The sequence below is a fragment of the Peribacillus huizhouensis genome (assembly GCF_014138605.1).
GTDB lineage: Bacteria > Bacillota > Bacilli > Bacillales > DSM-1321 > Peribacillus > Peribacillus huizhouensis.
The window spans coordinates 1-42,041 of the sequence record NZ_JACJHX010000023.1 but is presented as its reverse complement, the minus strand read 5'-3'; the positions used below and the strand labels follow the sequence as shown (position 1 = coordinate 42,041).

Annotated in this window: 36 protein-coding genes and 4 pseudogenes; 5 read left to right on the top strand and 35 right to left on the bottom strand. The window is 36.0% G+C overall.

Going from position 1 to position 42,041, the window contains the following annotated elements; translation table 11 throughout:
- Nucleotides 1-461: 461 nt before the first annotated feature.
- The 3 genes and pseudogenes from HNP81_RS21035 to HNP81_RS21025 all read right to left on the bottom strand — a co-directional run bounded on the left by HNP81_RS21035 (nucleotide 462) and on the right by HNP81_RS21025 (nucleotide 2,463).
- A pseudogene (locus HNP81_RS21035) lies at nucleotides 462-1,705 on the bottom strand (DUF4153 domain-containing protein).
- 48 nt (nucleotides 1,706-1,753) lie between these two features.
- On the bottom strand, nucleotides 1,754-1,969 hold the full coding sequence (locus tag HNP81_RS21030) for a helix-turn-helix domain-containing protein (protein ID WP_182503919.1): 216 nt from the start codon (nucleotides 1,967-1,969) through the stop codon (nucleotides 1,754-1,756).
- 11 nt (nucleotides 1,970-1,980) lie between these two features.
- Complete coding sequence (locus tag HNP81_RS21025) at nucleotides 1,981-2,463, bottom strand: DUF2975 domain-containing protein (RefSeq protein WP_182503918.1); 483 nt, start codon at nucleotides 2,461-2,463, stop codon at nucleotides 1,981-1,983.
- A gap of 597 nt (nucleotides 2,464-3,060) precedes the next feature.
- Here HNP81_RS21025 and HNP81_RS21020 point away from each other — a divergent pair.
- Complete coding sequence (locus HNP81_RS21020) at nucleotides 3,061-3,366, top strand: hypothetical protein (RefSeq protein ID WP_182503917.1); 306 nt, start codon at nucleotides 3,061-3,063, stop codon at nucleotides 3,364-3,366.
- A 553-nt stretch (nucleotides 3,367-3,919) separates the two neighbouring features.
- On the opposite strand, the gene HNP81_RS21015 is transcribed toward HNP81_RS21020, so the two are convergent.
- From HNP81_RS21015 to HNP81_RS20950, 15 genes and pseudogenes are all read right to left on the bottom strand, one after another.
- Entirely contained in the window at nucleotides 3,920-4,924 is a 1,005-nt protein-coding gene (locus tag HNP81_RS21015; RefSeq protein WP_028391083.1) for an ABC transporter ATP-binding protein, read from the bottom strand.
- Nucleotides 4,917-5,885, bottom strand: a complete 969-nt coding sequence (locus HNP81_RS21010; protein WP_182503916.1) for an ABC transporter ATP-binding protein — start codon at nucleotides 5,883-5,885, stop codon at nucleotides 4,917-4,919. The genes HNP81_RS21015 and HNP81_RS21010 overlap by 8 nt, the downstream gene beginning before the upstream one ends.
- A gap of 3 nt (nucleotides 5,886-5,888) precedes the next feature.
- Entirely contained in the window at nucleotides 5,889-6,746 is an 858-nt protein-coding gene (locus HNP81_RS21005; protein ID WP_034300927.1) for an ABC transporter permease, read from the bottom strand.
- Nucleotides 6,739-7,716: an ABC transporter permease gene (locus HNP81_RS21000; RefSeq protein ID WP_182503915.1), complete on the bottom strand. Its 978-nt coding sequence runs from the start codon at nucleotides 7,714-7,716 to the stop codon at nucleotides 6,739-6,741. The genes HNP81_RS21005 and HNP81_RS21000 overlap by 8 nt, the downstream gene beginning before the upstream one ends.
- Nucleotides 7,717-7,786: 70 nt before the next feature.
- Complete coding sequence (locus tag HNP81_RS20995; protein WP_182503914.1) at nucleotides 7,787-9,571, bottom strand: ABC transporter substrate-binding protein; 1,785 nt, start codon at nucleotides 9,569-9,571, stop codon at nucleotides 7,787-7,789.
- 318 nt (nucleotides 9,572-9,889) lie between these two features.
- Entirely contained in the window at nucleotides 9,890-10,060 is a 171-nt protein-coding gene (locus HNP81_RS24515) for a DUF1775 domain-containing protein (protein WP_312859716.1), read from the bottom strand.
- Between the two features lie 131 nt (nucleotides 10,061-10,191).
- Nucleotides 10,192-10,269, bottom strand: a pseudogene (locus HNP81_RS24510) (YcnI family copper-binding membrane protein); the annotation flags it as partial.
- A gap of 176 nt (nucleotides 10,270-10,445) precedes the next feature.
- Nucleotides 10,446-10,958, bottom strand: a complete 513-nt coding sequence (locus HNP81_RS20985) for a phosphatase PAP2 family protein (RefSeq protein WP_312859717.1) — start codon at nucleotides 10,956-10,958, stop codon at nucleotides 10,446-10,448.
- Nucleotides 10,959-12,179: 1,221 nt separating this feature from the next.
- Nucleotides 12,180-12,836, bottom strand: coding sequence for an NAD(P)H-binding protein (locus tag HNP81_RS20980; RefSeq protein WP_182503912.1), 657 nt, complete (start codon nucleotides 12,834-12,836; stop codon nucleotides 12,180-12,182).
- A 1,038-nt stretch (nucleotides 12,837-13,874) separates the two neighbouring features.
- Entirely contained in the window at nucleotides 13,875-14,771 is an 897-nt protein-coding gene (locus tag HNP81_RS20975) for a carbohydrate kinase family protein (protein WP_182503911.1), read from the bottom strand.
- Nucleotides 14,772-15,019: 248 nt separating this feature from the next.
- On the bottom strand, nucleotides 15,020-15,442 hold the full coding sequence (locus HNP81_RS20970; RefSeq protein WP_028391098.1) for a (deoxy)nucleoside triphosphate pyrophosphohydrolase: 423 nt from the start codon (nucleotides 15,440-15,442) through the stop codon (nucleotides 15,020-15,022).
- 669 nt (nucleotides 15,443-16,111) lie between these two features.
- Complete coding sequence (locus HNP81_RS20965; protein ID WP_182503910.1) at nucleotides 16,112-17,695, bottom strand: SagB family peptide dehydrogenase; 1,584 nt, start codon at nucleotides 17,693-17,695, stop codon at nucleotides 16,112-16,114.
- A 24-nt stretch (nucleotides 17,696-17,719) separates the two neighbouring features.
- The gene (locus HNP81_RS20960) at nucleotides 17,720-19,660 is read right to left on the bottom strand and encodes a TOMM precursor leader peptide-binding protein (RefSeq protein ID WP_182503909.1); all 1,941 of its coding nucleotides are present in this window, start codon (nucleotides 19,658-19,660) and stop codon (nucleotides 17,720-17,722) included.
- Nucleotides 19,660-21,600, bottom strand: coding sequence for a putative thiazole-containing bacteriocin maturation protein (locus tag HNP81_RS20955; RefSeq protein WP_182503908.1), 1,941 nt, complete (start codon nucleotides 21,598-21,600; stop codon nucleotides 19,660-19,662). The genes HNP81_RS20960 and HNP81_RS20955 overlap by 1 nt, the downstream gene beginning before the upstream one ends.
- 173 nt (nucleotides 21,601-21,773) lie before the next feature.
- Entirely contained in the window at nucleotides 21,774-22,010 is a 237-nt protein-coding gene (locus HNP81_RS20950; RefSeq protein WP_182503907.1) for a heterocycloanthracin/sonorensin family bacteriocin, read from the bottom strand.
- Between the two features lie 317 nt (nucleotides 22,011-22,327).
- On the opposite strand from HNP81_RS20950, the gene HNP81_RS20945 reads away from it, so the two are divergent.
- On the top strand, nucleotides 22,328-23,047 hold the full coding sequence (locus HNP81_RS20945; protein WP_182503906.1) for a class I SAM-dependent methyltransferase: 720 nt from the start codon (nucleotides 22,328-22,330) through the stop codon (nucleotides 23,045-23,047).
- Between the two features lie 331 nt (nucleotides 23,048-23,378).
- Here HNP81_RS20945 and HNP81_RS20940 read toward each other — a convergent pair.
- The 3 genes and pseudogenes from HNP81_RS20940 to HNP81_RS20930 form a co-directional block, all read right to left on the bottom strand.
- Nucleotides 23,379-23,950, bottom strand: a pseudogene (locus HNP81_RS20940) (FMN-binding negative transcriptional regulator).
- 29 nt (nucleotides 23,951-23,979) lie between these two features.
- On the bottom strand, nucleotides 23,980-24,498 hold the full coding sequence (gene paiA / locus HNP81_RS20935) for a spermidine/spermine N(1)-acetyltransferase (protein ID WP_182503905.1): 519 nt from the start codon (nucleotides 24,496-24,498) through the stop codon (nucleotides 23,980-23,982).
- 26 nt (nucleotides 24,499-24,524) lie between these two features.
- Nucleotides 24,525-24,977: a MarR family winged helix-turn-helix transcriptional regulator gene (locus tag HNP81_RS20930; RefSeq protein WP_182503904.1), complete on the bottom strand. Its 453-nt coding sequence runs from the start codon at nucleotides 24,975-24,977 to the stop codon at nucleotides 24,525-24,527.
- A gap of 111 nt (nucleotides 24,978-25,088) precedes the next feature.
- Here HNP81_RS20930 and HNP81_RS20925 point away from each other — a divergent pair, with 111 nt between their 5' ends.
- Nucleotides 25,089-25,733, top strand: coding sequence for a YczE/YyaS/YitT family protein (locus tag HNP81_RS20925; protein WP_182503903.1), 645 nt, complete (start codon nucleotides 25,089-25,091; stop codon nucleotides 25,731-25,733).
- Nucleotides 25,734-25,852: 119 nt separating this feature from the next.
- On the opposite strand, the gene HNP81_RS20920 is transcribed toward HNP81_RS20925, so the two are convergent.
- Entirely contained in the window at nucleotides 25,853-26,704 is an 852-nt protein-coding gene (locus tag HNP81_RS20920; RefSeq protein ID WP_028391107.1) for an aldo/keto reductase, read from the bottom strand.
- 33 nt (nucleotides 26,705-26,737) lie between these two features.
- Nucleotides 26,738-27,717 (bottom strand): annotated as a pseudogene (locus HNP81_RS20915) (aldo/keto reductase).
- A 190-nt stretch (nucleotides 27,718-27,907) separates the two neighbouring features.
- On the opposite strand from HNP81_RS20915, the gene HNP81_RS20910 reads away from it, so the two are divergent.
- Both HNP81_RS20910 and HNP81_RS20905 read left to right on the top strand, forming a co-directional pair.
- Complete coding sequence (locus HNP81_RS20910; RefSeq protein ID WP_182503902.1) at nucleotides 27,908-28,825, top strand: AraC family transcriptional regulator; 918 nt, start codon at nucleotides 27,908-27,910, stop codon at nucleotides 28,823-28,825.
- A gap of 385 nt (nucleotides 28,826-29,210) precedes the next feature.
- Entirely contained in the window at nucleotides 29,211-29,921 is a 711-nt protein-coding gene (locus tag HNP81_RS20905) for a hypothetical protein (protein ID WP_182503901.1), read from the top strand.
- Nucleotides 29,922-30,159: 238 nt separating this feature from the next.
- On the opposite strand, the gene HNP81_RS20900 is transcribed toward HNP81_RS20905, so the two are convergent.
- The 12 genes from HNP81_RS20900 to HNP81_RS20845 form a co-directional block, all read right to left on the bottom strand.
- Complete coding sequence (locus HNP81_RS20900) at nucleotides 30,160-30,828, bottom strand: HAD family hydrolase (RefSeq protein WP_182503900.1); 669 nt, start codon at nucleotides 30,826-30,828, stop codon at nucleotides 30,160-30,162.
- Between the two features lie 987 nt (nucleotides 30,829-31,815).
- Nucleotides 31,816-32,181, bottom strand: a complete 366-nt coding sequence (locus HNP81_RS20895) for a DivIVA domain-containing protein (RefSeq protein WP_182503899.1) — start codon at nucleotides 32,179-32,181, stop codon at nucleotides 31,816-31,818.
- A gap of 479 nt (nucleotides 32,182-32,660) precedes the next feature.
- Nucleotides 32,661-33,122, bottom strand: a complete 462-nt coding sequence (locus HNP81_RS20890) for a DinB family protein (RefSeq protein ID WP_182503898.1) — start codon at nucleotides 33,120-33,122, stop codon at nucleotides 32,661-32,663.
- A gap of 245 nt (nucleotides 33,123-33,367) precedes the next feature.
- Nucleotides 33,368-34,123, bottom strand: coding sequence for an RCC1 domain-containing protein (locus HNP81_RS20885; RefSeq protein WP_182503897.1), 756 nt, complete (start codon nucleotides 34,121-34,123; stop codon nucleotides 33,368-33,370).
- Nucleotides 34,124-34,424: 301 nt separating this feature from the next.
- Nucleotides 34,425-34,712, bottom strand: a complete 288-nt coding sequence (locus HNP81_RS20880; protein ID WP_182503896.1) for a hypothetical protein — start codon at nucleotides 34,710-34,712, stop codon at nucleotides 34,425-34,427.
- 215 nt (nucleotides 34,713-34,927) lie between these two features.
- Nucleotides 34,928-35,293: a hypothetical protein gene (locus tag HNP81_RS20875; RefSeq protein ID WP_182503895.1), complete on the bottom strand. Its 366-nt coding sequence runs from the start codon at nucleotides 35,291-35,293 to the stop codon at nucleotides 34,928-34,930.
- A gap of 344 nt (nucleotides 35,294-35,637) precedes the next feature.
- Nucleotides 35,638-37,050 (bottom strand): sensor histidine kinase, encoded by a 1,413-nt coding sequence (locus HNP81_RS20870; protein WP_182503894.1) that lies wholly within the window; start codon nucleotides 37,048-37,050, stop codon nucleotides 35,638-35,640.
- A gap of 3 nt (nucleotides 37,051-37,053) precedes the next feature.
- Nucleotides 37,054-37,764, bottom strand: a complete 711-nt coding sequence (locus HNP81_RS20865) for a response regulator transcription factor (protein ID WP_182503893.1) — start codon at nucleotides 37,762-37,764, stop codon at nucleotides 37,054-37,056.
- 159 nt (nucleotides 37,765-37,923) lie between these two features.
- Nucleotides 37,924-38,283 carry a YxeA family protein gene (locus HNP81_RS20860; protein WP_182503892.1) on the bottom strand — a complete coding sequence of 120 codons (360 nt, stop codon included), beginning with the start codon at nucleotides 38,281-38,283 and terminating at the stop codon, nucleotides 37,924-37,926.
- 20 nt (nucleotides 38,284-38,303) lie between these two features.
- A complete protein-coding gene (locus tag HNP81_RS20855) occupies nucleotides 38,304-40,229 on the bottom strand; it encodes an ABC transporter permease (protein WP_182503891.1) in 1,926 nt (641 codons plus the stop codon).
- Nucleotides 40,230-40,985 carry an ABC transporter ATP-binding protein gene (locus tag HNP81_RS20850; protein ID WP_028391121.1) on the bottom strand — a complete coding sequence of 252 codons (756 nt, stop codon included), beginning with the start codon at nucleotides 40,983-40,985 and terminating at the stop codon, nucleotides 40,230-40,232.
- 467 nt (nucleotides 40,986-41,452) lie between these two features.
- Complete coding sequence (locus HNP81_RS20845; protein ID WP_182503890.1) at nucleotides 41,453-41,869, bottom strand: hypothetical protein; 417 nt, start codon at nucleotides 41,867-41,869, stop codon at nucleotides 41,453-41,455.
- Nucleotides 41,870-42,041 lie beyond the last annotated feature (172 nt).

Below are 42,041 nucleotides of genomic sequence, written 5' to 3'. Positions count from 1 at the left end.
GATTCGGAGGGTTATTTGAGTTGTTCATTTTTAGTATAGCATGAAGTGATTTTTAATTTAAAAGATTTTTATTGACAATCTATTAGCTGGTTTAATTGAATAACTAAAGTCTGACCTCACTTATAATATTACTTAATTCTTCTTCAACTAACGCCCTCTTTTGTGTAAGTACATCTTTTCACATTTAATCTAAATCAAACTCAAACTAAAAACCTGCAAGTTTAGCTTATCAAATACGTTTCATGAAGTCCTTTTTCGTTGGGCACATGAAACTGGACATATTTTAAATAATCTAGTTGCAACAATATATTATGTCTTCTAGTTTGAATACCCTCTTTTTAACTTTAGTAATGAAAATAAGCCAAAACTATGCAACTCTGTATAAAAAGCTGCATAATATCGGCTCTAAGGATTTTATAAGTTTTAGAAGATTAGCTTTTCGTTATATTAACAGAGCCTTTCTAATTAAAAATTATAGGAAATGTAAATGTAACGAAAGCTGCCCAAAGTCCGTAGAACGGCAAATACTTTGTAACGGCATCTTGAATAGTTGAAGGTCCGGATTTGTTTTGTAGAAAACGCATATAGGAGAGCATAATCCAAATTAGATTTGCCCAGATAAGTATGTTTACTCCTAAAACAGCAAGTCTATTAGGCGTAATCCCATAAGAAGAAAGTCTGAACACGATGGCTGACAAAGCCACACTGTCAATGATAAGCGCAAGAACAATTAAGGCAAAATTTATATAATCTGAAATGTTCTTTTTCTCGTCTGTGTCGCTCTCGGTAATGGAAAATATGGTAACGGCCAATACACCAAGGAGTATTCCGTTGAAGGCTATCAGGAAATTTCGGTCCAAGAATGGATTTTTTCCGACCCATATAACCGTTATAAGATAGACCAACAACGTGACCAGGACAAGAGGACTAAAAATTTTAGCTATATATGGTGTAATATTCTTTGCAAGTTTAAGATTCATTGATACCAGGTATGCAGCCACAATAGCGAGAGCGGCAGCACCAAATAAAACGACATTACTAAAATAGAAGTCTTCTATATCCAAGCCAACAAAGCTAAATAACTGCATGGTTAATGCTGCTAGTACCATTCCGCTAACTGCCATGCTGGCGTAGAGAATACAATATTCCAAATTAAATTTAATATAGGCTAATCTTGTACTGCCTTTTGAATATTCATTTCCTGTAAATGCAAGCCCTACCAATACCCATAAGAATATGGGAAGGTGTAAGCAAGGATAATACTGTCTTTATAATTTAATGGCAGCATATTAAGATAAAACCCGGAAATTAGGAACAGCGCTGCAATGGAATAAATAACACTTTTTTTCGGAGTATTATTGTAAACAAAATAGGCAGCAATAAAGGGAATTATACCAAAAGCCAGGTTAATTGGAGCAATTGCTTCCTTTTCGACAAAATGGAAAATGATCCTGGTGCTTATCCCGGCCAGAATGGCTAAAATGCCCATGAATAAGAAACCTTTTTGAATCAAGGAAGATTTTTCCGTATTTGCCGTCTCCTTGAAATGCAATCTTTCATACCAAACACCAAGAATCTGAGAATCAGGATTTTGTTCCCATGCTTGTGAGAATGACTTATTAAAAGCTTTCGGGTCTTTTCTATACATTCTCTCCAGCTCATGGGGGTTAGCAATATTTTCAATAATCAAATTGTTAATGTCCATAGTTATACCTCCCCTAATAATTGTTATACTAAGTTTCCTCCACAATGTTTAACTGTCTTCGTCACTTTTGTATTCTAAAATATCTCCAGGCTGACATTCTAAAGCCTTACAAATTGCCTCTAAAGTGGATAATCGAATCGCTTTTGCCTTTCCATTTTTCAATATAGAAAGGTTCGCCATTGTTATTCCAACCTTCTCCGAAAGTTCTGTTACGCTCATTTTCCTTTTTGCTAACATCACATCAATATTGATTATAACTGCCATTGTTATTCACCTCAGACCGTTAAATCATTTTCTGATTTGATATTAATTGCTTCTTTTAAAAGTTTTTGGAGAACAGCCGCAAAGACTGCGATAACCATCGAAGCAAAAGGAACAACCAATCCGACAAAGATAACTCCTGGTGCGTCGTCTACTTCCGCAAAGATATAGAAGAGCGGCCAAACTAGCACATGCAAAATACTGATTGTGATGGCACAGTATTTGATTTTCTTTAAAGCTTTTACAGATAAATCAGAGAAAGCTTTATTTTTGTCAATATAGCGTAAGAGTATGAAAGCCTGATACAAAGCAAAGTAAAAAGGTATCGCCGATGCATCAAAAGCGATGAAAACGATATATTTTATAAAAGCAAACTCTGGAAGCAATTTTGCTGCAAGGTTCGCCATCTCAGGCACCAAAAAGATGCACAGAGCAAGAACTGGGACTCCTAAAAGAATAACAGCTATTTTTAAAAACAACGTTGTTACTTTTTCCATAAAAAGCACCTCACTTATTTATTACGATTTTGATTTTAATATACATTTTATCGTTTTACAATAATTTTTTATTAATTAGGATAACATTTTTATTGTATATTTTTGTTTTAAGCAAAAATAAAAAGCATTCCTCATTCAAAGAAAAAAATTTATAATATAAGCCCAAAAAATATTTAAGGTTGGTGTGCTTATTCAAGTAAACTCCGATGTAAGTTGAATTAATTCCCAGAATAGAAACCACATCGACCTCCTTTAAAATTAGATTATTGACTTATCTTGTTCAAGAATTTGGCCCTATAATGGAAATAGGGCTGTTCCTTATTACAGAAACGCGCCCTTTCATAAAATAACATGACTGACGTTTTTATATAACTTTATTGTTCCTTAAAACCTACCACTTATTGAAGTAAAGCACCCTTTACTTTAAGTACAACACTTCACAAATTATTGATATTTTAAGAAAATGGCCCCCTTCTTTTTTCCTTTTTTTTGCATATAATGTTTACATAATGAGAACATACATCTGTATTTGTTCTTGTGATGATAATATAAATATTAATATTAGCAATGATGATAATGTTTTGGGGGTGATTTAGTATGAAGAAATTGAAAAAGTTTGCTGTTGCTTTTGGGATCGCTGGAATGCTGGTTTCAGGTGTGGGAGCTGCAATTCCTGTTGAGGCTGCATGGTCCAATGTTGAACAGTCTCATTATGAAAAAGGGATTTTGATTGGGTGGGCTGATGGCAATTCTTTTGAAGTGAAAACATCTTCCGGTAAGTATATGGTTTTTAGATCATCTAATGATTGGTATAAAAAGAATTTAATCTCAGGAGAATCGTACACCTATTATTATTACACAAATAAATATGGGCAGAATATCATTAACAAAATTCAAAAGTAAATATAGAAAAAGCTTTGGGCATAAGAACCCAGAGCTTATGCTCAAAAAGTTCTCAAAATGTGTATTTTCTGCTGACAAAAAATCAATAGCGCGTTTCATTGTCCCCTTAAGTATATAAAGTGCTGTTTTTTTGAGTAATTGCCCAGTTATCAAACGCAATACGCCGTTCTATGTCATTATAATGCAGACAAAGACTGCCTTTTAACATACCCAAACCTTTAAATTCTTCGTATACGTCTGTCAAAGTTGATATTTTCCCTTGCTATTCTTCAACAATCTGTCCCTTTCATGCAAAAAGCGCATATCAGATCCTCTGAAAATGCGCCCTTTAATTGAATAACTATAAACTTAGTTCTTAATCCTAAAATCACTTAATTCTTCTTAATCTACAAGTAGTGATTTACATGAGGTCATGGTAACTCCAACCGAATACACCCTCACTGACATTAATGTTGGTAACTATATAAGAAATCTTCGTTCATCTAGATTATTTCCTTGAAGGAATTATTTGTGATTCTTTCAGTTTCTTTAATTCCTGAATTTTTTTTAATCCCTAAGAAGTTCTTTCTAATAAGTCTGCATGACAATGGCAAGCTACTTCATGGCCATTTCCTAATGATTCAACTTTAGGTGATTTGCTGTGACAAACACTTACCTGGTGAGGACACCTCGTTACAAACGAACATCCAACTGCCTCTCTTGTAGCATCCACTTCACCATCAAGAATCAACCTCTCCCTATTCTTTATAAAATAGTTTAAATCTTTGACAACCGAAACTAGGGCCTTAGTATAAGGATGGGATGGAACATGAATAATTTTTTGAGTGGGACCAATTTCTACGATTCGCCCCTGATACATTACAGCAATCCGGTCACACATATAACTTGCCGTCGATAAATCATGGGTAATGAACATCATCGTTAACCCCATCTTCTTTCTCAATTCAAGGAGAATATTTAATATCTCTGCACGTACAGAAACATCTAACATCGAGGTTGGTTCATCAGCTGCTATAAATGAAGGTTTCAAAATTATGGCTCTCGCTATAGCTATTCTTTGCCGTTGCCCTCCGCTTAACTGGTGTGGATAGCGATACATATAATCTTCAGCAGGTTTTAATTTGATGGATTCAATAGCTTCTTTAACTAGTTTGACTTTTTCTTCGTATTCCAGTTTTTTTTCATGAGCGTTAAGGGGCTCCATTAATATATCGACAACCCTCATACCAGGATTTAGCGTATCATAAGGATCTTGAAAGATCATTTGCATTTTTTTTCTGATTTTATTGGTTTCTGATTCCTTTAATTTACATAGGTCAACTCCATCAAACCAAACTTCACCACTCGTTTCTTTCATTAAACGCATGACCATTCTTGCTGTTGTTGTTTTTCCACATCCACTTTCGCCAATAATCCCCAGAATTTCGCCTTTTCTAATTTCAAAATTCACATTGTTTACTGCAAATACATCTGTTTTCTTTCTTTTCAGTAGGGTTCTTGTCTTTTTAACAAACGTTTTCTTTAAATGATTTACCTTGAGCAGAACTGATTTATCCATTTTGTTCCTCCTCTAAAAAACAGGCCACATAATGTCCCGGTTTGATTTCCATAAACTCGGGTGTTTCCTGTCTGCATCGGTCAAATGCATAAGGACATCTAGTATGGAAACGGCAACAAGTAGGAATATTAACTAGGCTAGGAACACTTCCCGGAATAGATATGACTTCACGCTCCGAATTAGAAAGATCAGGGGTTGCATTTAACAAAGCTTTTGAATAAGGATGTCTTGCATCATTTAGAATTTCTTTCGTTGAAGCCCACTCTACTAAATTACCTGCATACATGATCGCTATTCTATCACAAATAGAAGTTACCATTGGTAGATCGTGAGAAATAAGGATAACTGACAAATTCATCTTCTTTTGTAAATTTTTGATCAAGGCAATAACCTGAGCCTGTGTTAGCACATCGAGACCAGTTGTGGACTCATCAGAGATAACCAATTTTGGATTACAAGCTAGTGCCATCGCTATGGCTACGCGTTGCTTCATACCTCCGCTAAATTCATGAGGGTAGCTTTTCCACCGCTCTCCATCAATTCCTACCAGTTCGAGCAATCTCTTAGTACGTTCAACGGCTTCTTTTTTATTTACATTATCATGAAGCAAGATCGCCTCGATAATTTGGTCTCCGACAGTGTAAACTGGATTTAATGCATTCATCGCACTTTGAGGAATAACCGAAATTTCTCTCCATCTTAAACCAGTAAGTTCTGAATCCGTAGCTTTTAAAAGGTTTTTTCCATTTAAGTAAACACTGCCTGCCACCACTTTTCCTGGGTATTCTATTAACCTTAAAATAGATTGGGCCACAGTCGTTTTTCCGCAGCCAGACTCCCCAATTAACCCAAGCATCTCCCCTTTATCTACAGAAAAAGAAACGTTCTCAACAGCCTTTGCAATCCCTTTATCAGTTCTAAAAAATGTGGACAGTTTTTCTACTGATAGCACAGTACTCATACATTATTGCTCCTTTCTCAGCCGAGGATTCAATATTTCTTCTAAGGAATAACCTGTAAAGGCAAAACTAATAACAAGTGTTGTTATTAATAATCCTGGCGGCAAAACCCACCAAATCCAAGCATCCGTTATAAAGGCACCTCTGGCCTGTGCATAATACAAAATTGTTCCCCAGCTCTTTGTAAATGGGTCACCTAGTCCGAGGAAGCTTAGAGAAGCCTCAATTAATATCGAATGACTTGCAGCTAAAACAAATTGTGAAAGGGCAATCGGAATCACACCGGGCAAAATGTGTCGGGTTAAGATGGCCCCTACACCTGTACCAATCGATCTAGCAGCTTCAACATAACCTTTAGTTTTTAAAGTTAATACCTGGGACCGAATGACCCTTGCCGGAGATGCCCAAGAAATAAGACTGATAACTAAAACTATATTCCAGAAACTTGGACCGATAAAGGCCGCCAATAATATCATTAGTGGAAGAAATGGGATAACTAAAACTAAATCTACTAATCTCATTAGGAATGAATCAACTTTTCCCGAAAAATAACCTGCAATAACACCGATAAGACAGCCTAAAATAATTGAGATTAAAGCGGCAATAACGCCAATTAAAAGTGACACTCTAGTACCATACAGCAGTTCACTGAATATGTCCTGACCTATATCGTTTGTACCGAGCAGGAAAACACCATTTGGCTTCATAAATGGTGAGCCAACTCTTTCTGTAGGATCAAATGGGGCAATGAATGGAGCAAAAAGAGCAATACATAAAAATATTACAAGTAAGGACACCCCAAATAATCCCAATTTATTTGAGGATAACACCCTCCAATAATGCTTCCATTTTTGTTTATCCATTATGTCTTCCCACCTTTGGATCCAGAAACGGATATATTAAATCCGCCAAAAAATTAGCGATAACTACACTGAAAGTAATTATTAAAAAGGTTGCTTGAATAAGAGGATAATCACGGCTAAGGACGGATTCGAACATCAATCGCCCTACTCCCGGATAGGCAAATACTGTCTCTATTACCGTAGCACCACCCAGTGTGAATCCAAGACTTAGCATAAATACTGTTGCGACTGGTAACAACGCATTTCTCATTGCATGCTTATATCTTATTACCTTTTCTTTCACACCCTTTGCTTTAGCAATCATAATGTAATCTTCACCTAATACATTTAACATTGAGTATCGCATGATCATAAACGTACTTGTTACAGAGATTAGTACTAGCGTCGTCAAAGGGAGAATAAGATGTTTTACAATATCAATAAATCGATCCATTCCCTTTAAATTAGACCAGGCACTTTCTGCACCGAATACCGGCAGCCAGCCTAATTGTACTGAAAAAACGGAGACTAAAATCATTCCAACCCAAAAGGAAGGCATTGCACTTAGAAACATAAACATCGTTAGAAGATTCACATCGGTTTTTGTCCCTCGTTTCCAAGCTGATATCGTACCAAAAAGAACTCCGATAATAGTAGATAATACTAATCCTAGTCCAGACAAAAGTATGGTCCAAGGAAGTCTTTCCTTTAGCAATTCAATAATCGGGCGTTTTTGCTGATAAGAAAAACCAAATTCCCCAGTAAAAATATTTTTTAAATAAGTCCCATATTGCTGAACAATGGAATCATTTAATCCATGTTTTTCTAATATCGCCTCTTTTTCTGCACTGGACATAAACCCAACATCTTCTCCAGCCAAAAATACTAGAGGATTTCCTGGCATCACCCTCGGTAATAAAAAGTTCAGTGTCACCATTAGTATTATGACTATGACATATTGCAAAAACTTTCCTGCCACGAATTTACCCATACCCTTCACCTCTCTGATGGATGAAAAAGTTCCCGCAAAAAACAAACGTTTTTACGGGAATTTGTATTTATTAAATATCAAAATCGTCTTTATCTGTTTTCTTTTTCTTTCTTAAGAAGAAGGCCAGCACAGCGATCAGTAACACTCCTATGAAAATATATACACTTGTGTTGTTCTGGGCTACCTCATTACTATCAGTCTGATTATCTTCAGCTGACTTCTCGTCATTCTTTGGTTGTTCATTAGCTGGCTGCTCAGGCTTCTCCCCCAAGACAAATGATAATTTATTTATAATCCCTTTTCCTACTTGGAACACAAATCCGTCATATACTTTTGGATTATATGCATTGACAATTTCTTGGTAATAAAGCGTAATAATCGGTGAGTCTTCCGCTACAAACGCCTGCAATTGTTTTATCAAATTTGTTCTTTCTGTTTCATCAATTGTGTTCTTAAGTTTCTCAGCAAGTGCATCAAACTCAGGATTTTTATACGCACCAATATTAACTGAACCAAGAGTTGGGTCTGAATGGAATAAATCTACTAATCTGTCAGGGAATAACTGCATTGTATTAGACCAGCTCCAAACACCTAAATCATAATCTCTACCTTTGCTAACATCAAAATCCGGCCACATTAATGAATCTACTGTAGTAGAATCCATCGCTTTTACAGTATTTTTTATTCCAACATTATGTAATGCTTCCGAAATTAATTCTGCTGTCCGAATTCTGATAGGGTTATTTGAATATACAAGTGTTGTTAAATCTATTTTCTTCCCTTGCTGATCTTCCCTGAACCCATCACCATCTGTATCCTTAAAGCCCGCATCCTCTAATATTTGTTTTGCTTTTTCCTGATCAAAAACGGGCTTCAAGTTATTGTTGTAGAAAGGAGAGGAAGGATGAATAAATCCTGGGCTTCCAACTTCCGCAAGACCTAATAGCACCGTTTTCACTAAATTTTCTTTGTCGATTGCATAATCAATCGCCTGACGGAACGCTTTCTCTGTCATCGGGTATTTTTCCGCATTAATCTGGAAGAGTGATGTACTGTATCCAGGTCCTCTAGCCACTTTTAGGGAAGGGTTGGTTTCAAATTGGTTAACAAGTTCTGGAGAAATACTTGATGAAATAACATCAATCTCACCTGATTGAAGTGCGTTAAACATGGCTGTTGAATCCTCAATAATAGGAAAAATTATTTCCTCAATCGGCGGTGCTCCTTTAAAGTAATCCTTATTGGCCTTCATTTTGTAAAATTGTCCCGATTTATGTTCTTCTAAAATGTATGGACCGCTCCCTAATGCATTCATTTCATCATCAGGCTTATCGATCGTAGACCAAATATGTTTTGGTAAAATCGGTAGATCAGCTAGAGGCTGTATCATGAAGTTAGGATCTGCTTTTGATAAAACTAAAGAAAATTTAATTTCGTCGGTAACATTTATTGCGGAAATCGATTTGAGTGGATTCGTGAAGCGAGATTTAGGATATTTGATGAAATATTCCATCGTGAATTTAACATCTTCTGCTGTAAGCGGCTTCCCATCATGCCATTTTACTTCGTCATGAAGAGTAAATTCATAGGTTAAGCCGTCATCACTAACCTTGTAGTCTTTAACCAGCCAGGGAACTGGTTTATTATCTACATCCAATTGGAAAAGATTATCATAGAGTAAGTTCATTAAGTCCAAGCCAGGATAACCGGTAACATAGGTATATGGATTAAGACCATTTTCGTCTTTAGTGATTCCTACTCTTAACGAAGCTACCGTTGTTTCTGCACTTGCCGTGGAAAAATTAGAAAGAATTATTGTAAAAATTAACAGTACACTTAGTAAATTTTTATTCATTTAAGACTCCCCTTATTATTCTTATACTATAAGTTCTGATAGGTGGAAATTGCCTTCTCTTTTATAGGCTTCAGCAAGAGCAAAATGCCCGTGTGAGTGGCAAGACGGTGATAAACATGGATGGCTTTGTCCAAGACCCTGCCTTACATATTATTTAGCCTCTTTTTTTGAAGGAAATAAATAATGCTAATAATCCTACAATTAGAGCTGCAATAGAAAGGTAAAGTGGAACATTGTTAGAGCTTGTTTTTGTTTCCTCTGCATTTACTTTCTCTTCAGTAGCTTTTTGGTCATTTGAGGATGTATCAGTTGATTTTTCTAAATGTCTATGTCCATGTGCATCTGATGGATCAGCTGGGTTACTACTGTCACAGAAGCTGGTTTTTCAGCATCTGGTGCTCCAACCCATTCAACAACACTTCCATCTTGATATGTTTGATACGCTTTCCAAACAATTTCCTTTGAGTCATCTGCAACTTTTCCTTGCATATTAAACTGACCAAATTCTGTTGAAGATAAACCTTGCCTTCTGTCGTCCAGATAACACTTGTAATTTTGCCTGAAGCATCTTTTTGAACTTCATATTTCCATCCTGATTTCGGTTCAAAGCGTGTAATGTTCACTTCCGTTGGAAATTTAACTTCTATCTTCATTGTAGGAATGGTTTCATTCTCAGATGGAACCCGAACAGTAAACACTTCATATTTACCTTGTAAAGTTTCCTGTGGTTGTACGGTTACATGTGCCACTTGCCACACCAGTAAAAAGAGAGATTGCACCAATCATTACTATCATTAGTGTTAATAATTTTTTCTTCATAGAATCTCCAATCTTATTTATTATTTATAGTAGTCTGTCTTAGTCGATATTAATGTCAAGCTCCATGGCTAGAACCCGTGTTTTTCACTTCGGTGTAATTCGTTGGAGCATTGTCATCTTTTAAACTTTGAATAATATCGTTTGTAACAGCTTTTGCTAATTTTTTAGCGGCATCGTTATCACTTTTAAAATGAATGCCCATTTGTTCTCTAGAAAGTGCTACTTTTTCTGCCGTTTCGTCTATGTGAGTTTTTTCATTCGGGAAGAAATAAGACAATATATAAGCAGCCGTCCATGCTGTTGCTGTATGTCCTGAAGGATAAGAAGGATGCGGAGGCACCATCATTCCCTCTGGTATTTTAATAGTTAGGTCTAAATCAGTTGGTTTTGGGCATAAATATTGATATTTTGCTTGGAATACCGCTGTCAGTGATGTATAAGTAGCGCCTGAAACGACAGCATGGACACGAGCTGATTTGGGACCCATTAAACCATATTTATGGATTAACTCTTCAGTCGTTTGAAGCCAAAGTGTATTTGGACTAGCTGTATTTTGCCAGTGCTTAATGAATTCTACAGTCGCTTTTTTTAGGTTCTTCGCTACTTACATTCTCCTAATTACACCCCGATAAGATGAACAAGGATACAACTGCTGATATAGTTGTAGTATATAGTTTTTTTCTTTATTGTCTCATGATATCCCCCTGATCTCGCATACATAAATGCGCTTACATTTTATCTTGCAAATAAGAAATTCAAATGAGAAATTCTTGAAAGTTTATTGAACTTTTTCCTGAATTTTAAAATGTTAATATTTGTTTTTCTTTATCAATTGTAAGCATCATATTTTAATCCTCTCATTCACAATAATTACTAAAGTTTTAAATGTTTTTTTAGTAATAACCTGCATCTCTTCATTTTCATAATAACAAGATAATATCTTTTCCCATTGTAAAAAACGGAATAAAATGATAAAAATTGTTGGTTTTTAACAACATCACTAATTACGAACTCAATTTCCATAATCTTAGATTTTTCGCCTTATGCCTCTAAGCAATCACTGACCGAAATCAGCAGTTCCTCTTGTTAAATTAACCTGCAACATTAGTTTAAGTACATTTCTTCACAATCTCCATTTGTGTAAAATAAATATTCATTTAACTTACTAATCGTTACTAAACAATCTGGTCCTTCGTATTATAAGGTCAATCAGAAAAGAAAATATTTCTGATTGACCTTTTTTTATATCGATATATGATTGCGGTAGCCGGGGTAGAACGTTCTGGCCCTTGGGACTCGATCCCGTCCATTAAACAGTTCGCCCCCTACTTGTAGAAACATGATTGAGGCTGGTTGGGACAATGATCTCGTATAACAAGCGAAGCTATGATACTACATGGAGGAATAGGGGTTACCGGTTAATAGATTTTCAGGAGGGGATAAATTATGAATCCAGTCATTGGTCTGGATGTGGCAAAAGGTGAAAGTCAAGTTCAAGCATTCTTGGATAAAAAGCAGCCGTACAAAAAGAAACACCACAAATCATATACATAAATGAATATGAGGTAAAATCTGCTACCGGCCCCATGATAACACCGCCTAACGAAACACCTAAATCAGCCATAGCAATAAATAAACCAAACTTCTCCATTTCTACAGTTGATTTATTATAGGAACGGCCCGTTTAACTTATAGAAAAATCAGCTACCTATTTGCAGCTAGATATCTCTAAGGAAAATTCCCCAGATGATGAAGGATTCCTTCATATACATTATTAATTCATCAATATTTATTCATATTTAGCTCCAGCACATTTCCAAATCGCTTTGCCTTTTATTGTAGTAATTCCGTATTCTTTTGATTTGGCGGAATTTATTATGGCTTGAGCCAATATTTCAGTAGGTAGAGGTTTTTGAGAACGAAAAATTCGTATTTTATTAAAAAACTGGATGGCTTTCAATCCGGCAACTTCCATTATTCTATCACTATTTTTTCGTATCAATAAAGGCGGGTTAAAGATTGCTAACTTTGGAAATTCTAAAGCCTTTACAGCCTCTTCTAACTGACCTTTCATCCTTGTATAAAAGAAGAGAGAATTAGGCGAAGAAAAACCAGAAGATACCAATACATAATTATTTACATTATTCACCTTGGCAAATTTCGCAAACTGGTATTGATAATCGTAATCCACTTTCCATTGAGCTTCTTTACTTCCCGCAGCTTTAAGGGTAGTTCCCAAACAAGAAAATAAAACATCGCCCTTCACTATATACTTCCATTGTTCTGGTTTATCAAAGTCAATAACATGAATCTTTAATTTTTCATTTTGGATATCCAGATCACTCCTAACAAAAATATCTACCCGATGAAAAGAATCGTCTTTTAACAATAAATCCAACAAGTCTTTACCTGTGGCTCCCGTCGCGCCTATTAATAATGCGTGCATTTTCTCCTCCTTATGTTATATATAGTCTCTCTGAAATTAATTTCTACGTCAAAACTAAATAGGTAGTAATGAGTAACCTTTTAGTCAAAGTCCCTTATTAATAAGATACAAGTTAAAGTTGAGTTTAAGTCAAGCGAAAGACTAAATATAAAAATCCCCTCCATTATTTTTAAGAATCTTAGCATCATAAATAGCCATCTTTTGCTAAATCACTCATTTTTCCTAATCGACGTGCTGCACCATATACTTTTTGACCTTGTTGCGCTAATAGTTGTGCAGTCTGGTTTTCATTTTAGAAGGAAAACATGGAATATACCACGTCAACCATGCCAATTATAATTCAATTTGTGCCAAATTAATTGCAAAGAGTGGACCCTCTATTGGGAAGTGATTGTCTTCAAGACATAAAAGGTTCTGTTTCTTAATTTCTTATTTCACTAACCTGGGCCCGATAGTTTAAGTGTAATCCTTCACAATCTTCAATTGCATTATATATAAATATTTGATTACTTTCCTCACCAATATGGACTGTTTGTTGAATAAGATAAAAATCCTGCATCAACAGTATTTTCGGGTCAAAATTTATTCAAAATCTACAAAAAGTTTCATTCTCTGATAATCAGAGTAGTTCAAGAGTGTCTAGACTATTAAGAGATAAACCTTGTTATGTTCATGTCTTTATTGTGTCACTCATCAGATGACAAGTGACACGAAAAAACATCAACAAGCCTAAAAGAAATAAAAATTCAGTATTAAATCTTATTCAAAAGTTACATATATTATACTTAAAGAATAATTTCAGCTAGTTATTCAATCAAAAGTCTGTATTTCAAGACATTCTTAAATTTAAAATCCTTCTATCATATATGGGATGATTTATAATAATATGTAGGCACTTTTATGTCAATTACACATTATCATCCTTTTGGCAGCTAAATCTATAAGGAAAGCTGCCCTTTAGTTTGAGTGCAATACTTTACCATTAGATCGTGTAGAAGAAATTTCTTCAATTATTCGCCTTTTCCTTGATCAGTATCATTACAATGAACCAAGTTTTGTCGTCGCAATTGCACCTATTTTATTGGCAAATTGAACATACTCCTTTAATTGGCTATCGTCCACTGGCACTCCCTCTTTATGAAAACGAGATAAAATAGCTGCGAAAAAAGCGTCTCCCGCACCAGTTGTATCTACAGCCTTAACTTTGATTCCTGGAATATCCATTATGTTTCCATCATATAAAACACATGCTCCCGCTTCCCCCATTGTAATGAACAGAAACGGAATGTTCAGGCTAGACATTTTAACTAGACCTTCCTCCATTGTGCTTGCTTCTGTCAGGAACAGCAGTTCATCCTCCGTCACCTTCACAAGATCAGCTCGTTTCATAAAAGAAGAGACCCGCTCCCTGCATTCTTCTTCACTTTCCCAACGCTTTAAGCGAATGTTCGCATCAAACGCCACCAAAGTGTGATATTCTTCTGCATATGCTAACGCCCGTTCTGTCGTTTTTCTTGCTTTATCATTGAAAAGTGTACCAGAGCTAAAATAAAAGATTTTCCCAGTATGAAAAAGTTCTTGCTCTAATTCATCAACGGTTAACCATTCATCCGGAGTCTCGTTCACATATTTATGAAAATATCTGTCACCATCCTCATTAAGATGAATGTACACACTACATACCTTTTTCTCAAAGGATGCTACACAATAGTCAATATTGATGTTTTCCTTTTTCAGTGCCTTTGCGACAAACAAGCTGTTTGCATCTGTCCCTAATTTACATAAATAATAAGAAGGGATGCCAAATCTACTTGCCCTCACTGCAACATTCACTGTTGCCCCTCCTAAAAATTGTTGATAGCTTGTATTTGTTTGATCAGCGGAAATAAGATCAACAAATGCCTCACCTAAAGAAATGATTCCTTCTTTGCTCAAACTACTAGTCCCACCTTTTAAACATCTATAAATTCGATGATAATAATTCTACCAGCATTTTTTAAATTCTTCATTATAATTCTGTATCAATATCGACGCGCCTATTGCAAGTGAATTTTACTGACCTATAAAACGAGTGTCTATAAAAGGGTCATAGGCATTCTTCAGAGTTTTAAATGCAACCCTACCATAGTAGCAATCAAATAGCCTAAAATAAAAAAAGCTATTCACACGTATCAGGTGAATAGCTAAATTCTTTTTCTAAAACATTCATTGATCATAGATGTTCTAGATAATTTTTCAATCGCAGGAATATCTGCCGGTGCCCAATCCAATGATTTCAACTCATCTGGTGACAACCATTTAATTGATGTATGCTCAGTTAAAACTGGTTTTCCTTCAGTAAGCCTGCAATAAAATGTTGTTAAATGAACTATACCAAAATCATATTCATACACGGTATGCTCAATTTGGTCACCAATCTCTATTTGGCACTGCATTTCTTCAACAATTTCCCGTCGCAACGCCTCTTGTGGCGACTCACCTTCTTCTATCTTCCCGCCTGGAAACTCCCATTTTAGCGGTAAAGATTTGGATGGCCCTCTTTGTGCGCATAGGATTTTACGATTTTCAATGATGACCGCTCCGACGACATAAATGTTTTTTTTCATATGATTCTCCTGGTGCTTGAAATATTGTAATACTCACATTTTTATTTTTGGTAAAAAACGATTTCTTCTAATTCTAAACATGATGATTAATTTTTTGTCATCCTCTCAAAATGATAATGCAATCTATATTCGCCAATTTCCTTTGTACAATTAATCAAAAAATATTTCAATTGCCAGAGCTACTTTGACTTAATTTTATTTAAAGACAACTTATTTAACAACATTTTCACTTCTTCGATAATAAACTCGGCGTAACCTTTATATTTCCTCCTTCTTGTTGAATTCTTGTACAAGTTTTCCAATACCCTTGAGGCTATCTGTATTTAATTGTTCAATACCTTCCACAAAATCAAGATCAATTAAAAGTACGAGCATATGCTACAACTAGTATGTATACTTATATCGATTTTGCACAAAAGAAAAAAGCGATTGATCCGTTTAACATATTTTAAACCTTATTAAAAGTTTAAATGAATCCACACAGCCATTAAAAAATGACTCTAGGATTCATTCCTTTTTTAAATATTAAACTATGGAATCAATAAAGAAAAGCGAATCAAAGTAACTTGCTCTAGTTCTGCTCAGTTGTATTTGACATTGTGCTCTAAACAATAAAAAGACCCCCAACCAAAATGGTTGAGAGCAAAATAGAGCGTACTCTTGTCTCTCCTAGCTAAGCAAAATTCCTTTTAACCAGGAACGGGGGCGGTATGGACCCACCGGGATTTGAATCAAGCTGCTTTTTTCTTTCGATTCGATTCCATAAAGTTCATCACATTGGTTCGCATCGAATCCTAGCAATGGATGGCCCCCCATCCCTAAGGCACATGACATCAAGAGTAGACGTTGTACGAGAATACCCGCTTCCATCTGTTGAATGCGATATCCTCTATATCCCAATTTCTCTTTGAGGTGATTCTTGTCTCCAACGACATGCATACAGAGCGGAACTTGATACAGATTGACATTGGGCATTGTTAATCCTAATTGTAAAAACTCCCGGTAATCTCCTTGGTTTATTTCTCGAAGTGCATGAGTATTATTGTCATAAGAGTATGCACCATTTGGAACTCCCTCCACATTATATAAACTGCCATACAAAGAAACACGAGCACAAACATTCCCTTGTGTGTCGTCTAGATCATTCTGATATGTGAAGGAACATGTCTCTTTTAACAAAGTAGCTAGTTGTGTTTGACTCACTTTTCCCATCATAAAATCGCTATCAGGAGAATATCGCTTTCTGCAAATCGTTGCGAGATCGTACGAAAAGTATTCCGTAACTGGTAGCAAAATCGTCTCCGTATCTAAGGAAGGTCTCACACTACTATTTTTCTTTATCTTTACAAATGACTTCGTTGTTTCAAACATGGATGCTTCGTTAAGTTTTTTCAGCATCGGATAATCGACAGTCTTCTTTGAACGGTTATAAGAAACATGCTTCAACAATGGCACTTCCCGGCACAATTCTGTAGCAGAAACAATTTCTTCTCTATTAAGATTGTTGCCAATACCATGGATGGATGGGTTAATAGATAATGGGATAACCGCATATACACTTTCATCCTGTTCGGATAGCCCAAGCAAATGATTAATAGACCGATCAAGAAATTGGTAGCAGACCTTTGAAGAGAAACCCATCTGATTGGCTACTTCTAACGATTGCCCAATTAACACACCTGCATCTAACCCTTGCAGCCTGTAGGAAAAATTATTGTATTTATAGAAATTTTTCCAAAAAATTGTTGAGACAAAAACTGTACAGAAACAGTCAGAAATAGGATAGCAATTTCCAAGACTTCTGGATAAGTAGACATCGTAATTTCCTTCTCGCACCAAAACGAGGCGATGATGTGCCACATCATAATGGTAAATGCCTGTTGGAGTGTCCGCAAGCTTTATATACACATATAATTCATTGGGATATAACGCCCCTCCAGAAGGAACAAATCTCCGTACTGACTGGGCAAAGCTCACAGCTTTTTCCTTGCTTCCCTCGTTTAATGCGAATTGAGAGTATTGAGTAAGACCGTATACATACCATAAGAAATAACCAAGCTCTACCAAACTGGGTTTTAGATCAGCTTCTCTTCTTTGAAGTGCTAACGGTACATCTGCGTTAAGAGGAATCTCTGGTAAGCCATGGTACAGTTTATAGGGAAGTGGTGCGTCTTCCCAGTCCACCTGCCAATCCGGCGGATAGATTTTATCCGTGTCAAAATGTAAATGGTGTAGAAATGTATCTAGCTCCAATTCTTTTGTCCTCCTACTCTCCCATTATGGGAACGGATGGGGATATGGATTAAGTTGTTCAAAAGATAATGGCATCTTCTGAAATCCTAGTTGCATCGGTACATTGAGTACTCTCTTCAGCCCTTTCACACGGGTAAGGTGGTGTCCAAATGTCATTGGTAACATGCCGGGAATCAAGACCTTTACACAGAATAAGCCATTGCGTTTGATTATAGGTGTTGTTTGGTCAACCACAATAACTTCGAGGTTTAAGCGGTGGAACCTATTAAGCATATCTAAAAGATCATCCTTTAAATCAGGATTTACTGGCGGCTGCTTGAATTCCTCAGCAAACGTACGTAATGGACGATGATCATCCAATAAAAAATTCAGTCGTTCTTCTGCCTCTTTAAGACCAAATAACATGCCATGGTCCTCCATGGTCTGTACTGCGAACGGATTTTTTAGCATTCTTTCATATTTCTGCCGGTATTTCTCCAATTTTTCATCATCCCTAAACATCATTCCTGCCAGCTCATAAATTGCACTTTTTACAGCCCGCACTGGATCTGGGTTAGCACCAGCTGCACAAATGAGGTTTACACCTTTAGATTTTTTATTTTTTGCCACTGCCCAAACGCTTGGAATTTCATGTTCCATCGTAGAATTATAAAAATGAAGGTCATATCCCGCCACTTCCCGGATACGGTCGACCATTAGCTGTAATTCTTTATCGTTAGCAGAACTAAGATCAAGACGTGGAAGTGGGAGTCTGGCATACCAAGTTAATAAGAATGAATCTCGCTCAACAACCTCCATAATAGCATGGAAAATGGCCTCCTCTAAACTCCCACCTAATGCGCATCCATTGGAAGTTTCATAAACAAAGCCCTCTCCATAGCCCAAACTGTAATAGGCGAGTAACTCTGGAACCAGAATAGGACGTTCTTGTAAGAACGAATAGCCCCAGACCCAATTCATTGGGTCATCAGGATTAAATTGTTTAAACGGAAAATGAGGCTTTTCATATTGATCCTTTTCATGTAAACCTACTGTTGCAGGATTTAGTGCTTGATTTTCTAAATTATGATAACTATCCCGAACTACCTTTCTTTTGCCTCGAGGCACAATTCCGCAATATCGTTCCAAACCTTCCAAAATAGCCGTTAACTCACTCATTTCATAAGAATTAGACCTTCCTGCTACTCCCTCATCCGCTTCAAACAATGGCATATTCATTAAAACATCAGCAAAGGGCAGCGTGAAATCTTGCATTTTTCCATTCAGGATTCCAGTACGATAATCAAGATAATCTTTGACAAGCACTGTTTTTAATTCATCCATTGAACGGCAGCGATAATCATCACCATTCAATTTAGGGCTAGATGCTAAGCTAATTTGAGCTAGTTCCGGTGAATCATCAGGTATTGAACTGCACACCGGGCACAATGGATCAGGCAAAAAAAGGTGACTTGAGTTCTTAAACGTTTTCAGGTTAGTAATGAACACTCTTTCTTCTAAGGTGCTGGGTTCTCCTTGAAGAAACTGCTGTACTTCTTTACATATCAAAGTTGCCATTTGCGATATTCCCATATGTGATGCCCATGCATCTCGCTCTATACCTTCTCCTGATCCTAAACTCATCTGAAACTGCCACATTTCTTGGCGATCAGGACTAGCTAAAATACGCCGTATGTCAGCACAGCGAGAGCATCCCATCTTATCGGGATGTACGAATGGACCAATGATTCCTTCGCCAAATGAAACAAAACCTCGAAGCCACGGGATGCCTGTGCTCCTTAATTTTTCTTCCGCTTGTTGATGAACCGAAGGATGCCAGGCATCGTGCAGCACCAAAGCTAATTCTGTTTCTTTTGGCACCTCTTCTAAAATGCTTTGACGTGTTACGAGATAGTTGCCGGACAATTGATCAGAGACATAATCCGCCAATAAACCATGTCCGTCAATTAGAATATGGGCGGTCATCAGAATTCCTCCTCTCGTACCTGCACACCAAACACTCCTGCCAGTTCCTCTTTTAAAAAAGGTTCAAATGCAAGTTCATAGACAAAAAGGCTTTTGCTGTTTCTGTTCAGAATTTGAACAGAGGATTGTAATAGTTCCAATTGTGATATTTCTTCACAAGAAGGGATTTCGAGTTTAGCTTCCTTTTCTGTCAGAAAAACAGCCAACTCCACTTCCCGATTTGTTGTATTCACCTCGTTTTGAGTATCCATAAGTGCTTGTTGCAATGCACTCCGTAAGGCCAACGTTGTATTTAAACCAGCGCTAGTGTACCATCGGCTCTTAGACCTTACCCATATCACTGGGAAACCTAGCCTTTCATTTTCCAAACCGATTGTTGGTGCACCATTTAGGTTAGTCAGGGCATTTAAATAAAACCTACAGCGAGAATCTTCTATCTTTTCCAGTTGTACATGAAAAATCGTATTCTGCTTATCAATCGTTCTGTTTTTCAATTTCTCCTCTAAATAGGCTTGTAGGCCACGACAAACTGCCTCCGCAATTGTTTCTCCTGCACCGATACCGATAAATCCTTTTATTATGTTCCCATCATCTTTATCTTCCTGATCACTGAATCCCTTGATCATTTGTGATACATACATTTCAATACCGGTCAGTCCGGCTTCCCTTTTTGCCTCTTCGTGTGTAAACCCTGAACAGACTACTTCTGTCAAAAGGTCTGCCGGTCCGTCTGACACTGGATTAACTGCTTGAACATAGCATTGCGAAAGAGGAAGTTGTTTCAAGTTTCGTTCCTCCCAAGTATGGAAAATCCCTGTTTCTTCTGAAGTTAATTGACTGAAGTATTCCAAGAGATTTCCAGACGTTTCCTTTTTATCCTGTTCTTTCTTGAGCAATAGATCAAGATCTTCAACCAATCTAGGCGAAACACTTTTATTCTTATACATTGGATGTGTGATGAATGAAATCCAATCTCCTTTTTGCGTTTCAAGATCAAGCAGGTAAATTTGATTACTCTGCCCTGTTATTCCTGTAGCATTCTTGAAAAATTCGAATACAATAATATTTGCCAAAATTGCTCCCGATGTTGAAGAGTAGTCTTGATTCTTTCGATCTTCTTGCAATGCAGATTGATGGATGCGGCGCCATGCGGACTCCCAGCATCCATCCGATTCCGGATGCACCAAAGGACCTGCAAGCCCCACTTGCTCTAAACAGATAGCGGGTAGAAATCCCTTACTCTGTTCTTTGCAAACCATATTTAGATTCATAAGTTCTTTTACATTTCCATCCTGAGAGACAGATAGAATCCAATCATATGGCTGCACAGCTTCCTGCAAAAAGCCTCTGCCTTCTCCTTGTTCAAAAGGTACCTGTTCTACCTCTACCTCAGAGTCAGCCTTGTTGGCATTATGTACCAACTCATTAATCCTCACCAAATTTGTTGATTCTGAATCCGTCACCATGAAATGGAATTTGGGAAGTCCCGATTCAATTAATGCAGAGACCAATGAAACCAGAAAGGGACCAGATCCGACAGCAAGTACTTTAGCTTGACGGTATTCTTGAAAACGATATCCACCTGAATCTACAAAATTCTCAATAAATTCAATTTGTGAAGCATATTTTTCGAGAACACTTGCTTTTAATCGATGTGGACGATCTTGACTTGCATCTCTGACAAAGCCATTCTTGTACAACGTTTCTCCAATCTCATACACTCTTTTTCTATATGGGACCGTTAATCCCTCTGTCATATCTCCCAATGTATGCTCCCCGTTGAACATTGGAATCAGCTTTTCAATCCACTGATAGATTGTACCGCCTTCCATTCGGAATGAGCTTACGTTATTTCTTAAATACACACCACCTTGTGGATCAGGTAGATAAAATGTATCCCTTTTTACTTTGAGACGTGAGTATGAGTTCAGTTTCTTCATTCAGCTCCTCCTTATGGCTAATCTCTCCTGTTTATGCACTACCATTTTATGTTCTGTAATTTGTCCATTATGATTAACTAAAAAAAGAAGTGTCCCTGCGGCTTGCAGGGGCACTTCCCCTTTCATAAAATAACCTGAATTTTTTTGAAGAACTACCACCAATCTCCAAACTGCTAAATAAAGAAGCCAAAACAGCTGAAACCAAAACAACCGCCACAACGAAAACCAAAACCGCCACAACCGCCACAACGAAAACCGCCACAACCACCGCAGCGACCACAACCGCCACAACCACAACGACGGATATCGTTAAACTGGAACGGATCTTGGCGGAAATCTACAGGCATTAACTCACCAACTTGATAATTACCCATATCCAACATTTGTAGATCATTATGAAAATTATACATTTTATTCTCTCCTTAATATTTAATAATCAGGCTAAGTACCTGAAAAGAAAGCTGAACAAAGATAAATTGTGTTTTTTATATTTGAGAACATCAGATACTACATGTGCTCTCTTCAACAAATTATGATTTTTTTAGGTGATTGTTACTGAAATAAGAGCCTATTTAATTTTTACTAAAATCTACCACAACCTTAAGCTTACCAGACAACCTCCCACATCTTTTTGTAACCCATTTTAGTGTTTTAATATTTTTGTGCCAATTGCGGATGAACATCTTATATGTATTTTCATATTTTATAAAAATAAGAATTGAAGAAGGTGATTCTAATTGGTAGGTCGAACTATTTAGATTTTTTGTCCAAATTTGGTGTTGGAGGGGCCCACCCTGGTGGCATTGGTCTAACCAAGGAAATACTTAAGACTGAAGAAATTAATGAAACTTCTCGTATTTTAGATGTAGGGTGTGGAACTGGCCAAACAGCTGCCTATCTAGCTGAACAATATGGTGCAAAAGTAACGGGGTTGGATATTAACCCGATTATGGTGGAAAAAGCAAAAAGCAGAATGAAGAAATACCAATTACCGGTGGAAATTATTCAAGGCTCCATTGAGAAATTTCCAGTAAAGGATGGGAAGTTTGATATAATTCTTTCCGAATCTGTCCTTTCTTTTGTGAATAAGCCAAAAGCTCTTAAAGAAATATTTCGATTATTAAAAAGTGGTGGTCGTTTTATTGCAAATGAACTTACCACTAATAAACGGCTTTCACCAACTATAGAGGAAGAAGTTAAACAATTTTATGGATTAGATTCCGTCCTTATGGAAAAGAATTGGCTCACTTTATTTGAACAGACAGATTTTAAAAATATAAAAATTCAAATGCAAAAACAATCTATGCTCCAATACAATACAAATCCTGAATTCCAGTACTCAGAGTATATTGAACCTGAACTTTACGCGGTAATGTATGAACATTTTAATATAATAGAAAAGTATGAGGATGTATTGGGCTATAGAATATTTTCATGTACTAAATAGTTGTTTTTTAAAGATTTAAACAGAAACTGCTAAACCTGTTATTCATTTTATTACCTTCATAAGACCGGAATCGCTGCTGATTAACATATATAATATCTCAGCCAGGATGAAATATCTTATTGTTCTATTCCGTCAGAATTCAAATCAAGACATAATAAATAAGTTGGTCTACTCTTACCTAAATAGGCAATCTTTTATTAATGTAAATATGCGCTTTTCCTTGTTTCAGAAAAGCGCCCGTTTTGTTGAAGATTGAAAAGGAAAAAGTTGCCAATATGACAACTCCGTCCTGTTCTTTAATTCTTGCATCAAGAGTTGAATAAATGTGGACTTATATATGATTTTTTAATCTCTTTTCCATCAATTCTGCCATTAGTTTCAAATTTGGATTTCCTTCATTTTGTAATTTATCAATGAGTTAGCATAATCCATTTCAAATTCATTACGTTACTGACATAATTTATATGCAGCCTGAATTTCTCCCACCTTAATCTTAAATCCAACAATACCTTTCAGTACACTTTCTAAGAGTTGAGGTGAAAGTTTTTCCCACAAAATTGGATTCTCTCGATGTTTTCTTATTCTTTCTCTAAAATACTTGCTTTTCCATACATCTGGATAGCTTGATAATTCCAAGTCGGAACATTTTCGTGCGAAACTAGGAAGAAGAAATATAAGGATTCGGTCCCTGAAACATAACAAGCACATATCTACAGTTTTCAAATGTTCTCCACTGAGGGTTCCCATATGCCATATGCCCAGTAACATAATAATCATCGCTTTTTTTATTTAAATCTAAAGGTAAATGAGTGGCAATTAGTGTTCCTTGTTTTATTGTCACAAGCGTACCAAAAGAGTTTATTTGAATAAATTAAAATCGGTGACTATATAGTATTTAGGAATAAACTTAGTAACCCTCTTTTACCTTAAAGTTATACCAGTGTTTTGGACATAATAACATCAATTTGTTCTTCATCACCCAAATAAAAAGAGTGAGCTTCAGTTTGGACAAAACCTATTTTTTTATAAAAGTCAATTGCCTTCTTATTCTTTTCCCAAACTCCTAGCCAGATAATCTTTTTGTTTTGTCTTAAGGCTATTTCCATCGCTTTGTTTATTAGATATTTTCCAAACCCTTTTCTTTGAAATTTGTATCTTATATAAATCCTCTCAATTTCGAGTGACTCATCACCCATTTTTTCGGATTGGGCATCATTAATATTTACCTTTAAATATCCAGCAAGTTCTTTATTGAAACAGATGAAAAAGAATTCCGAAGAGATATTGGATAATTCCTTTTCTAACTGATTAGAGTTAAATGCTCTTTCTAAATAGGCTTTCATATTTTCAGGTGAATTCTGATTTTTAAATGTATCGTTGAATGTTTCAATACTTATTTCTTGGAGTATTTGTAAATCATCACGGTTGCACTTTTTTATTTTTACAGTCATTTTAATTTACAGCCCCTTTAAAAAAATTAATAATTTCTTTTGTTTCCCTTTTTTACAAATTCCCAGTCAATTTCTATATTTTTTCTAACTCTTTGAAGAAGATGAAAAATGGTTTCTGCTTCTCTTTCGGAAAATCCCGCTAATGCGATACTATTCGAATGATCATTTTCTCTTTTTATAATAGGAAAAACATTTTTCCCTTTTTCTGTTGGAAAGAGTTTTTTTATTTTTTTGTTATGTTCATCATCTTTCTTTTCGATAAAGCCATTAATTTCAAGTTTTTTTATAGCACGGGCTGCTGTTGTACGATCTACTTTTATCATCTCAGCTAACTTTTCTTGAATGATTCCTGGGTTTTCGCATATTCGCACAAGGTACAAATACTGCCCTTTTGTAAGGTCATATTCTTTAAATTCTATATTACTTATAGAATCTAATGCCCTTGCAATCATTCCAATTTCACGAAGAATTCCCTTCATAGCTTAACTCCTTTGATCATAATTTGTTGCAAATGCAATAAAAAGGTAATATATTAAATTTATTCTAACTTTGTTGCGTTTGCAACAAAAAATGAAAAGAGGTCGAGTAAAGTGAAATATGTTTTTTTTGTATTAGGAATTTTAATATTAACCCTTGGTATTTCTTTCACAATACAATCAGACCTTGGAACTTCACCTTTTGATGCACTTTTAGTAGGACTGTCCATAAATGTGGGGCTTACTGTGGGAAGTTGGGAAGTAATAATAGCTTTAATATTGATATGTTGTAATTCACTTTTAAAAAGACAAAGACCAGAGGTTTTGGGGTTGTTAACAGCATTTATAACGGGGATTGGTATTGATATGTGGCTTTTTCTATTGCACAATTTGATAACACCAGATCTATGGTATAGCAAAGTAGTTTGTTTTGGAATCGGCTTAGTTGTTATGGGATTAGGAACTGCAACATATTTACACACAAATTTTGCACCGATTCCAGTTGACCGATTAACATTAATTATACAAGAATTAACTAGAACAAATATTTTTTTTTCGAGAACATTCATTTACCTCGTATTCTTGATAATGGCAATGATTTTTAATGGACCAATTGGTGTTGGAACTTTATTAACCGTTTGTTTAGGGGGGCTAATACTTAATTCCTTTATGCCATTTACCGGAAAAACATTAGACCGCATATTAACACACTCTAGCTCATCATCAAATTATGATAAAAATAAAAAGCATTCAATATAGAATGCTTTTTATTTTTCTTGTTCAACTAACCTCCCTTAATAAACTAATTGTATTCCGAGAAAACAAGCCGATGTTCCTGGAAGGATATCGACTTTTCTTGTTCAGATGGAATCAAAGCATTAAATATCAAGTTTACGTGTACCGATCCACTTCACCATTTCAGGATCCCTATGGGAAAAGAATAAGCTCTCTTTCGTATCTAACGTGGCGATTTGGTCCATATCCTCTTGGCTTAATTCAAAGTCAAAGATATTGAAATTTTCAATGATTCTTTCTTTACGGACAGACTTTGGAATCGCAACAACTCCTCTTTGTGTCAGCCAACGTAAAGCCACCTGAGCAACGGATTTATTATACTTTTCGGCTATGGACACCAGAATTTCGTTCTGGAACATGTTATTTTTTCCTTCAGCAAATGGACCCCAAGACTCTATCTGAACATTGTTCTCTAACATGAATTGAGCACTTTCTATTTGTTGGTTGAAAACATGTGTTTCAACCTGGTTAACCGCAGGAACAACTTCATTATGAATGTTTAAATCAATCAGGCGATCTGGATGGAAGTTACTCACACCAATAGCCTTGATTTTTCCTTCACGATACAATTCCTCCATGGCACACCAAGAACCGTATACATCACCAAATGGCTGATGAATCAAATACAAGTCCAAATAATCCAATTGCAGCCTTTCCAGTGATTTTGCGAATGCCTTCTTTGTGCTCTCATAACCAGCATCCTGAACCCAAAGTTTTGTGGTAATAAACAATTCTTCTCTAGGTACACCACTCCGCTTGATTGCTCTGCCGACTGCTTCTTCATTTAAGTAAGAGGCAGCAGTATCGATCAGACGATATCCTGCCATAATAGCGTCATAAACAGCTTGTTCACATTCATTTTCATCTTGAATTTGAAAAACCCCAAAACCTAGAATAGGCATCTCAACACCATTATTTAAAGTGACTTTTTGCATATAATATCCTCCTGTTTTTATCTGGAATATCTGTTATTTACCTACCCTTTTTGCGTATTCCGCCGGATAGCGATCTCCCGAAATCTCAATTTTCGATAAGGCATCATTCAAGTCATTGAGTTCCTTAGGGCTCAGTTCAATATCAGCTGCCCCAAGATTTTCTTCGAGGCGATCCAATTTCCGCGTACCTGGAATCGGAACAATCCAAGGCTTCTGAGCAAGCACCCATGCAAGTGCAATTTGAGCGGGGGTCGCGTCTTTACCTACAGCAATCTTTTTTACCAGGTCGACCTATACCTGATTTGCTTCGATATTCTCAGGTTAAAAGCGAGGAACAACACTACGGAAATCAATGCGAACGTTGCATCTTTATTAATTGTTCCAGTAAGGAATCCCTTGCCCAACGGACTGAAAGGAACAAAGCCGATTCCAGACTGTTCAAGGGTAGGCAGTAGTTCTTTCTCAGGACTTCTCCACATCATTGAGTATTCACTTTGAATCGCAGTGAGTGGATGAACAGAGTGTGCACGGCGAATCATTTCCACCCCTGCTTCAGAAAGTCCCCAATGCTTAATCTTACCTTCCTTAATTAAGTCTTGTATTACTCCGGCTACCTCTTCAATCGGAACACTTGGGTACACCCGATGCTGATAGTTAAGATCAATGGTGTCAACCCGAAGCCGTTTAAGTGAGCCTTCAATTGATTGCCTAATACGCTCCGGTTTACTGTCAAGAACCTGTTTGCCATTTTCCATTTGGACACCAAATTTTGTAGCGATAGCCACTTTTCCCTTGAATGGAGCAAGAGCTTCTCCTACCAATTACTCATTGACATATGGACCATATACCTCGGCAGTATCGAAGAAAGTAACCCCCCGGTCAATTGCCTCTTGGATTAGCGAAATCATCTCTTTCTTGTCCGAAGCAGGACCGTAACCATAGCTCATACCCATGCACCCAAGGCCGATAAAAAAAACTTCCAAGTCACTTTTTCCTAATTTACTTTTTTTCATGTGCGATTCAACTCCTTAACCTATTGTGGAGATGTAAGAATAAAAAACTGTGACTCCCTTATTATGCAATAAAAAATAAGAAACCCTTATACTAATCCTACCAAAATATTGCCTAATCCTCTCACATTACTTACATTCTGGGGGAATATGTAATAGTATGGAACTAAAAATAAGGACACAAGAGGTTTTTATGTCCGAACAAATCGATAAACAGCGAGCTGAACTCACCCAACTTATTGAGAGGTACACAGGCAAGGACGGTTCTTATGCTACTACTATTCCTTCTTTATCTTTCTCTCGTTTCTCTGATATTACAGGTCCAAATTACGGAGTTTACAAGCCTTCATTATGCATTATCGTTCAAGGTAGGAAGGAGGTATTACTGGCACAGGAGAGCTATGTATACGGTCCTGCCAATTACCTTGTTGCATCTGTTAACTTGCCAATTGCCGGACAAGTTACTGAAGCTTCTCCCGAAGTTCCTTATCTGGCTCTCAAACTGGAATTCACAACGAGTGAAATATTAGAGGTGTTACGTGAATTCCAAATGGGAGATGACAAGAAGGAAAATGCTAAACGAGGTATGTATGTCAGCAAAATAGAGCCATCTTTGCTAGAGCCGGTAACAAGATTAGCTCGTTTGCTAGATACTCCGGAAGACATCAAGGTACTTGCTCCTCTAATCGTAAAAGAAATCATCTATAGGGTTCTGCAAGTAGAACATGGGGGGATGCTGAAACAAATAGCAATAAAAGGAAGTTCTACCCATCAAATCAGTGATGTGATTGAACATATCATGAACAACTATGAAAAGTCTTTTAAGATTGAGGAACTTGCGGAAATAGTAAATATGAGTGTTTCTTCACTTCATCGGCACTTTAAAGAGGTAACCGCGATGAGTCCAATTCAATTCCAAAAACAACTGAGACTTCAAGAAGCCCGAAGCCTGTTATTATCCAAATCAGCAGATGCAGCAGATGTTGCATTCCGGGTGGGTTATGAAAGTCCATCACAATTCAGCCGTGAATATTCGCGCATGTTTGGTCTACCACCAAAAGAAGATATAAAGCGCCTGAGAGAGCAATATGACCAAAGGGTAAAAGCTTGACGGGGGTTCATTCTATGTACTAAATTATAGTGGCAGTTACACTTTAAATAATATAAAAAGGTGCATTAATCCACTCCCGGATTAATGCACCTTTTTATAATCTTCCTCAACAAAAAACAGAAGTCTTTTACTTAAAGCATCAATTCCAACAGGTATTGGATAATAGAACACACAACTATAAACAAAACTGACCGTATATGTTATCTCTATAATCTGCTAAGGAACAGTACCCGATATCTCCATACAACTCTTATGTCGCTTTGGATAAAGTTTGATTAAAAAGAAATGAAAATCTCTGATTCCCATCTACAAAGCCCATAATTTACACTATAATATTAAATGCAATACCTTATCAAACAAATGGACAAGTTGGGGGCCGTATTTATTGAAAGCGTTAAAATCAATCTTATTGGGCTTATTCGGTATAATTGCTGTGCTTATTTTATTCCTAGCCATTGTGACATTCATTTCATTTATTCAAGAAAAATTATTTGTTCCTGATAATTCCCTTTTGTGGATTTTTAAATCTCCCGCATCAAAGTTTATTTTTATATATGAGTTTTACCTAATGTTTAGCCTTATCCTTCTTCTTAATAAAGATTTAAGAAAATGGTTTTCTGGATTTTTTAAAAAACATCGCAGAACAGTATTTCCCATTTTCTGCATAGTTAACATTATATTGTTTTATGCTATTGTCACGGATGTGGCGGTTGTTACTAAAAATAAAATTATTAACCATTCTTTCCTAGTACCTCAAGGAAAGCAATACAGCTTCAATAATATTACTAACATTACCACAGGCATTTATGGAAAAAAACAATTCTTTGGTCCCACAAAAGGTGACTTTTATTACATCATAGAATTAAAAGGCAATACAAAAATTGATTTGGGAGATAACGGAGTAAGTCCAATTATTATCAATGAAGATGATAATGATGAAGCAGACTTCCGGTTTATTCTTGCAAAACTCGACCGGCAATGGGTTGACATGGGTGTTCCAAAAAAATCCAGTATGTCCAATTTCAAATATACCTTTGCTTCTTTAGACAGAACTTATTCAGATAAAATTCGCAGTATTTTAGAGAATAACAAATAAATGTACATTTTCCACAAATAGAACTTACAACTAGAAAAACCAGGTGGCTTTGCCCGGTTTTTCTTATTTTCGTTTAGTAAAACATTTTTATAGAAAGGAAAGTTGTTGCTCATCTTTTCTCCAATTAAATGGCCCTATAACGGAAAAAAGCGATCTTCTTTATTGAAGAATCGCGCCCTATTCTGGAAGATTGATATGTAAGGTATAGAATCCACAGATGTTAAAAAAAGCCCCCTGTTCAATAAGCTATTTTATTTAATTTAGGTAATTTTGTTTGTAGTTCAATTAAGTCATCAATTACCATATCAGCCTGAGAAAGTTCATCTTCTTGTGCAAAATCAAAATTACACCCTATTGAAACTAAACCATTATCTTTAGCTGCATTTATATCTGATAGGCGATCTCCAACTACTACTCCATTGGTAATGTCATATTTTTTTATAATACTCTGAACTAAGTCTGATTTATTCAACGATTCAATTTGTTGGATACTAAATGTTTCAGTAACCCAATTATCCAAATTATAATAACTCACAATTGCTTTTAAATATTCCGTTAAACCATTACTTGCTATGTATATTGAACAATTATTCTCTTTTAAATTACTGAAAACTTCCTTTACATTGGGATATAAAGCACCTTTCCCACTTTTTATATTCTCAACTAATCTTTCCAAAAAATAAGTATCTGTTTGTTCTCTTACTTCTATGGAATGATTAGGTAACAAAGTTTCCCATACTTTTGGTAAAGGTACACCCATAATTTCACGGTATTTATCAATAGGGGTTACTGTATCCCATTTATTTAGTGACCGTAAATGGTTAAAAGTATCATCAAGTGATAATTCTAATATTTTATCTGTCTGAAATAGCGTTCCATCCATATCAAAGATTAGTGATTGAGACATTATTTTTCTCTCCCTTTTAAAATGACTGATTACTTTCAAAGTTTATTACATATTCGATATAAGTCTATTTTTCACCTTTTTATCAATTCTTTTCTTTAAGTATCAAATGAATAATTTATACAAATCTAGTTTACATAAAGACTCTTATCGGCAATAACAAAAGGATCTTCGATTGGAGATCCTTTTGTTATTCTTTTTACAAATAAGTTTAATGCTTCTTCTAAAGAATCGATTAGATACTTTTATATCTCAATGGATGATTTATTTTGCCACTTACTTTTTGGCATTCCGATATCTACAGTAATATATCTTTGTTTCTTATATAATCTTAATTTTTCACAACCTTCAAACTCAAAAAAACAAATGACTCCATCCACTCGCAAAATAGGTGCAAATTCATCTAGCTGTGGTGAATATATTTTATTACAATGCTTCTCTAATAATTACCTTAGGTCAATGAGATGTGGTTGTACAGCCTCTGCGGAATATCGGTCACCCATTTGAGATCCAAATGTAATGTAACATTTATCATCCATCTATCTTCTACTCCTTTTCCCATGCTATCTTTCTCTATTTTCTGGACCTGGATGTCTTTCAACCAATCTTCTTTCTAACTGTAACATTCTTTTCCTTGGGAGAGTCGAGGAATGTATATGATATACAAATCTAGTTATCATAATCACAATTTTCGGAACTTCCGAAACATAAAACCCCTTGGTACTCAAGGGGTTCCGAATCGTCCGTTTTTATCGTTTTTATCGTTTATACATGATTTTATACAATGTTGATTCATCAACATTTTCGGCTTCTGAAGAAGCCTGGTAGCTGCAAAAAAAAGAGGTGTTTTATGCAAATTCTTCTTTCACTAAAGCTACCTGTTAGTTGAAGAACGGGCATTTATTTCTAATGTCCCCTTAATTTCTTCATGTCTTCCTTGAGCATTTTAATTTCTTTTAATAATCCCTCTTCAATAAATCTGCAATCCTTTTATATCAGGTCTAAAAAACCGTTTACTTCATCAATATCATAGCCACCAAATGCTCTTTTTTTGAAGGTCTTATTGTGAATAATCTCTTTATTCAATAGTATATTCGGATGAATTTTTTCATTTGTAGTAGGAACTTTTTCAACTCTCATAGAATTGACTATTCCCTCAGTGAAAATTAGTAAAATTCTTTCCTCATCGTGATTTTCCATTCCAACCTCTATACTTGTAAAATCAAGTTGGTGTACAGGAGACATAGAAGTTGTGGATATATTTGTTATAAAATATTCTTCACGAATCATGGCTTGACAAACTTCATTCAATTTTGGGTAATCTTTTATATGTTTACTTAATCTTTCATATAGCATAATAACCTCCATCAAATAGAACCAATTTTTATTGGTTTGATTAGAAACCCGTTATTATCTTAGCAAATCCTTTTTCCGAATGGATGATTTTGTATATTTTCGTACATTGAAAAGACCATCAAATTGGTGGTCACGCTGTTGAATCAAAGCGCCCTTTAGTGAAGTAAAGTAAGAATTTAGTTCATTCTTTTAGAAATCAAGAAGTAAGAGAAACTACTAAGCCTAAAAATGAAACCAAAAGTCCAAATGAAGTTGCTGAACCGCTTGATGTTAGTATAAGTGCTATTCCTAAAAGTGAAATGGAAATTCCTAAAAGTGAAATTCGCATTCATGTTCCTACAATAATATAAAATGTCATTTTTATTTTAACATAAATATCCAATTTAATAGACGGGTATTATTCCACAATCTGGCCCGATTACTGAAAAAGACACAATTCCTCTTCAAGAATTGCGCCCTTTACTTGAATAAGAACTAAATTATAAGTCGTAATTTTTAATTAAGATTTGATTGTGAATATGGTGTTCCATATGCTCAAGATAATCTTGTATAAGCCACTCTAGTGTCTTATGTTGATTATCTCCAATGTCACAAAGGTTGGATAGCTTTTCGTTAGGAATATTCTTAACAATATTAACAATTTGCTTATTTAATGTCTGAAAAAGGTTCACTATTTCATCAAGTGGTCTATCTTGATAATTATGAACCATTACCCATTGGTCTTGATTATACGATTGAACAACATACACGGGTTCTTCATATTGTATTTTTATAAACCTTTCGATATTATTTATCCCAGAGTCACATAGATGTCCTAAAATCTCTTTTTTAGACCATTTATTTGGTAATGGTCGATTAGAAATTTCTTTTTCAGACATAGAGTTGTACTCTTCTGGTAATCTTTTTATCCAATGATTAATTCCCTCAACTACCTTTTGCATATTTCTACTCCCCCTAAATTTCTTTATAAAACCAATATTCAGTTACCATCCTTAAAATTCCTTTATTAAGCAATCCTCTCATACGAATCATCCCTGTTCAAAAAACTTGTTCCATAATCTGGCCCTTAAATGAAAATTAGCGCTGATCCTTTTTACAAAAAAGTGCCCTTTAATGGAATAGCCTTTTTTCTGAAGCAATGCTCATTAACTCGTTCAGTGATTCTCTGGTTTGTTGTTATTAAAAACTAATTGCCGGGCAGTTGGATGCTGCACCAGCCGCTTACATCGCATTGGCCATATTCATTATCACCCACAGCCACCACCGTGCCATCCGATTTAAGACCGACTGTATGAGTACAACCCGCCGCTATCGCCACAATATCGCGCCAATCACTTACATTACATTGGCCATACTCATTCCAACCCATAGCCGACACTGTACCGTCCGATTTAAGGCCGATGGTATGATTACTACCCACTGCTATCGCCACAATATTGCGCCAGTCGCTTACATCGCATTGGTGATGTTTATTAAAACCCACAGCCGACACTGTACCGTCCGATTTAAGACCGATGGTATGAAGATAGCCCGCCGCGACCGCCACAATATCGCTCCAGCTGCTTACATTGCATTGGCGATACCGATTATTACCCACAGCCGTTACCGTTCCGTCCAATTTAAGACCGATGGTATGCCAGTCACCCGCCGCGACCGCCACAATATCATGCCAGCCGCTTACATCGCATTCACCTTCATTATTTCGGCCCAATGCAACCACCGTGCCATCCGATTTAAGCCCAATGGTACGACGCCACCCCGCCGTGACCGCCACAATATCGCTCCAGCCGTTTACATCACATTGGCCATATTTATTATCACCCACAGCCGACAACGTTCCGTCAGATTTAAGCCCAACGGTATGACGACGACCCGCCGCTATGGTATCTTTAGGCCACCGTTTCACCTTTAGCACCACTTCTTTCAGTGAAATGTAATCCACGTTTTACCTCCTCGAATATAAGCAATCCTGCAGTTATCTGACAAGTATATGTAACTTTACGATTACTCGTCAAACGTAAGCAACTGTATGGTTGTGTGATAAAGGAATCATTTCTAACCGTCCTTCTAGTTTATTCCATTATCTGGCCCGTTTGTTGAATAATAAAAGCGCCCTTTCTCTATTGAAGCATAGCATCATCACAAGACATGCAAATAAATTACGTTCTTTTATGTGTCCATATAATTGAACCAACACCACCAAATTTGGAACCAATTCCATGACCAGCATCGTCTTTCTGTTTTCAAAGTGCTCTTGCAAAATCCCTAGAAGCATCATTTGTGCTTGTTCCCGTTTTAATATGATGCCGTTCGATTTTTGCGAAAACAGATCGTAGTTCTCCATTACCTCCGTGCATTGTTCGATAAGTTAGCCCTCCGGCAGTCGTTATTTCATGCCTTGTTAATCCTTTTGCAGTTTTTAATACTTTTGCTGCAGCAATCTTACCGAATGGAAAACGACTTATCCCCAAAGTAAAGATAGTTGCCGCTGCATATTCAGGTGTAAGTAATTTTCTGGGATTCCGTATCATATCAGCTGTTTGATGACCACTGGCTGCAAAGCTAACCCCGGCTGAAACAGCTCCAAAAGCAGACCAAAACCCAAGAATAGGGACAGATACGGCAAATGCCCCGGCAATAATTATTACCTTCTCCCATCCAGATAGTCCGTTCCACCAGTTTTGCAGACTGTCAAATAAACAAGCAAAACAAGCTTCCTGGCTGCCATATGACCTTTCCCAATTGACTAGAATAAGTGCGCTGCAATTAGAGTAACCGCTTGATAATACTTCTGAATGTTTGTCATTAATACAGGTAAACGATTCTTTGCTACTATATTTCCATGTATCATTGTAAAACTAAGGTCTCTTCGTTCACGATAAAAATACAGTAAATTGCCAAATCGCCGTCTATCCTTTATTAGAGATTTGATCAGGTTCCACAATTCGGTTACAGGATTAATGGTTTTTTCATCTTCAAGTTTCGGAATTTGCTCTCGTACTCGATTCAATTCCCAATAATCAATGAGTATAGCAACAACTAGCATCAGTAAGTTTTGTCTCTGGTGAGCAGAGAAAAGAGTGATTAAAAACACCTTTTCTCTGAACTTCATCCACGCTTCTATTTATGTATCTTCATGTATTGTTCTTTCATATATTCTTGTTATCAGCTGATGAGTTAATGGACTTTTTACCCCTTTGGATTTTTTATCTAACGGGGTGTTTCGTTGTAAAAGGACCAACTTAATTAAGTAATTCAGTGTAAACTGAATTTTTAGGGGTCCTGCCGACAAAACGCGAATATTATACGTTAAGACATTTTTTGGAAGGGAAACCCTGATTTTTCTACGCTAAGAGGAGAAATCAGGGATTTAAATCATTGTTCGTTTTTGAAAAAACAAATTGTTGCAGGTAAATCTTACAATATTGATATTTACATTAATTTTACTAGAGGTCTTTAAAATTGAATTTCAATCGTTGTCCCATGACCAACCACACTATCAATTCTAATCTCCCCATCATGTGCCCGAATGATATCGTTGGCTATGGCCATTCCAAGTCCAGAACCTTTGTGGGACTCTCCTGTATTCGTTCCTCGATAATAGCGATCAAAAATTCGATTGAGTTCTTCTTTCTTTATCCCTTTGCCATCATCTTTTATCGTAATATGTGTTCGGTCTTTCTTTTTAACACTCACAACTATTTTCACTTTGCTGTCATTATGGACGATTGCATTATATATTAAATTCGTTAGTGCTCTTCGTACCAGAATTTCATCAACATACTCTCGAATCATTTCTTGGTGTACCTGAAATTCAATATTTCGATTGGAGTATCTGGCATCATTTAAAATATCGATCACAATATTCCGTAATAGCGTTACAATGTTAATCATTTTTTTGTTTAAAGTTAGTTCTTTATTTTTCAATCTCATTGTTAAGTTTAAATCTTCTAATACATCCTTCATATATAGCGACTTTCTTTCGATAATTTCTGCGTATTCTCTCATTTCATCTAATGAAAATTGATATTCTGGGTCCTTCATCATTTCCGCATAACCTCGAATAGAGGCAAGTGGTGTTTTCATATCATGGGAGATGTTTCCGATCCACTCCTCTTTCATTTGATCCAATTTCTTTCGTTCCCTTTCGTTTTCAGTTAGCTGATTGGATAAATAATTGACATTATAAAAAACATCTTTATAGATTCCTTTAGGTTCATAATTTATATTATAGTCCTTATTTGCTAGTCTTTTTATTACATCAATTAATGTATGAAGTGGCTTTGTAAGTCGTTTGCTAAATAAATAGCCGATTAATAAAGCAATAAGACCATCTATGAGTAATATAAGAATACTCCCTATTTTAAAATGGTGTAAGAGGTCACGGGAGTCATAGGATAATGTGATTTTTTCAATAGAAGGATTTTCAAATCCAATTAAGTAACTATAATTGTAGTTATCGATCTTTTTACCACTCACAAAAACAGTGGCATAAATATCTTTCTCTACATATTTGTAAATATTGACAACCTCTAAAGGCGTGTACTTTTTCTTTATCCCTTCAGGTAGCCTATAACCGTATAGCTCCTTTCCATTTTCGTCTAAAATTTGGAACCATGCTTCATGCTTGATAAGTTCTTTTTTTCCTTGGTTGCTAATGGCTATTTCATTATTTGAAAACGTAATATGTTCCTGAAAACGCCTTGTAAAGGATTCTGCAGAAATGGTTTCTCTGTCTTGAAAAATCGGTACATTAAATGCAGATTGGGCAATAAACAATGCCAAAAAGGTGAGAATATTTATGAAAATAACGAGGATGACAACTATAACGACAGATAGGAGAAATCTTCCTGTTAACCTCCATCTCATTTCCTATTCACCTTTTACGACAAGCTTGTAGCCTAACCCTTTTACAGTCATTAGATACTTGGGGTTTGAAGGCTGTTCTTCAATTTTTTCTCGCAATCTCCGGATATGTACCATGATCGTATTATCATATCCGATAAAATCCTCTCCCCAGACGCTATCACAGAGACTTTCTTTACTAATGACCAAATTAGGGTTTTGAAGAAAATATTTCATTAATCCGAGCTCTTTTCGTTTTAATTCTATGATTTCACCGTTCTTCGATAATTCTGCTTTTTGTTCATTTAACTCAAAGGGACCTTCTTTAATAATGGAATCCATCTTTTTTTCTGTCTGTGAAAAATCGGCCCTTCGTAGTTGTGCTTTTACTCGATAGGCTACTTCCTTCGGGCTAAAGGGCTTTGTAATATAATCATCCCCACCAAAGGCGAACCCTAAAATCCTGTCAATTTCTTCTACTTTTGCGGATAAAAAGAGAATCGGCACATTAGAAATATTCCTTATTTGCTTACAGACATCATAGCCTTCCCCGTCTGGCAGCATGATATCGAGTAACACAAGATCAGGTTGTTTTTGTTGAAATTGATTGAATCCATCTTTCGCTGTAGTGGCGGTTATGACATTTTCGATACCTTCTTTCATTAATACCGTTTGAATAAGCCTTAAAATATCCTCTTCATCATCTATGATTAAAACCTTTTTATTCGTTAGCGACATTCCAATTACTACCTCCAAAATTGTTTTAGCTATTCCTTCATTATATAGAAATTGAGTCCCGGATTGAAATCAGGCTAAAAAGTGTCTTTTTCTATCAGAAAGCTTCCTTTAATTCAAAAAAGAACCCTTAATCAAAAAGATTCTTCCCTGAAGTATTCTTTACTTTAATTTATCTTTTGCTTTTTCAGGTAGTTCTTCTTTTGTAACTTCCTGATATGATGTAACCCCTTTTCCATCCTTTACGAACAGACTTAAATAAGCTTTTTCGCGGAGTTGTTTAGTGGCAGTAAACGTAAGTGTTTTTTTTTTGCCCTCTTGATCATAAGCAGGTAATTCGTATTCATAACTGACATATTTCTGTCCATTGTCTGCTTTGTCTTCGATTTTCTTACCTTGCCCTTCAATCCGGGTATAGTATTCATCGGCACCTAATCTGTTAAGGTTTACGTTTTGAATAAACACTAACCCTCCTATTAAAATAGCTGCTATAACCGTACACGATATGATTACTTTCTTCATTATTATTCTCCTTTTTATTTTTATTTAGTTACAATTTTGTAGTAGGCATTCACGGTTAAGAAATAATAAACGATATATATACATGTATACACGCCCATGCATATCACAACCGGAATAACCAAGCTGGTTTGCATTAATCTCGATAAAGCCGTTAGGGCAACGGAACAATGAGCGATCCCTGCTATTAATGGCAGAGCAAAGACAAATAAAACTTGTTTAGCAATGGATCTCTTTACTTCTTTTTTGTTGACACCGATTTTGTGTAGAATTTCATAACGACCCTTGTCTGAATTTGCTTCTGTTAGTTGCTTAAAGTAAATGATACTTCCTGTAGCAGCAAGGAAAACTAATCCTAAGAATCCACCCATAAAGATCATTAAGCCTGATGATTCCATTCCAGCAGAATAATCTGCATAAAAGCTTGAGAATCTTGCTTCGTCTGGCAGAATCAATTGAATATCTTTTGTTAATTGTTTAGCTTCATCTTCATTAGTAATTTCGTAAACTTCCATTTTCACACTGTTTGTTTCTTTTCCTAATTGAGTAAACAACTGATCACTAACCACAAGGGTTGTACTAGCTGTATAATAATTGAGGACATTATATTTTTTCAGACTCTTAAATGTAATATTCTCGACGCGATCGTTCACCTTCAAAGAAATCGTTGAACCTATATAATTCGGTGACATTCCTTCATAGTACCCTGCATCCAGTGCAGCTGCTTCATTTCCCATTAAGGAAAGCTTGTCGATTCTTTTTTGTACTTTTGCTAGAGTATTAAAGTCATTAACCGAAATTACGGTATACATCATTTCATTACTGAACAAATTATTTTTTAAGGTTGTAACATCTGCATTGATTTGCAGTGTTGGAATCGACTTATGATAAATAACGTCATGATTTTTATTGTTTGAAAAAATATCTCTTACTTGATTCGTTACGTTCTTGTCTTTATTAATAAACATCATGCTAATTGGATTGGCGAGTTCTACATTACTTCTATTGTTGTAATACAAGCTGTAGGCTGTTCCAACAGCAGTTAATGTTGTCGCACTTAGCACAGCAATGATCGTTAACGTACGAGCATTCCCTTTTATGCGATAGAGGAGCTGGGATGTTCCGATTAAGTTAATCCCTTTCCAATAGGACCTTTTATTCTTTCTAGACATCTTTAATAAGTACACGGTTAATGTACTAAATAAGAAGTATGTCCCTAGAATGACCGTCGCTAAAATAACAAGGGGCGTTACCATTAAGCCCATTTCTTTCCATGCATTTGACTCCATTAAATTTTGAAGTGCGAGCCAATAACCGATTCCGACTAATATAACGGATAATAGCGCCATAATGAACGACGATTTAGGCTCTTGTTCCCCTTCTTTATCGGCTTGGAATAATTCGATTAATTTAAAACGATAAATTAATCGGTATCCTTGAAACGACGTAATGATGGTTATAAGAGAGAATACCATGATTGTGTTCACAATGGCTGCTAATGAGATGCTGAAATCTCCAATGGCCTCAAAGCCCATGACACCCATCAAAATCGATACAAAAAACTTCGATAAAACTGGACCGAGTAGAATTCCGATAATCAGAGCTAAAATCCCCATAATAAAGTTTTCGTAGAAAAGCATGCGACCAATTTGTTTCTTACGAACACCCAGTAAAGAATAAAGACCGACTTCTTTTTTCCGTTTCCTAGTAAAGAATGAGTTCGAATACCAGATAAAAATAGCCACAAAGACCATTAAGACAACTGCTGCCCCACTAAAAGCTGAGCTGATTTTAGGTGAAGCATCAGAAGTAGCTTGGAAGGTTTCATTATATTTTAATGTAACGAAGGTAAAGTAAATGACGATATTGAAAATCATTGAAGTAAAATATAGAAAATAGTTAGTAAAATTTTGCCGAATATTTTTTCTAGCAATACTAAAGAGCGTCATTTAATGCCCACCCCCAAGAGAAGCGAGGACATCTAAGATCTTTTGAAAGAATTCCTGACGAGATTGGTGATTTTTATGAATTTCTGTATAGGTCCTACCATCCTTAATAAATAAAACCCTTTTACAGAAGCTTGCAGCGTAAGCATCATGAGTGACCATCATAATGGTGGATTGATTCTGTTCGTTTAATGCGTTTAAGCTTTCTAGTAGACTTGTAGCCGATTTGGAATCTAGTGCCCCTGTTGGCTCGTCTGCTAAGATTAAGCTTGGATTTGCGACAATGGCTCGTGATGCTGCTGTTCTTTGTTTCTGACCTCCGGATATATGATAAGGGTATTTATCTAGAATTTCCCGAATTCCAAATGTATCGGCGATTTCATTCACGCGTTTTTCAATCTCATTTGCCGGTACTTTTGATAGCGCAAGTGGAAGCAAAATATTTTCCTTTACCGTTAACGTATCAAGCAGGTTATAGTCTTGGAAAATAAAACCAAGCTTATTTCGGCGGAAGTCAGATAATTGTTCCTCATTCATTCTGACAATATTTTGATTGGCAATCATGATCTCTCCTGATGAAGGCGTATCAATCGTGGACAAAATATTTAGCAAAGTTGATTTACCAGCCCCAGAAGGTCCCATAATTCCAATAAATTCACCTTCTTTAATTTCCAAATCAATATCCTCTAACGCTTTATATAAATTCCCCTTAGTTCCAAATACTTTTTGAACATTTTTCGCACGTAAGATTGTTTGCATTGATATATCCTCCTTGTATGACTACAAATCAGATTATACTGACTGATCCTTACACTATTTTAATCTAAACCTTACATAAACCTTAAAAAATAACAGCATATACCTTCATAGTAACTGCTGTTTTTAAATAATCATTGCTTTCTTGGAATAATTTCTGCCACATAATCAAAGTAAAAAGTACGTTTCCCCTTTTTGGCCATAATGAATAGAGCATGGATCAGTATAGTTGCCCGCATGAAAATACAAATAGTAAGATAGCCGTTGTTATCCACACATGAATGGCATAAAATTGGGATTCAATTTCTATAAAAGCAAGCAATCGTTTTGATCAATCTTTATTCAAAACGATTGCTTTTTACATTCAGTAAAATCAAGGATTTAGAGTGATTTATAATCAAACTTTATTTTAAATAAACAAAAAACCCAGTTATTCTACAAGAATAACTGGGTTTCATATTCTTCAAAATCTAATATCGCTGATGGAATTGGAAATAGTCATATATGTCACCGACTATTTCTATGATATAATGATCATCCGCTTGTTTATAAAGTGAATTTACAGGATGCATCGAATGAAAATTGAACATGTATCCTCCATTTTTGATTTTAACAAGATCATCTCTCCATAGTTCCGCTTCCGAAATATACTCATAAGTCGAAGTTGAAACTAACTTCAAAGCTGATTGCGGGATGTTTACTTTTCCAACGCTTCCCCCAAAATCAACCTCTCCCCATACATATGCTGCGGGTGATGATTTCAAACGAATAATAAACTTTTCACCTGCATAAAACTTGTTTGTATCTTTATCATAGCCGTCAGCTACCCAATTGTCCCACCATTCTGGAGTATGAGTAACTAATGAATCTAACCTCGCTATATTCACATTTACACTTTGTGTAATGGAAGCTGTTGCACCATCATTATCCGTTACAACAAGTGTTACATCATTGAAGTAAAGCTACCCGTTAGCCATCCATGAAGCGCAAAAATCAGCGCTTCACCACAGAGAATGAAAATGGTTTAGAACCGTCAATACTGATTCTACGGCTGGGAGA

Coding starts and splice junctions, on each gene's coding strand:
- HNP81_RS20900 (WP_182503900.1), bottom strand. CDS start 30,828: ATGTCTCAATCACTAATCTTTGATATGGATGGAACGCTATTTCAGACA.
- HNP81_RS20950 (WP_182503907.1), bottom strand. CDS start 22,010: ATGTATAATTTTCATAATGATCTACAAATGTTGGATATGGGTAATTAT.
- HNP81_RS20955 (WP_182503908.1), bottom strand. CDS start 21,600: ATGAAGAAACTGAACTCATACTCACGTCTCAAAGTAAAAAGGGATACA.
- HNP81_RS20890 (WP_182503898.1), bottom strand. CDS start 33,122: ATGCAAAAGGTAGTTGAGGGAATTAATCATTGGATAAAAAGATTACCA.
- HNP81_RS20910 (WP_182503902.1), top strand. CDS start 27,908: ATGTCCGAACAAATCGATAAACAGCGAGCTGAACTCACCCAACTTATT.
- HNP81_RS20850 (WP_028391121.1), bottom strand. CDS start 40,985: ATGCAAACAATCTTACGTGCGAAAAATGTTCAAAAAGTATTTGGAACT.
- HNP81_RS21030 (WP_182503919.1), bottom strand. CDS start 1,969: ATGGCAGTTATAATCAATATTGATGTGATGTTAGCAAAAAGGAAAATG.
- HNP81_RS20970 (WP_028391098.1), bottom strand. CDS start 15,442: ATGAAAAAAAACATTTATGTCGTCGGAGCGGTCATCATTGAAAATCGT.
- HNP81_RS21005 (WP_034300927.1), bottom strand. CDS start 6,746: ATGGATAAACAAAAATGGAAGCATTATTGGAGGGTGTTATCCTCAAAT.
- HNP81_RS21020 (WP_182503917.1), top strand. CDS start 3,061: ATGAAGAAATTGAAAAAGTTTGCTGTTGCTTTTGGGATCGCTGGAATG.
- HNP81_RS20880 (WP_182503896.1), bottom strand. CDS start 34,712: ATGATACGGAATCCCAGAAAATTACTTACACCTGAATATGCAGCGGCA.
- HNP81_RS20855 (WP_182503891.1), bottom strand. CDS start 40,229: ATGACGCTCTTTAGTATTGCTAGAAAAAATATTCGGCAAAATTTTACT.
- HNP81_RS20980 (WP_182503912.1), bottom strand. CDS start 12,836: ATGCACGCATTATTAATAGGCGCGACGGGAGCCACAGGTAAAGACTTG.
- paiA (WP_182503905.1), bottom strand. CDS start 24,498: ATGACTGTAAAAATAAAAAAGTGCAACCGTGATGATTTACAAATACTC.
- HNP81_RS20860 (WP_182503892.1), bottom strand. CDS start 38,283: ATGAAGAAAGTAATCATATCGTGTACGGTTATAGCAGCTATTTTAATA.
- HNP81_RS20995 (WP_182503914.1), bottom strand. CDS start 9,571: ATGAATAAAAATTTACTAAGTGTACTGTTAATTTTTACAATAATTCTT.
- HNP81_RS20930 (WP_182503904.1), bottom strand. CDS start 24,977: ATGAAGGGAATTCTTCGTGAAATTGGAATGATTGCAAGGGCATTAGAT.
- HNP81_RS20895 (WP_182503899.1), bottom strand. CDS start 32,181: ATGCTATATGAAAGATTAAGTAAACATATAAAAGATTACCCAAAATTG.
- HNP81_RS20920 (WP_028391107.1), bottom strand. CDS start 26,704: ATGCAAAAAGTCACTTTAAATAATGGTGTTGAGATGCCTATTCTAGGT.
- HNP81_RS21015 (WP_028391083.1), bottom strand. CDS start 4,924: ATGGATAAATCAGTTCTGCTCAAGGTAAATCATTTAAAGAAAACGTTT.
- HNP81_RS20870 (WP_182503894.1), bottom strand. CDS start 37,050: ATGAGATGGAGGTTAACAGGAAGATTTCTCCTATCTGTCGTTATAGTT.
- HNP81_RS20960 (WP_182503909.1), bottom strand. CDS start 19,660: ATGACCGCCCATATTCTAATTGACGGACATGGTTTATTGGCGGATTAT.
- HNP81_RS21025 (WP_182503918.1), bottom strand. CDS start 2,463: ATGGAAAAAGTAACAACGTTGTTTTTAAAAATAGCTGTTATTCTTTTA.
- HNP81_RS20865 (WP_182503893.1), bottom strand. CDS start 37,764: ATGTCGCTAACGAATAAAAAGGTTTTAATCATAGATGATGAAGAGGAT.
- HNP81_RS24515 (WP_312859716.1), bottom strand. CDS start 10,060: ATGCAAGGAAAAGTTGCAGATGACTCAAAGGAAATTGTTTGGAAAGCG.
- HNP81_RS21010 (WP_182503916.1), bottom strand. CDS start 5,885: ATGAGTACTGTGCTATCAGTAGAAAAACTGTCCACATTTTTTAGAACT.
- HNP81_RS21000 (WP_182503915.1), bottom strand. CDS start 7,716: ATGGGTAAATTCGTGGCAGGAAAGTTTTTGCAATATGTCATAGTCATA.
- HNP81_RS20875 (WP_182503895.1), bottom strand. CDS start 35,293: ATGAAGTTCAGAGAAAAGGTGTTTTTAATCACTCTTTTCTCTGCTCAC.